The 56915-nt window shown below is 62.6% G+C and carries 50 protein-coding genes and 1 pseudogene (2 of these 51 running past the window's edge); 21 read left to right on the forward strand and 30 right to left on the reverse strand.

All coding sequences use genetic code 11. The annotated features are described in order from the left end of the window. Positions 1-273, reverse strand: the beginning of a protein-coding gene (locus ACWKWX_RS10045; protein ID WP_483827677.1) for a methyl-accepting chemotaxis protein. The gene continues 1386 nt to the left of window position 1, outside the view; the window shows 273 of its 1659 coding nt (coding positions 1-273); it begins with the start codon at positions 271-273; the stop codon falls past the left edge of the window. Positions 274-612: 339 nt separating this feature from the next. On the opposite strand from ACWKWX_RS10045, the gene ACWKWX_RS10050 reads away from it, so the two are divergent. Then, positions 613-888 (forward strand): DUF1652 domain-containing protein, encoded by a 276-nt coding sequence (locus tag ACWKWX_RS10050; protein ID WP_416424191.1) that lies wholly within the window; start codon positions 613-615, stop codon positions 886-888. Between the two features lie 210 nt (positions 889-1098). Here ACWKWX_RS10050 and ACWKWX_RS10055 read toward each other — a convergent pair whose 3' ends face one another. Beyond that, positions 1099-3561 carry a UvrD-helicase domain-containing protein gene (locus ACWKWX_RS10055; RefSeq protein ID WP_483827678.1) on the reverse strand — a complete coding sequence of 821 codons (2463 nt, stop codon included), beginning with the start codon at positions 3559-3561 and terminating at the stop codon, positions 1099-1101. 284 nt (positions 3562-3845) lie between these two features. On the opposite strand from ACWKWX_RS10055, the gene ACWKWX_RS10060 reads away from it, so the two are divergent. Beyond that, entirely contained in the window at positions 3846-4544 is a 699-nt protein-coding gene (locus ACWKWX_RS10060; protein WP_416424189.1) for a pirin family protein, read from the forward strand. 53 nt (positions 4545-4597) lie between these two features. On the opposite strand, the gene pgm is transcribed toward ACWKWX_RS10060, so the two are convergent. The 6 genes from pgm to ACWKWX_RS10090 form a co-directional block, all read right to left on the reverse strand. Further along, a complete protein-coding gene (gene pgm / locus ACWKWX_RS10065) occupies positions 4598-6238 on the reverse strand; it encodes a phosphoglucomutase (alpha-D-glucose-1,6-bisphosphate-dependent) (RefSeq protein WP_483827679.1) in 1641 nt (546 codons plus the stop codon). A gap of 123 nt (positions 6239-6361) precedes the next feature. Further along, on the reverse strand, positions 6362-8617 hold the full coding sequence (locus ACWKWX_RS10070; protein WP_483827680.1) for an ATP-dependent DNA helicase: 2256 nt from the start codon (positions 8615-8617) through the stop codon (positions 6362-6364). Continuing rightward, positions 8614-10257: a VRR-NUC domain-containing protein gene (locus tag ACWKWX_RS10075; RefSeq protein WP_483827736.1), complete on the reverse strand. Its 1644-nt coding sequence runs from the start codon at positions 10255-10257 to the stop codon at positions 8614-8616. Before ACWKWX_RS10075 ends, ACWKWX_RS10070 begins: the two co-directional genes overlap by 4 nt. Positions 10258-10342: 85 nt before the next feature. Continuing rightward, positions 10343-11740 (reverse strand): GntR family transcriptional regulator, encoded by a 1398-nt coding sequence (locus ACWKWX_RS10080; RefSeq protein WP_483827681.1) that lies wholly within the window; start codon positions 11738-11740, stop codon positions 10343-10345. Next, a complete protein-coding gene (locus tag ACWKWX_RS10085) occupies positions 11740-13245 on the reverse strand; it encodes a hypothetical protein (RefSeq protein WP_483827682.1) in 1506 nt (501 codons plus the stop codon). Before ACWKWX_RS10085 ends, ACWKWX_RS10080 begins: the two co-directional genes overlap by 1 nt. Positions 13246-13684: 439 nt before the next feature. Beyond that, positions 13685-14701, reverse strand: a complete 1017-nt coding sequence (locus tag ACWKWX_RS10090) for a zinc-dependent alcohol dehydrogenase family protein (RefSeq protein WP_473006637.1) — start codon at positions 14699-14701, stop codon at positions 13685-13687. A gap of 214 nt (positions 14702-14915) precedes the next feature. Between ACWKWX_RS10090 and ACWKWX_RS10095 the strand changes: the two genes are divergently transcribed. Both ACWKWX_RS10095 and ACWKWX_RS10100 read left to right on the forward strand, forming a co-directional pair. Further along, positions 14916-15830 carry a LysR family transcriptional regulator gene (locus ACWKWX_RS10095; RefSeq protein ID WP_416424182.1) on the forward strand — a complete coding sequence of 305 codons (915 nt, stop codon included), beginning with the start codon at positions 14916-14918 and terminating at the stop codon, positions 15828-15830. A gap of 153 nt (positions 15831-15983) precedes the next feature. Beyond that, a complete protein-coding gene (locus tag ACWKWX_RS10100; protein WP_483827683.1) occupies positions 15984-17252 on the forward strand; it encodes a tyrosine-type recombinase/integrase in 1269 nt (422 codons plus the stop codon). A gap of 405 nt (positions 17253-17657) precedes the next feature. Here ACWKWX_RS10100 and ACWKWX_RS10105 read toward each other — a convergent pair whose 3' ends face one another. Continuing rightward, the gene (locus ACWKWX_RS10105; protein ID WP_483827684.1) at positions 17658-18584 is read right to left on the reverse strand and encodes a universal stress protein; all 927 of its coding nucleotides are present in this window, start codon (positions 18582-18584) and stop codon (positions 17658-17660) included. A 202-nt stretch (positions 18585-18786) separates the two neighbouring features. Between ACWKWX_RS10105 and ACWKWX_RS10110 the strand changes: the two genes are divergently transcribed. Further along, complete coding sequence (locus tag ACWKWX_RS10110) at positions 18787-19323, forward strand: Hsp20/alpha crystallin family protein (RefSeq protein WP_483827685.1); 537 nt, start codon at positions 18787-18789, stop codon at positions 19321-19323. 70 nt (positions 19324-19393) lie between these two features. Then, positions 19394-20041: a BON domain-containing protein gene (locus ACWKWX_RS10115; protein ID WP_483827686.1), complete on the forward strand. Its 648-nt coding sequence runs from the start codon at positions 19394-19396 to the stop codon at positions 20039-20041. 419 nt (positions 20042-20460) lie between these two features. Here ACWKWX_RS10115 and ACWKWX_RS10120 read toward each other — a convergent pair whose 3' ends face one another. Together ACWKWX_RS10120 and ACWKWX_RS10125 are read right to left on the reverse strand one after the other, a co-directional pair. Further along, positions 20461-21693 carry an acetate/propionate family kinase gene (locus tag ACWKWX_RS10120; RefSeq protein WP_483827737.1) on the reverse strand — a complete coding sequence of 411 codons (1233 nt, stop codon included), beginning with the start codon at positions 21691-21693 and terminating at the stop codon, positions 20461-20463. A 13-nt stretch (positions 21694-21706) separates the two neighbouring features. Further along, the gene (locus ACWKWX_RS10125; protein WP_483827687.1) at positions 21707-22105 is read right to left on the reverse strand and encodes a hypothetical protein; all 399 of its coding nucleotides are present in this window, start codon (positions 22103-22105) and stop codon (positions 21707-21709) included. 179 nt (positions 22106-22284) lie between these two features. On the opposite strand from ACWKWX_RS10125, the gene ACWKWX_RS10130 reads away from it, so the two are divergent. From ACWKWX_RS10130 to ACWKWX_RS10140, 3 genes are all read left to right on the forward strand, one after another. Continuing rightward, on the forward strand, positions 22285-22710 hold the full coding sequence (locus ACWKWX_RS10130) for a potassium channel family protein (protein ID WP_457362387.1): 426 nt from the start codon (positions 22285-22287) through the stop codon (positions 22708-22710). 115 nt (positions 22711-22825) lie between these two features. Next, positions 22826-23572: a helix-turn-helix domain-containing protein gene (locus ACWKWX_RS10135; protein WP_483827688.1), complete on the forward strand. Its 747-nt coding sequence runs from the start codon at positions 22826-22828 to the stop codon at positions 23570-23572. A gap of 18 nt (positions 23573-23590) precedes the next feature. Continuing rightward, positions 23591-24574, forward strand: coding sequence for a zinc-dependent alcohol dehydrogenase family protein (locus tag ACWKWX_RS10140; protein WP_483827738.1), 984 nt, complete (start codon positions 23591-23593; stop codon positions 24572-24574). On the opposite strand, the gene ACWKWX_RS10145 is transcribed toward ACWKWX_RS10140, so the two are convergent. The 3 genes from ACWKWX_RS10145 to ACWKWX_RS10155 all read right to left on the reverse strand — a co-directional run bounded on the left by ACWKWX_RS10145 (position 24541) and on the right by ACWKWX_RS10155 (position 27252). Continuing rightward, positions 24541-25947 (reverse strand): MBL fold metallo-hydrolase RNA specificity domain-containing protein, encoded by a 1407-nt coding sequence (locus tag ACWKWX_RS10145; RefSeq protein ID WP_483827689.1) that lies wholly within the window; start codon positions 25945-25947, stop codon positions 24541-24543. The genes ACWKWX_RS10140 and ACWKWX_RS10145 overlap by 34 nt on opposite strands. Positions 25948-25991: 44 nt before the next feature. Further along, a complete protein-coding gene (locus ACWKWX_RS10150; RefSeq protein WP_457362384.1) occupies positions 25992-26930 on the reverse strand; it encodes a universal stress protein in 939 nt (312 codons plus the stop codon). Positions 26931-27000: 70 nt separating this feature from the next. Next, complete coding sequence (locus tag ACWKWX_RS10155) at positions 27001-27252, reverse strand: Lpp/OprI family alanine-zipper lipoprotein (protein ID WP_457362383.1); 252 nt, start codon at positions 27250-27252, stop codon at positions 27001-27003. A gap of 182 nt (positions 27253-27434) precedes the next feature. Between ACWKWX_RS10155 and ACWKWX_RS10160 the strand changes: the two genes are divergently transcribed. Both ACWKWX_RS10160 and ACWKWX_RS10165 read left to right on the forward strand, forming a co-directional pair. After that, positions 27435-28373, forward strand: a complete 939-nt coding sequence (locus ACWKWX_RS10160; protein ID WP_457362382.1) for a universal stress protein — start codon at positions 27435-27437, stop codon at positions 28371-28373. A 119-nt stretch (positions 28374-28492) separates the two neighbouring features. After that, a complete protein-coding gene (locus ACWKWX_RS10165) occupies positions 28493-29140 on the forward strand; it encodes a BON domain-containing protein (RefSeq protein ID WP_483827690.1) in 648 nt (215 codons plus the stop codon). Positions 29141-29311: 171 nt separating this feature from the next. Here the strand turns inward: ACWKWX_RS10165 and ACWKWX_RS10170 are convergent, their stop codons facing one another. From ACWKWX_RS10170 to ACWKWX_RS10185, 4 genes are all read right to left on the reverse strand, one after another. Next, entirely contained in the window at positions 29312-29827 is a 516-nt protein-coding gene (locus tag ACWKWX_RS10170) for a nitroreductase family protein (protein WP_483827739.1), read from the reverse strand. A 40-nt stretch (positions 29828-29867) separates the two neighbouring features. After that, positions 29868-30554: a phosphoribosyltransferase gene (locus ACWKWX_RS10175; protein ID WP_483827691.1), complete on the reverse strand. Its 687-nt coding sequence runs from the start codon at positions 30552-30554 to the stop codon at positions 29868-29870. Positions 30555-30652: 98 nt separating this feature from the next. Continuing rightward, on the reverse strand, positions 30653-31624 hold the full coding sequence (locus ACWKWX_RS10180) for a universal stress protein (RefSeq protein WP_483827692.1): 972 nt from the start codon (positions 31622-31624) through the stop codon (positions 30653-30655). Then, complete coding sequence (locus ACWKWX_RS10185; RefSeq protein WP_483827693.1) at positions 31621-32571, reverse strand: universal stress protein; 951 nt, start codon at positions 32569-32571, stop codon at positions 31621-31623. The genes ACWKWX_RS10180 and ACWKWX_RS10185 overlap by 4 nt, the downstream gene beginning before the upstream one ends. A 225-nt stretch (positions 32572-32796) precedes the next feature. Here ACWKWX_RS10185 and ACWKWX_RS10190 point away from each other — a divergent pair, with 225 nt between their 5' ends. Continuing rightward, positions 32797-33360 (forward strand): GNAT family N-acetyltransferase, encoded by a 564-nt coding sequence (locus tag ACWKWX_RS10190; RefSeq protein ID WP_457362378.1) that lies wholly within the window; start codon positions 32797-32799, stop codon positions 33358-33360. Positions 33361-33409: 49 nt separating this feature from the next. Here the strand turns inward: ACWKWX_RS10190 and ACWKWX_RS10195 are convergent, their stop codons facing one another. The 7 genes from ACWKWX_RS10195 to ACWKWX_RS10225 all read right to left on the reverse strand — a co-directional run bounded on the left by ACWKWX_RS10195 (position 33410) and on the right by ACWKWX_RS10225 (position 39896). Then, positions 33410-35767 (reverse strand): phosphoketolase family protein, encoded by a 2358-nt coding sequence (locus ACWKWX_RS10195; RefSeq protein ID WP_483827694.1) that lies wholly within the window; start codon positions 35765-35767, stop codon positions 33410-33412. 93 nt (positions 35768-35860) lie between these two features. Beyond that, a complete protein-coding gene (locus tag ACWKWX_RS10200; RefSeq protein ID WP_483827695.1) occupies positions 35861-37096 on the reverse strand; it encodes an MgtC/SapB family protein in 1236 nt (411 codons plus the stop codon). A gap of 33 nt (positions 37097-37129) precedes the next feature. After that, positions 37130-37648, reverse strand: a complete 519-nt coding sequence (locus tag ACWKWX_RS10205) for an N-acetyltransferase family protein (protein ID WP_483827696.1) — start codon at positions 37646-37648, stop codon at positions 37130-37132. Next, positions 37635-38390 (reverse strand): helix-turn-helix domain-containing protein, encoded by a 756-nt coding sequence (locus ACWKWX_RS10210; RefSeq protein WP_483827697.1) that lies wholly within the window; start codon positions 38388-38390, stop codon positions 37635-37637. Before ACWKWX_RS10210 ends, ACWKWX_RS10205 begins: the two co-directional genes overlap by 14 nt. A 1-nt stretch (position 38391) precedes the next feature. After that, positions 38392-38595 (reverse strand): hypothetical protein, encoded by a 204-nt coding sequence (locus ACWKWX_RS10215; protein ID WP_457362373.1) that lies wholly within the window; start codon positions 38593-38595, stop codon positions 38392-38394. After that, complete coding sequence (locus ACWKWX_RS10220) at positions 38592-38750, reverse strand: hypothetical protein (RefSeq protein ID WP_483827698.1); 159 nt, start codon at positions 38748-38750, stop codon at positions 38592-38594. The genes ACWKWX_RS10215 and ACWKWX_RS10220 overlap by 4 nt, the downstream gene beginning before the upstream one ends. Before the next feature lie 72 nt (positions 38751-38822). Then, positions 38823-39896, reverse strand: coding sequence for a zinc-binding dehydrogenase (locus ACWKWX_RS10225; RefSeq protein WP_483827699.1), 1074 nt, complete (start codon positions 39894-39896; stop codon positions 38823-38825). 222 nt (positions 39897-40118) lie between these two features. Here ACWKWX_RS10225 and ACWKWX_RS10230 point away from each other — a divergent pair, with 222 nt between their 5' ends. Beyond that, positions 40119-41039, forward strand: coding sequence for a universal stress protein (locus tag ACWKWX_RS10230; RefSeq protein WP_483827700.1), 921 nt, complete (start codon positions 40119-40121; stop codon positions 41037-41039). Positions 41040-41055: 16 nt separating this feature from the next. Here ACWKWX_RS10230 and ACWKWX_RS10235 read toward each other — a convergent pair whose 3' ends face one another. Further along, positions 41056-41604, reverse strand: coding sequence for a cytochrome b (locus tag ACWKWX_RS10235; RefSeq protein WP_483827701.1), 549 nt, complete (start codon positions 41602-41604; stop codon positions 41056-41058). A 155-nt stretch (positions 41605-41759) separates the two neighbouring features. On the opposite strand from ACWKWX_RS10235, the gene ACWKWX_RS10240 reads away from it, so the two are divergent. Genes ACWKWX_RS10240 through ACWKWX_RS10270 form a run of 7 tightly spaced genes read left to right on the forward strand, consistent with a single transcriptional unit; the run spans position 41760 to position 48051 of the window. Beyond that, a complete protein-coding gene (locus tag ACWKWX_RS10240) occupies positions 41760-42437 on the forward strand; it encodes a thermostable hemolysin (RefSeq protein ID WP_483827702.1) in 678 nt (225 codons plus the stop codon). Continuing rightward, the gene (locus ACWKWX_RS10245; protein WP_483827703.1) at positions 42427-43908 is read left to right on the forward strand and encodes an AMP-binding protein; all 1482 of its coding nucleotides are present in this window, start codon (positions 42427-42429) and stop codon (positions 43906-43908) included. The genes ACWKWX_RS10240 and ACWKWX_RS10245 overlap by 11 nt, the downstream gene beginning before the upstream one ends. Then, positions 43905-44588, forward strand: a complete 684-nt coding sequence (locus tag ACWKWX_RS10250; RefSeq protein WP_483827704.1) for an iron-containing redox enzyme family protein — start codon at positions 43905-43907, stop codon at positions 44586-44588. Before ACWKWX_RS10245 ends, ACWKWX_RS10250 begins: the two co-directional genes overlap by 4 nt. Next, positions 44575-45378, forward strand: a complete 804-nt coding sequence (locus ACWKWX_RS10255) for an SDR family oxidoreductase (RefSeq protein ID WP_483827705.1) — start codon at positions 44575-44577, stop codon at positions 45376-45378. The genes ACWKWX_RS10250 and ACWKWX_RS10255 overlap by 14 nt, the downstream gene beginning before the upstream one ends. Continuing rightward, positions 45375-46019, forward strand: a complete 645-nt coding sequence (locus ACWKWX_RS10260; protein WP_457362364.1) for a tetratricopeptide repeat protein — start codon at positions 45375-45377, stop codon at positions 46017-46019. Before ACWKWX_RS10255 ends, ACWKWX_RS10260 begins: the two co-directional genes overlap by 4 nt. An 11-nt stretch (positions 46020-46030) precedes the next feature. Then, positions 46031-46693: a response regulator gene (locus ACWKWX_RS10265; RefSeq protein WP_483827706.1), complete on the forward strand. Its 663-nt coding sequence runs from the start codon at positions 46031-46033 to the stop codon at positions 46691-46693. Further along, a complete protein-coding gene (locus ACWKWX_RS10270; RefSeq protein ID WP_483827707.1) occupies positions 46690-48051 on the forward strand; it encodes an ATP-binding protein in 1362 nt (453 codons plus the stop codon). The genes ACWKWX_RS10265 and ACWKWX_RS10270 overlap by 4 nt, the downstream gene beginning before the upstream one ends. Positions 48052-48356: 305 nt before the next feature. Here ACWKWX_RS10270 and ACWKWX_RS10275 read toward each other — a convergent pair whose 3' ends face one another. The 4 genes and pseudogenes from ACWKWX_RS10275 to ACWKWX_RS10290 all read right to left on the reverse strand — a co-directional run bounded on the left by ACWKWX_RS10275 (position 48357) and on the right by ACWKWX_RS10290 (position 56481). Next, entirely contained in the window at positions 48357-49235 is an 879-nt protein-coding gene (locus ACWKWX_RS10275) for a methyl-accepting chemotaxis protein (RefSeq protein ID WP_483827740.1), read from the reverse strand. A gap of 366 nt (positions 49236-49601) precedes the next feature. After that, positions 49602-50192: pseudogene (locus ACWKWX_RS10280) on the reverse strand (PAS domain-containing protein); the annotation flags it as partial. 90 nt (positions 50193-50282) lie between these two features. Continuing rightward, positions 50283-54764, reverse strand: a complete 4482-nt coding sequence (locus tag ACWKWX_RS10285) for a PAS domain-containing hybrid sensor histidine kinase/response regulator (protein ID WP_483827708.1) — start codon at positions 54762-54764, stop codon at positions 50283-50285. A 25-nt stretch (positions 54765-54789) separates the two neighbouring features. Then, complete coding sequence (locus ACWKWX_RS10290) at positions 54790-56481, reverse strand: putative bifunctional diguanylate cyclase/phosphodiesterase (protein WP_483827709.1); 1692 nt, start codon at positions 56479-56481, stop codon at positions 54790-54792. A 421-nt stretch (positions 56482-56902) separates the two neighbouring features. Here ACWKWX_RS10290 and ACWKWX_RS10295 point away from each other — a divergent pair, with 421 nt between their 5' ends. Next, on the forward strand, positions 56903-56915 hold the 5' portion of the coding sequence (locus ACWKWX_RS10295) for a hypothetical protein (RefSeq protein WP_483827710.1). Its footprint extends 257 nt past the window's final position; the window shows 13 of its 270 coding nt (coding positions 1-13); it begins with the start codon at positions 56903-56905; its stop codon lies beyond the right edge, outside the window.

Raw genomic sequence — 56915 nt, forward strand, 5'->3', positions numbered from 1 at the left:
CATCTCCGGTTCACGGTTAACCAATAAACGGAAAGAAGTGACGCGCAAACGTACAACACCCTCGACCATGTTTCCAAGATAACCGACGCTGGGTAGTTGATTGGTCTGCATGTCGATGGACGCCTGGCGAATGATGGCCATGCGGTTGGAGGCGAACACCCCCAACGCCACGACCAGCAAGGCAATAAAGGCAAAGCCGAGGAAAGCACGCGGGGCGATGTTCAGATTTCGTAGGGACATGAGGTAGCTCTCGACAAGAAGGTGGTACGGCATCCCTGCGATCCGATGAGGCACGCGCCACGCGCGCCGGAAAGTCACGTGGCTTGCCAGAGCTATCGGCAGAACTTTAGAAAAATGAGGCAGTTATTGAAAATAAATCGAGATTTCATTAACTAATGAGAGGTGAAACGTTTGCGCTCAAACCTATGGCACATTAATACCACTGCCACCGGTCGGGGATTTTATGACCTGCATCAAAAAACACGACTTGCGGATGATATTTAATTAAAAAACTCCCCTGTAGTGCCCTTGGCAATGCTACTTTTACAGTCTTGAAAGGGTCGGGGACAGCACGCCGCTCGAAGAATTCCGGCGCACCGGCCAGGCTGCACGATGCAGAGGTGGCATATGAACAAGATGACCTTTCCCAACGCCTGCCAGGTCATGCGTTGGCACTTCCACCCCATGGGGTTCGAGGGCAGCATGGACGCGCCCAGCAGCATGGTGGCACGACTTTTTGACCGGGCCAGTGGCGAGACCTTGATCGCCATTGCCGGTATCCCCTGCGCCACGGTAATGAACGCCGCCGATGTGGAGCGCATCATCGAGGCGGTGGAAGCGGAGCTGGAGGCGTTCGTGCCGCCGCATTCGCTGTCGGCGTTTGGCTGAAGGTCCCCTGCCCCACAAAAAACCGATGCCATGGCATCGGTTTTTTTATGCTCGCTCCTGTAGCAGCGGCCGCCAGGCCGCGTCCGGGGCACCGCGCGCGCCTCTGACGCAGCTTTCGGCAGCCGATACATCCTGTGGGAGCTGGCTTGCCAGCGAGCTGTTGGGCCATAAAAGCTCGCTGGCAAGCCAGCTCCCACAAGACAGTTGCTGCTACGTGGGAGTGCGCAGGTCATCGAAGAACGGTTTGTCGCCGGCCACGTTGTCGGAAGCGCGAGGCAGCGCGGCGCTGTCCTTGGTGGCCGGTTCCACGTACCAGTAGCAATGGCTGACCGCCCGCGTCACGGCCACGTAGGCCAGGCGCAGGGTTTCGTCCTGCTGGGCCTTGTCGTAGGCCTCCAGCTCGCCGGCCTTGCCCAGCCCTGCCGCGCGGTACACCTGGTTCTTGTATGGCGAACGGGTGACGTGCTGGCAGTCGCCCAGCAGGAACACCGCATCGGCCTGCAAGCCCTTGGCGCTGTGGTAGGTCAGCTGCTTGATCTGCCGCTCGCCGGCGGGCCTGGCCTGGTCGCGCTGCAGCAGGGGCAACAGGTGCTCGGCGGCAGCGGCGCGGTCGCTGCCCTTGCGGAACAGCAGCAGTATCGAGTCGCCGCGCTGGTAGTGCTCGGCCACGGTCAGGGCCATGGTCTCGTCGTCGCGGTCCAGTACCCGCACCGGCGTCAGCGTCTCGGGCTGCTCGCCGGCTGCGCGGGCCTTCTTGCCGGCGATGGCCGGGGCATTGCGCACCAGGTGCTCGGCGGCGTCGATGATGTGCTGGTGGCTGCGGAAGTTGTCGGCCAGCATCACGCGGGTGGTGGCCGGCGACGGGAACTGCTTGGCGAACTCCATGAAATACTTCGGCGAGCTGCCGCGCCAGCCGTAGATCGACTGCCAGTCATCGCCCACGCACAGCAGCGACGAATGCTGGGCCACACGGCCCACCGACAGCTGCGGGCCGCGGCTGCGGATCTCGCGCAAGGTGGCGCGCAGCCAGGAGACGATCTGCGGCGACACGTCCTGGAACTCGTCGATCATCAGGTGCGACAGCGGCCGCAGCATCTCGTCGCCCAGCTGCCGCAGGTTCTCCGGGTTGTTCTCGCCGAACAGGGCGAACATGCGGTTGTAGGTCATCACCGGCGGCGACTGCTTGAGCAGATGCGCCTCGAACGCCTTCCAGTACAGGCTCAGGGCCTCGAAGAACAGCCGGTCGGTGTCGTCGCTGGGGAAGCTCATCTGGTTGACCGCAGCCGTGACGTCCAGCCCCAGGTTCTCGATGAAACCGGCGGCGCCGACAAAACAGTCCAGCAGCGGCGCGGCCACCAGCTCCCCCTTCACTTTATAGTCGAAGCCCGGCCCCGCCACGGCGTCGGCGGCCAGTGAGCCCAGCAGGCGGCGCGCCTGGGCGTAGTTTTCCAGCCAGATCACCGGTTTCGGGCAGAACGCCTGGAACAGCGTGCGCTTGATCACCCACTCGGCCCACACCGGCAGCTTGGCGCCGGGGCGCTTCATCTGCTGGTCCTGAGACGGGTCGAAGCCCAGCACCACCCAGGCGTCCATCTCGGCGATGTAGCCGTGGAAGTGGAAGCGGCTGCCGTTGATGTCCACGGTCTCGCGGCTGGGCTCGATGCCCTTGATCGGCCAGGCGCCGGCGTTGAACCACAGGTCTTCGACCAGGTCGCAGAGTTCTTCATCGCGGCGCGACGACAGCTCGGTCACCGCCACGCGTTTCTGCACATCGGGGTGGTCGCGGTCCAGCTCCTTGAGCTGCAGGGCCTGGCGGCGCAGCTGGCCGATCAGCTCGGCGAAGCGCTCGTTGCCCTGCATCAGGTCGCGGTAGGCCAGGTTCATCTGCTGGCGCTGGGCGTCGTTGAGGCGCAGGTCGAAGGGGTTGCTGTCGGCGTCTTCCTCGGCCCCCGGCAGCGGCGCCTGGTTGCTGAGGTTCTCGAACGCACGCAGCTGGCCGAAGCCCGGCAGGCTGCGCACCAGCGGCAAAATGCGCGAGTGGAAGGTGCGCACCACCTCGCGCACCTGCTTGCCCGTGAGCTGATAGCCCCACAGGCCAAACACCTGCAGCACTTTATTGATGAAGTCCTTGCGCGACTCGCGGGTGAAGGTCACCACGGTCAGGGCATCCAGCTCCATGCCCAGGTAGTGGTGCAGCACCAGCATGCGCAGCACCAGCGAGGTCGACTTGCCGGCCCCGGCACCGGCGATCACGCAGGTGGACGGGGTGTCGCTGAAGATCAGCTTCCACTGCGCGGCGCTGGGTTGCGCCGCCGCTGGCAGGCGTTCGGCGACGTCGGCCTTGATGCGCTTTTTCAGCTCGGCGGTCAGGCCCAGCTTCCAGGCGTCGAACAGGTAGTCGTCCACCCCCGGCACGCCGTGCTCGTCGGGGCGCGTGTCGCGGATCACCAGCACCTGCTGGCCCTCCTCGAAGCCCTCTACCCGCCCGCGCTCGTAGCCTTCGCGCAGGCCTTCGCCGTGGCCGCTGCGCTGGCCGGCGACGTGGCCGTGGAACCAGGAGTCGCGGTGCTGCGCGCTGAGGCGGCTGAGGCCGCGGCCCAGCAGGCGCGCCACCAGGCGTTTGAGCAGGGGCAGTTGGGCGGGAGGGACAAGTTCTGCGGGGAGTTCGGACACGCGGGCACCAGCATGGATTCTGTAGCCTCAGACACTGCCAGCCAAACCTAGATGAATCAAGCGTTTACCGCACAAACCTACAAACGGCCGCAATCCCGTAGCAGCGGCCGCAGGCCGCGTCCCAGGCGTTGGGATAGGTGGATGGCAGGACGCAGCCTTTGGCAGCTGCTACGGGGATGTATCTATTTAGTTGATTGGTTTGGCGAATTTTTTACGCTTTTTTTCGATCTATGAAAGAGCGACACTAGCTCCGTGATTCAAATCTTCCACTTAAGGAGTGCACCATGATCCAGCTCAGACCTTTCGCGTCCTTGGGTGGCGCCAACCACGGATGGCTCGACGCCCATCACCATTTCTCGTTCGCCGAATACCATGACCCCAAACGCATGAACTGGGGCAACCTGCGGGTGTGGAACGACGACGTGATCGCCCCCGGCACCGGTTTCCCGCAGCACCCGCACCGCGACATGGAAATCATCACTTACGTGCGTGAAGGGGCCATCACCCACCAGGACAGCCTGGGCAACAAAGGCCGCACCGAAGCCGGTGACGTGCAAGTGATGAGCGCCGGCACCGGCATCGTCCACAGCGAGTACAACCTGGAAAAAGGCGCAACCCGCATCTTCCAGATCTGGATTATCCCGGACAAACGCGGCGAAGCACCGTCGTGGGGCGCCCGGCCGTTCCCCAAAGGCGAGCGTGGCGAAGGCTTCGTGACCCTGGCCAGCGGCCGTGCCGAGGATGATGTGAGCCTGCGCATCCGCGCCGATGGCCGCCTGGTGGCCGCGACGTTGAAAGCCGGCGAAACCGCCGAGTACGTGGTGGACGAAGGCCGCAAGGCCTACCTGGTGCCCGCCACGGGCGTGATCGAAGTCAACGGCGTGCGCGCCGTGGCCCGCGATGGCGTGGCGGTGGAAGACGAGCGTGTGCTGCGGGTGACCGCGGTGGAAGACGCCGAAATCGTCCTGGTGGACGTGGCGTAACGAAAAAGGGCCTGCAGATGCAGGCCCTTTTTTTATGCAGCAAACGCGGCGTATCAGCTGATGGCAGCGTCTACCAGCACCTGCGCCTCGCCGACCAGGCGCTGCAGGTGCGCCTCGTCGACAAAGCTTTCGGCGTAGATCTTGTAGATGTCCTCGGTGCCCGACGGCCGCGCGGCGAACCAGCCGTTGGCGGTCATCACCTTCAGGCCGCCGATGGCCTGGTCGTTGCCCGGCGCGTGGCTGAGGATCTGCTCGATCTTCTCGCCCGCCAGTTCGGTGGACTTGACCTGCGCAGGCGACAGCTTGCCCAGCGCGGCTTTCTGCGCAGGGCTGGCCTTGGCCTCGACGCGGGTGGCGAACGGTTCGCCCAGGTCGCGGGTCAGTTCCTGGTAGGCCAGGCCCGGGTTGCGGCCGGTGCGCGCGGTGATTTCCGCGGCCAGCAGGGCCGGGATCAGGCCGTCCTTGTCGGTGGCCCAGACGCTGCCGTCGCGACGCAGGAACGAAGCACCGGCGCTTTCTTCACCGCCGAAGCCCAGCGAGCCGTCGAACAGGCCATCGGCGAAGTACTTGAAGCCCACCGGCACTTCGTACAGGCGACGGCCCAGGCGCGCGGTGACGCGGTCGATCAGGCCGCTGCTGACCACGGTCTTGCCCACGGCAGCGTCGGCGCGCCACTGCGGGCGGTTCTGGAACAGGTAGTCGATGGCGACGGCCAGGTAGTTGTTCGGCGCCAGCAGGCCGCCGTTCGGGGTGACGATGCCGTGGCGGTCGTGGTCCGGGTCGCAGGCGAAGGCCACGTCGAAACGGTCCTTGAGGCCGATCAGGCCCTGCATCGCGTAGGGCGAGGACGGGTCCATGCGGATCTGGCCGTCCCAGTCCACGCACATGAAGCGGAACGTAGGGTCGACGTGGGTGTTGACCACGTCGAGGTTGAGCTTGTACTGCTCGGCAATGGCCGACCAGTAGTTGACCCCGGCGCCGCCCAGCGGGTCGACGCCCAGGCGCAGGCCGGCGCCACGGATGGCGTCCAGGTCGATGACGTTGCCCAGGTCCGCCACGTAGGTGTTGAGGTAGTCGTGGCGGTGGGTGGTGCCGGCCTTCAGTGCCTGCTCGTGGCTGATGCGCTTGACGCCCTTGAGGCCGTCGGCCAGCAGTTCGTTGGCCTTGGCCTCGATCCACTTGGTCACGTGGCTGTCAGCCGGGCCGCCGTTGGGCGGGTTGTACTTGAAGCCACCGCTTTGCGGCGGGTTGTGCGACGGGGTGATGACGATGCCGTCGGCCAGGCCCTGGGTGCGGCCCTTGTTGTAGCACAGGATGGCGTGGGACACGGCCGGTGTCGGGGTGTACTCGTCATTGTGCGAGATCATCACCTGCACGCCGTTGGCGGCCAGCACTTCCAGGGCGCTGGCGGCGGCCGGGGTGGACAGCGCGTGGGTGTCGGCGCCCAGGTACAGCGGGCCGTCGATACCCTGGGCCTGGCGGTACAGGCAGATGGCCTGGCTGATAGCCAGCACATGCCATTCGTTGAAGCTTGCATCAAAGGAACTGCCACGGTGGCCGGAGGTGCCGAACGCTACGCGCTGGGTGGACTCGGCGGGGTCGGGCTGGACCGTGTAGTAGGCGGTCACCAGTCGCGGAATATCGACCAGCACGCTGGCTGGAGCTGGCTTACCCGCCAATGGACTGAGCTTCATGCATAACCTCGGAAAAGGGAAATCGGGGACACGTGGGGTCAGTTTACTGGCAGTTTGACCTCGACGCGACGGGTTCGATCCCCACCCCGCATGAAAATTGACACATTGGCAGCCCCCACCGGTTCAGTTGACCTGCCACCATTGCGGCAACAACGCCTTCACCCGTCCCTCGCTGAAGCGGTCATCAATCAACATCACCACCCCGCGATCCTCCTGCCCACGGATCACCCGCCCTGCCGCCTGCACCACTTTATGCAACCCAGGGTACAGGTAGGTGTAGTCGTAGCCGGCGCCGAAGATCTCGCCCATGCGCGCCTTCAACTGCTCGTTCACCGGGTTGAGCTGGGCCAGCCCCAGGGTGGCGATAAAGGCGCCAATCAGGCGCTTGCCCGGCAGGTCGATGCCCTCGCCAAAGGCGCCGCCCAGCACGGCAAAGCCCACGCCCTGGCTGTGGTCGCTGAACTGCGCGAGAAAATCGCGCCGCTGCGCTTCGTCCATCTTGCGCCCCTGCAACCACAACGGCACCTGCGGGTGCCGCTCGGCCAGCACCTCGGCCACCTGCTGCAGGTAGTCGAAGCTGCTGAAAAACGCCAGGTAGTTGCCCGGCTGGCGGGCGAACTGCTCGGCGATCAGGTCGGCGATGGGCGCCAGGGACGCCTTGCGGTGGTTGAAGCGCGTGGAGATGCTGTCGACGATGCGCACCTGCAACTGCTCGGCGCTGAACGGCGACTGCACGTCGATCCACGCGCAGTCCGCCGGCAGGCCCAGCAGGTCGGCAAAATAGCGCCGCGGACTCAAGGTGGCGGAAAACAGCACGGCACTGCGCGCCGCCGCCAGCCGCGGGCCGCTGAGCGGCGCTGGTACCACGTTGCGCAGGTTCAGCTGCGCCTGGCGCCGCCGCCCTGCCCCTTCGCGTTGCTGGATGTCGAACACGTAGTGCTCGCCGTACAGCTCGGCCACGCGAGTGAACTGCAGCGCGTCGAAGTAGAAGTCCAGCCACGCGCGGTCCAGGCCTTCGGGCTGCTCGTTGAACAGGTCGCCGATGGCGCTGACGCAGCGCAGCAGCGCCATCACGAACTTGTCCGGCAGGTGCGCGTAGGCCTGATAGGGCCCCAGCTGGTCCTTGTACAGCGCGTTCCATTCGCGGTTGAGGCGCTGCAGCGGGTTTTTCAACGCCGCCGGTGGGTCGCGGCGCAGCGCGCCCAGGTGGTATTGGTCGAGGCTGGCGCTGTACATGCCGCGCGTGCGGTCCACCAGGTTGTGCGCCTCGTCGGCCAGCAGCGCCAGGCGCCACTGGTTGGCCTGGGCCAGGCCGAACAGCAAGGCATTGAGGTCGAAGTAATAGTTGTAGTCGCCGATCACCACGTCGGCCCAACGCGCCAGCTCCTGGCTCAGGTAATACGGGCACACCTGATGGGCCAGCGCCACCTCGCGCACGGCCTGCTGGTCTTGCAGGCGCACCTTGACCGCGGCGGCGCGGGCGGCGGGCAAGCGGTCGTAGAAGCCCTTGGCCAACGGGCAGGAGTCGCCATGACAGGCCTTGTCCAGGTGCTCGCAGGCCTTGTCCCGCGCCACCAGTTCCAGGCTGCGCAAGGGCAGGTTCGGGGCACTGTCGCCCACCTGCCGCAGCGCCTCCAGGGCCAGCTGGCGGCCTGGGGTTTTCGCGGTGAGGAAGAAGATCTTGTCCAGCTGCTGCGGCACCAGCGCCTTGAGCAGCGGGAACAGCGTGCCCAGAGTCTTGCCGATGCCGGTGGTGGCCTGGGCCATCAAGCAGCGCCCAGTGCTGACGGCCTTGTAGACGGTCTCGGCCAGGTCGCGCTGGCCCAGGCGGAAGTCGCCATGGGGGAATTTCAGCTCGCGCAGGGCCTGGTCGCGTTCGGCGGCGCGCAGCATCTCCGCGCGCGCCCAGTCGAGGAACAGCGCGCACTGCTGGTGGAAGAACGCCTCCAGCTCTGCCGCCTGCCAGCATTCCTCGATCAGGGTCTGGCGGTCGCTGTCGACGTCCAGGTACACCAGCGCCAGGTTGAGCTGCGCCAGCCCGTCGCGTTGGCACAGCAGCCAGCCGTACACCCGGGCCTGGGCCCAGTGCAGGTGGCGGTGGTTGGCGGGCTGTCGTTCCAGGTCGCCGCGGTGGGTCTTGATCTCTTCCAGGCGGTTGCGCGCCGGGTCATAGCCGTCGGCGCGGCCGCGCACGCGCAGCTCTTCGTATTCGCCCTCAAGCGCCACTTCACTCTGGTAGCCCGCGCCGCGCCCGGCCGTGACCCGGCGGTGGCCGGCCATGCCTTCCTGGGCGGTAGGCGACGGCGTGAAGCGCAGGTCCAGGTCGCCCAGCTTGGCGGTGAATTCGCACAGGGCGCGCACGGCGATGCGGTAGATCACGGCTGCGCCCACTGCACGTAGCAGACCTGCACCGGCATCTGGTGGCGGGCGCAGAAGTCCAGCCAGCGCAGCTGGTTGTCCTGCAGGCGGTCGCCCGGCCCCTTGACCTCGATCATCTGGTAGCGGCCCTCCTCGGGCCAGAACTGGATCAGGTCGGGCATGCCGGCGCGGTTAGCGGCGATGTCCTGCAGCAACCGTTCGAAGCAGTGCTGCAGGTGCGTGGCGGGCAGGCAGCGCAGGGCCAGCTCCAGCAGCTCTTCGGTGAGCGCATGCCAGTACACGAACGGCGACGCCAGCCCCCACTTGTCGCGGTAGCAGGCGCGGATGCTGTCCTGGTAGCGGCCGTCATGCAGCTGCGCCAGGCAGGCTTCAAACAGCGTCGCGCGGCGCTGGCGGAAGTCGGGCTGGTGCAGGTCGGTGGGGCCGCTCTGGAACGGGTGAAAGAAGGCCCCCGGCAACGCCGCGAAGATGGCCGGCCAGCACAGCAGGCCGAACAGCGAGTTGATCAGGCTGTTCTCCACGAAATGCACTGGCGCCTCGGGCTGATGCAGGTGCAGCGCCACCCGCTGCTCGACGCTGAGGTCGGGCTGCTGCGGCAACGCCAGTTGCCATTCGTTGACCGCCGCCTTCGGCGCCTTGGGCAGGGCCGGCAGCCCCAGCTTGCGCCGCAGGCGCGGGAGCACGCGGGGAATCTGTTGGGCTTCGGCAGCGCTTTCCGGCGCTGCCAGGGCGCTTTCGGCCAACGCCAGGGCCTGTTGGTACTGCTCGCACAATTCCAGCACCCGCACCCGCCTGGCCCGGGCACCGGGGTAGGCGCACTGGGTATAAATGGCCAGGGCATGCTCCATCAGGCCCTGGCGCTCGCATTGCTGGCCCACGGCGAACAGCAGCCGGTCACGACGGCCCTGCAGCCAGGGGTTGGCGCTATTCAGGGCGGCGATGCGCAGCAGCAGTGGTTCCAGCAGGCCGCCCTCCTCCAGCGCCTGGCGGCAGCCTTGCAGCTCGAGGCAGAAGTCGATGTCGGCGCGGCTCTGCAGGCCGCGCGAGGCCGGGTCCAGCTCCACCTGTTCATAGCGGTAGATGCCCAGGTCGTCCAGCACGAACTCCGACCAGTCCTGGCGCAGGTTGCCGAAGAACAGCAGGCGCAGGCGGTCACACAGCGGCCGCACCGGGAGGGAATAGACCTGGTCGTCCAAATTCGGGCACCAGGCGGCGAACGGCTGGGGCGCTGGCGCTGCGTCCAGCAGCTCCGCGAGCATCTGCTCCTTGCGCAGGGACGCACGGCTGACCTGCCCCTTGAACAGCGCCAGCAGCTCGGTCTTCTGCAGCACCTCGAACAGCTGGGCCAGCGACAATGGCGCGCCACTGTCCACCCAGCCGGCCTGCAACAGCGGCTGCACCGCCTCACGGGTCGGGCCGATCTCGCCGTACACCAGCTTGCTGGCCCGGTACAGCGGGCCCTTGCGCATCACCATGCGCACCAGCAGCGCCTGGGCGCCGCGCGGCAACTGCGCGAAGCCGTCGAGGAAACGCTGCTCCTCGTCGTCCAGCAGGTCGGCGTAGCGCCGCCCCAGCCAGTCCAGCACGCGCTGGAAGTTGATGAGGTAGTAGAACGGGTCGTCGAGGTTGCCGGGGGTCACGATCAGTACAAGTGCCGAGGAGAAAGGCACTGGTTATACATACAGACCCACCCTTTTGGCAAAGCCTTTTGGACCGGTGGCCGGTTCAGGGGCTGGCGGTCTCCAGCCGCTTGCGCTCCTCGCCAAACGCCTCGGCCAAGGCCTTCATCAGCGCCTGCAAGCCCTCGTTGTCCAGGCCCAGGGCGTTGATGCGCAGGTAGCGGTCGTGCAACCCATGGGCACTGAACAGCGGCCCCGGTTCCACCACGTGCCCTTGGGCCAGCAGGCGTTCGAACACCCGGCGCATGTCCAGCGGAAATCGGCTGCGCAGCCACAGGCCAGTGCCGCCCGCCGCCTGCACGGCCATCAGGTAGCGACCCAGGCGGTTGCGCACCTGGCGGTCCAGGCGCCACAGCTGTTGCTGCAGGTGCATGCGCAACGCCGGCAGGTGGTCGTCGAGCACGCCCTGGTCCAGCAGGCGTGCCACGGCTTTCTGGCGCAGCGGCGGCAGGCGCATGGCGCGCCGCTGGAACGCGGTGACCAGGGCCCGCGCCGCCCCAGCCGCCAGCAGGTAGGCAAACGGCGCTTCGGCGCCCAGCCAGGGTTCCAGGGAACCGATCACCAGCACCCGCTGGGCCGCCATGGATTCGCGCAGGCTGCGCCCCGGCTCGAAGCCCAGGGCGCCCTGCACGTCGTTCTCCAGCAGCCACACGTCGTAGCGGGTCAACAGCAGCGCCAGGCTGTCAAGGTCGGCGGCCGGCATGCGCGAGCCCTGCACGCTGCTGAAGCCGGCGTCCATCACCAGCAGGCGCACCGGCACGGCATCCAGGTGCTCGCGCACGCAGTTCAGGTCCAGGCGGCCATCGTCGGCCAGCGGCAGCTCAATGATTCGCGCCTTGGCCAGGCGCAACGCCTGCAGGATCAGCGGGCAACAGGGCGAGGCCACCAGCACCGGCTCATCGGCCAGCACCAGCGCCTCGAACAGGATGTCCAGCAACCCGCGCAGGTCGTTGCCCAGATACACATGGTCACCGTGCCAGGCATGGCGCGGGCCCTGGGTATAGCGCGCGGCCAGGGCGCGGCGCAGCTCCGGGTCGCCGCAGGGGTGCCAGGCCGGTGCCGGCAGGTTGCCGTACTGGCGCTGCACCTGGCGCTCCAGGCGCAGCAATGGCACGTCCAGGGCAAGCAGGGCTGCCTGGCTGCCCACCTGGCGGCGGTGCTCGGCCTGGATGCGCTGCAGCAGGTCGCTGCCGTCCTTGGCCGGGATGGCCCGGGCCGGTGGCCGTGCGTAATAGCCGGACTTGGCCAGGGCGTACACCCGGTCCTCGTTTTCCAGCAGCGTGTAGGCGTACTGGATAGTGGACACCGACACACCCAGGCGCCCGGCCAGCGAGCGCAGCGACGGCAGCTTGAACGGCACCCCCGGCTCGCCGGCATCCACCAGCGCCGACAGGTAGCGGTACACCGCCTGGTAGGCAAAACCCTGCAGAGATTTGATGGTCATCAGCGGCCACACACCCGTTCCAGTGAAGTTGTCCCGGTGACCGGGTCCAGCGTCGGCACCCGGGCGCCGTCCGGATCACTCGCCCGCAGGCGCGCAATCAGGGTCTGCGGCCCGGGCCCACAGGCGCTGCGCTGGCCATACAAGCGGCGCAGCGCCACGATCGGCAGGCCACTGGTGTCAGCCAGCCAGCGGCCAAGACGCTCGTCGTTGCGGGTGCCCTGCAGCACCTGGTGCAGCGTGGCCAGGCTGTCGACCCGCCGCGGGTGGCACCGCTGCAGGTAGGTCGCCAGGTGCCGGCCGCTGTCGACGAAAGGCGCATGCAGCATGCACACCAGTTGCAGGTCCTCCACCTGGTACGCGGCCCGCCCATGCTCCTCGGCCAGCGCCCGGCGCTCCTGCAGCTTGTGCGGGTCGTCGTAGGCCGACAGCATCAGGTCCACCAGGTGCCCCGGCGAGCCCTTGCGCAGCATCAGTTGGCGCGCGGCCGCGAGGTATTCCGCGACCCCTTCGCCATAGCTGCGCTGCTGCAATTTTTCCGCGCCCAGGCCGCGCAGATGCGCCATCAGCAGCGGGTTGGCGCACGCCGTCTCACTGAAGCCCATGGCCAGGGCGGAAAAGCGGAAGCCCAGGAACTCCACCAGCAGGCGCCAGTGCTCCTGGGGCGCGGCGGCCAGCAGGTCGTGCATGTCCACCCGACACACCAGTGCCTTGCGCCGCGACCGTGGCAGGCGTCGGGTCACCAGTTTTTCCCCGTACAACTGCCGGTGGAACGCTTCGCCCACCAGGGCAATGACCTCCAGGGCCGCCTCGCCCTTGTCCTGTGGAGCTTCCGCCACGCCGAGGCCGGCCTGGCGCGCGGCGTGCAGCCCCCAGGCCAGGTAGCGGCGCCGGCGCCCGGGCGGCTGGCCGCAGACCAATGCATGCACGCCGCCGTTCCAGGCCATGGCGCGCTGGTAGAAGTCGGCACGGCCCAGGTAGCAGCCATGGCACAGGCCGACCCGGCCCTGCCCACCGCCCAGGTGCCCGGCCACCAGGAAATCCGTGCGGTTGCGCAGGCGCGTGGCGGCGGACAGCGGTGCCAGCGGGTCGTAGGGCTGTACCTGCTGGTCATCCACTACCAGCAGCTCCACCCGCGGGTCGTCGTGCAACGACAACGCGCCATAGCCGCGCTCGATGTTGGCCATCACCTCGTCGCCCATGCCCGAGTGCCGGTAGGTGGCCACCCGCAGCAGGAAGGTCGCCGGGTAGCGCACCGCCAGGCTCAGCTGCGCCGCGCGCACCATGGCCAGGCACTGGCCGCTGGTGCTGCCGCCGCCGTGGGCCACCAGCACCTTGAACTGCGACAGCCGGTCCAGCCCGCCGGCGGCCACACCAATGCGTTGCACCAGCAACTGCAACGCGGCCCGCTGGGCGTGGGTGAAGTGCGCCAGCAAGCGCTCCAGCACCTGCTGGTAAATGCCGTTCATGGCTTCGCGATGAATGACGCTGACGTGATGAATTGACACGCATGACACCGATAAGTGGAGTGGTGATTGACCCTCGAGATGGTAGGTGGGGTGGCTGGGGGAAAAACAGTGACAGTAAAAGCGCAAAAACCAGTGCAGATGCCAGGTATGGCAAGGCACCCACGGCACAAGCGCCAGCCTAGAGGGCTCGCGCAACCGCCAGAGGCAAATTTGTAGGAAATTTCGGAGGAAGTTACGGAAGGATCTGGCGGTTATTTGGGAAGGATTTTCAACCCAACCCCCATCCCCAGACAAACAAACCAGGCTGGCAACGCCTATGGCCCAGGCCATGGCACGGTGCAACAAATGTAGATGCTGCCGCCAGGCTGCGTCGCGCCGTGCGGACGGCGCTCGATCTCGAGGGCGCCCCATAAACCCAAGCCGAGCCCGGGGCGCTCATGACGCGGCCTTCGGCCGCTGCTACGGGTGGAGTGGTTACTCAGGCGAGGCTCAACGCAATCCGCCCGCCGCACGGGCACTCGTCCATCAACTTGTGCGCCTCCACGAACTGCTCGAAGGCGAACACCCGGGTGATCTGCGGCACCAGCACGCGGTCTGCGGTCAGCTGGTTGATCTCGCGCAGCGCACGCTGCAACGCCGCCTGGTCCTGGCTGATGCCCAGTTCGGGCTTGCCGGTGAAGTTGCCCAGGCAGTGCACGTAGAACTGGATGTTCTTCTGGAACGCCGCACATGCCGGGAACGGGGTCTGGTTGCCGCCCTGCAGGCCGTACAGAATCAGGCTGCCACGCGGCGCCAGCACATCACCCAGGATCGACATCTGCGGGCCGCCCAGGCCGTCCAGCACCATGTCCACGCCGCGGTTGTCGGTGTACTTGTTGATGGCCATCAACAGGTCCTGCTCTTCGGTGACGATGACCTTGCTGGCGCCCAGCGACAGCAGGTACTCACGCTCGTCGGCGGACTTGGTGGCGGCAATCACCTTCAGGCCCAGGGCGTTGCCCAGCTGCACGAAGGACGGGCCGGCGCAATGGCTGGCGTCAGTGACCAGCGCGGTCTGCCCCGGCTTGGCACGGGCCAGCTCGGTATAGGCAAACGACGCGATCAGGTACGGCGTGTAGTGCACCGCCGCTTCGACCGGCGTGAGCACATCGGGGTAACGCGTCAGGGCCAGCGCCGGCAGCACGATAACCTCGCCGTACACCGGGTACTGGTTGGGGCTCTCGGCCGGGAAGCTGGCGACCTTGTCGCCCACCGCGAAGCCTTCGACGCCGCTGCCGACCGCTGTCACCACGCCGGCCATCTCGTGGCCAAGGCCTGCGGGCAGACGTGCCTGGGACGGGGCCAGGTTCTGGCGCCAGAGCACGTCATACCAGCTGATGCCGATGGCTTCGACGCGCACCTGCACTTCGCCCGGGCCGGGCAAGGCGGCCGCATGCTCTTCGCACTTGAGCACTTCGGCCGGGCCAAACTTGTGAAAACGGATCGTGCGGGACATCGCAAACCTCGCCTTTTTAACCTCTAATGCCATGAACTCTATCCGGGCTTTACCGGTTAGACCACCCGTGGCCATTAATAGTCGACATGCCTGACATTGATTGCGCGATGACTTGCGCGCCAGGCAAAACTGAATTTACCCGTGCAGATTAACAGCCTTTGCCCGTAAGATTCATGCATGAACCATTTGTCACCCTTGCATTGAAGCGAGCCCGATGAATCGAAACGACCTGCGCCGCGTCGACCTCAACCTGCTGATCGTCTTCGAAACGCTGATGCACGAGCGCAGCGTGACCCGCGCCGCCGAAAAACTGTTCCTCGGCCAACCCGCCATCAGCGCCGCGCTGTCGCGCCTGCGCGGGCTGTTCGACGACCCGCTGTTCGTGCGCACCGGGCGCAGCATGGAGCCCTCGGCACGGGCCGTGGAAATCTTCGCCCTGCTGTCGCCGGCCCTGGACTCCATCTCCACCGCCGTCAGCCGCGCCTCGGAATTCGACCCGGCCACCAGCACCGCGGTGTTCCGCATCGGCCTGTCCGACGACGTCGAATTCGCCCTGCTGCCGCCGCTGCTCAAGCGGCTGCGCGCCGAAGCCCCGGGCATCGTCCTGGTGATTCGCCGCGTCAACTACATTCTCGCCCCGCCGCTGCTGGCCTCGGGCGAAATCTCCATCGCCGTCAGCTACACCAGCGACCTGCCGGCCAACGCCAAGCGCAAAGTGCTGCGCCGCAGCCGCCCCCGGCTGCTGCGCGCCGACACCATGCCCGGCCCCATCAGCCTCGACGACTTCTGCGCCCGCCCCCACGCACTGGTGTCGTTCGCCGGCGACCTCAGCGGCTTCATCGACACCGAACTGGAAAAACTCGACCGCAAGCGCCACGTAGTGCTGGCGGTGCCGCAGTTCAACGGCTTGAGCACCTTGCTGGCCGGGACAGACATTGTCGCCACGGTACCGGACTACACCGCCGAGGCGCTGACCGCGGCCGGTGGCGTGCGGGCTGAAGACATGCCGCTGGAGATGCCGGGGTTCGAGCTGCACATGGCGTGGCGGGGGGCGCAGGATAATGATCCGGGGGAGCGGTGGTTGAGGTCGCGGATTCAGATGTTCTTCGGGGACCCCGATAGTTTGTGATCGAGTTCCACTGACTTCCATAAATTTGTTATAAAACAATAATTTAGCGCTAAAAGCTGTCCACTGCCGTCCGTCCAAATCCACTGATTTCCAAGACCTCTGGGGGTATATTTAGGGTAACTGTTCATTTTACGAAAACGGTACCCCCAGCAAATGCCCCCTGACAGCCCCCCCGCTTTTCGGCGCAAACTCAGCGACGCCTTCGTCCGCTCGGTGGACCAATCGGGCAAATACGCCGATGGCGAAGTCCCCGGCCTGTTCCTCCAGGTGAAGACCTCGCTGAAAGCCGGCAAGCCGGCGTCCAAGTACTGGCGGCTCAAGTACCGCCTGCACGGCAAGGAAAACCTGTTTGCCGTCGGCCGCTATCCGGACATTGGCCTCAAGGAAGCCCGCGACATCGCCCGCGCGGCGCGACGCGACGTGGCCAACCATATCGCCCCGCTCAAGGCAAAGACGGCCAAGCTCGAGGCCCAGTTACTCAACGAGGCGCGCACCTTCCGCTACGTCGCCGAGCAGTGGCTGAACTTCAAGTCTGCGGAACTGGTGACCAAATCCGTCTCGGGGTTCACCGGTGCGCTCAATAATCACGTCCTGCCGCGCATCGGCGACAAGCCGGTCAGCGAGATCAAGCTCGAGCACATCACCGCCATCCTCACCGAGCTGCGCCGCCAGCGCATCATGGCCATGGCACGCCGAGTGCGCACCATCATCCGCGCGGTGCTGGGATTTGCCGAAGGGCGCGGCTGGGTCGAGCGCAACGTGGCGCTGAGCAACATCGAGGAACTGAAGATTCGCCATGTGGTGACCAGCAACCCGGCGATCGAGCGGCCGGCGGACCTCGGCCGTTTTTTGCTGCGCCTCGACGAGCGCAGCACCGGCGCCGTGGCAGCGGCCATGCGCCTGCTGGTGATGCTGCCGGTGCGTCCCGGCGAGCTGGTCAAGATGCGCTGGGAGGACGTCGACCTGGTCGGCGCCGACTGGCGTTATGTGGTCAGCAAAACCAAGCACCTGGACCGCAGCAAGCACATCGTGCCCTTGCCCGAGCAGGCCCTGGTGGTGCTGCGCCAGCTGCGCAAGACGCGCGTGGTGGATGATGAAGGCAACGGCTGGGTCTTCGACTCGCCGGTCTATCCCGGCCGGCCGATCAACCCGACCTCCATGCTCAAGTCGTTTCAGAAGATCTGGCCGGAGTACGACATCACCGCCCACGGCTTTCGTGCCACCTACCGCACCATCGCCCATGAACACCTGGGCATCGACCCCATCGTGCTGGAGCTGTCGCTGTCACACCGCATGCCAGGCGCGCTGGGCGCCGTGTATGCCCGTGCGCAACTGCTGGTGCAGCGGCGCGAAGCCGCCCAGCAGTGGGCCGACTATCTGGACCGGTTGCGCAATAACGCCGCGGCGGACGTGTCGGATTGACGCCCTAAAGGCTGAGTTTAGACTGTTGAGTCGCAGCGGGTTAGGTCTGTCGACGCTCACGGTAGGCGAGTAGTCTAGGGTGGTTGACCGAGGGCGAGCAGCCTGCGCTACTCCGGGCTATTGTGCGAACCATCAGGCAGCAATTTCACACCTCTTTTGAGTCGAAGATCGAGTTTCTGCCAGCATCAGCGGTGCCGTGATGCCCGGCTCACGCCCAATGAAATATGGTGACTGTCCATGAATCGGGGTCGCATTGCCCCTCCCGGCGCGAAGGGGCATACGCAAGGTGCGTTCCAGGTAAGCGAGTTCTATGTTTGCAACGCCAGCCCCAACCGTATGAGCCTTACTTTTCTTCGGAAGGAGGGGCCTGCATGGCTGGTGCGCGCTTGCGATCCTGGGCAGCGTTCAAGCGACATCACTTCCTGCATCAGCGGATCGCTGTGCCTCGACCGCGTCATCAGGCTTACCCCGTCCAACCGCCGTTTGCAGGCAAGACCGCTTCATGACCAAGACACTACAAGGTGCATGTTTGAGTAGGCCTTCCGCAATGGTCCCAATGGCGCCTGCGTGGGTGGCGTGATTGGCAGACGCGATCACCAATAAGTCAAAATGGCTCCGCTGCAAGTAGGCATGCACCGCGCTCGCAGGCGTCCCGGCCAGAAAATGACGGTGCGCGGGAGCGATGTCATGCTGGGCGGCCAATGCGAAGAAAGCCTGTTGCCGCGTCTCGTAGCTGGCGGTTGCAGCGCTGTGCGCCGCACTGTCGTAAACACTGACCACGTCCAGTGATCCCTCCAGAGCGTTAGCCAAATACTGAGCGATCCCGATGATGGCGTTGTTTCCATTGTCCTGCTGGCGTACAGGCAACTCAACATCTACCGCCGCAAGTAATTTGCCCCCGACTCTCTGGACGTCTGGCTGGATGTACATCACCGATACCGGGCTCTGGCTTAGCAGCTCCCAGTCCATCGGCGACAGGGTCTGGGCTCGCCTCGTCAATTCTTTGATGATGATGTCGGCCTGGATGCACTGCGCATAGGCGACGCAGTGCGGCGCACTCATTCGCGCTGCCACGCATTCGGTAATGACGTCCAGCCCTTTGCTCCTGAGCCTCGCAGCTTGCCGGTCGAGGCACTGGCCCAGAGAGTCGCCTACCGGCACCACAGTCGGGTCAGGACCCGCCGAGTGAGCATCGGCTGCCTGTGGATCGGTAAAATAGGCCACATGCAGCGGGGCCTTCAGTGCCAGCGCCAAATCGCTCGCGAAATCCAGACCGTAGCCTGGAGTGGCTGTGGCGCACGCCAGAAACAATAAACGCAATGGGCGGGTCATCTCACACCTCCATAGCTGGCCAGTTGACACGCCTGTACCACCGGCGCGGGGTCGCTTGCTGAACGATTTGCCGATTGCCCGCAAAGCACTTGAGGCGATTAAACCCATGACCGTTCATGCTGTGTCTGATCTGGATCAAACCTACGCAGGGTAGTTGGATGACGATACAGGTGTACTTCCATCCACAGAAGGAGGCGCCACCATGTCCAATTCAGTAAAAAAAATGCCGGTCCGCCCGGCGGCAACCCAGCAACTGCCTGCCCGTGAGCTTTGGCGGCCCCTGGATCGCTTGCGCAACCAAGTGGACCGCCTATTCGAGGACTTTGGCCTAAGCGGAAATTTCTTCTCTCTGCGCCGTAGTCCTTTCGACGGCGATCCTTTTTTCCGCTACGAGTGGATGGCGGGCCGGGAGCCCGCCGTCGACATTCGCGAGCTGGCAATGAGTTACGAAATCACCGCCGAACTACCTGGCATGGACGAAAAAAACATTGAGATCAAGTTGACCGACCAGCAACTGATCATTCGCGGAGAGAAAAAAGCCGAAAAAGATGAGCAGCATAAGGGGTACCACCTTTCCGAACGCCACTATGGCAGTTTTGAGCGGCTGTTCAGCCTGCCCCAAGGGGTGGACCCGGAAAATGTTCAGGCACGCTTTAGCAAAGGCTTGCTGAGCATCTCGCTGCCGAAGAAACCGGAGGCGATCAAATCGGAAAAAACCATCGCGATCCAGAAAGGCTGAGCCTTCAGCCCTCTCGTTCTGAGCGGCGAGAGGGCTGGCTAGACCCGCCATCACTGACAGGAGCCCTCTCATGAACGATTTGGAGTTACGCTGCGCCGTTCTGGATGAACTCGAATACTGTCCTCAGCTCCCAGCCCAGACAATTGGCGTGGCGGTCGAGGATGGAGTGGTCAGCCTCACCGGCCACGTACCGACCTATGGTCAAAAACTGATTGCCGAACGCGCGGTGCAAAGCATCAAGGGCGTCAAGGCCATTGCCGAGGAGCTCGAAGTACGTTCTGTCGATGACGAAACGCCTGCCGACGACGAAATCGCAGCCCGCTGCCTGGATCTCATTCGCTGGAATGCGAACCTGCCGGATGACCGCATCCAAGTCAAAGTTCAGCACGGCTGGGTGACGCTGCAGGGCGAGGTACCCTGGCACCATCAAAAACACACCGCCGAACGCGCGGTACGGACCCTCGCAGGTGTTTCCGGGATCGACAATCGGATAGGGGGCCGCCCGGCGAATCAGGCCCCGGATATCAAGGCACAGATTGAGGCGGCGCTGCAACGCAATGCCGAGTTGGACCACCGCCACATCAGGGTTGACGTACAAGACAAGTCAGTCAGACTCGATGGCTACGTGCACCTCTGGCGGGAGCGCAAAGCGGCCGAGCATGCCGCTTGGGCAGCCCCTGGAGTAGAGCACGTCGACAATCATCTGCTGATCGCCTGAAGCCTCCGACGCGTGATCTTTTTATCTGGACCGTTCCAGACGGGCCGTCGACATATTCGACCTGGCACCCTGGCTGGAACACACGCGTCGAAAGGTACGGGCACTGGCCACGGCTACGAAGGCCCGTCCATCCCGCAAGCGCGCCTTGAACGTGACTTCGGTTCGCCTTCCGCACAATGCCACCCCCAGCAGCGCGCCCAGCGGGCCCATTAGCAACAGACCGGCACCACCCCACATCAGCGCACTTGCCAGTGACAGGCTATCCTCACACCCCACGCATTCGACCTCCGTCAGATGGGAACAGGCGACGCTAAGCAACGGTTTATCCAGATCCAAAGGCTGCAGAGTCAAACAATGGCCATCAAAGGCAGATGGCCCCGGATGAAAATCTCCGCAAACGATATTAACGGTCGGCATGATCAATGCTCCTGATTGATGGGGGGCAGAGGCCTGGACGCGGACAGCAACGCCAAGCTGTGCCTGGCCATGACGAAGTTTTCATCCGTGGGAATAACCCAGGCACTCACTTTGCTGCCAGGCCGCGATAACCGAGCCGCCTGGGCGGTTACTTGAACGGGCTGCGGCGCCAAGGCCTGCAGTCCTAACCAGGCGCAGTCGCGCAAGATCGACTCGCGTACCGAAGCTAGGTGCTCGCCTACGCCTCCCGTTAACACGAGGGTGTCAATGCCGCCCACTGCTGCTGCCAGGGCACCAATTTCCTTGACCACGCTGCGTACGAACACCGCCACAGCCTCCCTCGCCCAAGGGTGGTCATGAGCAGCCAGGACTCGCATATCGCTGGATAACCCTCCAGAAAGCCCCAGCACCCCACTGTCGTGGTATAGCAAATGCTCGATTGCTGCCGGCGTCATTCTGTGTTCCCGCAGCAGGTAAAGCAGCACGCCGGGGTCCAAGCGCCCACAGCGGGTGCCCATGATCAGACCGTCCAGGGTGGAAAATCCCATTGAGGTTGCCCGGCTCACTCCGCGATTCAACGCACATACGCTGGCTCCTTGGCCTAGGTGAGCAACCAACGTGCGTGCTTCAGCGGCATCTGGATCGAGCTCAGCCAACGCCGTGGCAATGTACTCGTACGACAATCCATGAAAGCCGTAGCGCCTTACGCCTTCCAGCAGCAAGGCGCGTGGTAAGCCAAAAGGCCGCTCCAAGGGGTCAAGTGTCTGGTGGAACGCCGTATCGAAGCAGGCCATCTGTGGCATAGTCGGTCGGCACCGCGCCAGGTGTTTCAAAGGGGCCAAGCCCAAGGGCTGATGCAACGGCGCCCAAGGGGTTAGCGCCTGGAGCTCTGCAATCACCGATTCATCGGCCCACACGGCTACCTCACGGCGGTCGCCACCGTGGACGATTCGGTGCGTGGCAGCCTGTACCTTCAGCCCGACGCTACGTTCGGCCCAGTCCAACACGCGCTGTACCGTACCAGAAATACCCGTAGCGTCCGTTGGCCACACGGTGTTGATAATCGGCGCCAAGGGTTCTGTCATTGCCTGCAGACGCGTGGCGCCGCTCGCGCGTATGACCAGCCCTTGCGCTATTTGCGTGGGTATCGGCAGTGCGAGGTTGTAAAAGCTGAGCTTGAGCGTTGCAGACCCGGCGTTGCATACCAATAATGCAGGCCTAGGCGAGCGAGTCATACCCACGGCCCGATCATGGCCGCCACCACTGGTCGACGCAGGCGCCCTCTTCTACGTCGGTCAACGGTTGTAGCGCCATAGGGTCATAGCGGTGAACATCCACCAACGCCAGGCGTAAGATGCCATTTTTGTCCAACAGTGTGCGGGCCAGGCAATTGCATAGGTCGGCGGAAACGGTTGAGTCGGTAGGCACCAGGTCGGCGCTGAACAGCTCCGCCTCCAGACGTGCCGTACAGTCGGTGACCAGTTGGGTCATCGCGTGTGCTGCGAAATGAAAAACGCTGGCGTAGCCAATGACCAGCGTCAGCGGGATCGACAGCAAGATCAGCCCTTCGCGCAGCCAAGAACGCCGCAGGGGTAAGGGCTGGGCCGCAGTCGATTGACCGTGATCGCGCCATTCCATCAGTTTCATGGTCTGCCCTCTCCGATTTGCTGAGGGACAGCATCGCCCTATTCACCAACGCCGGTTTGACTTGAATCAAACTGTCGCGGGTCTTTGACATCGCTCAAGCGTCCACCCTGCACGGCTGCCACACTGGCTAGAGTTACGGTACGTGATGACGCCCTACCCTCCCGCCGGAGACAATCGCGATGTTAACAGTCACGCTGATCAACGCCCTGGTGGTGATGCTTGCCGTGGTCATCCATTACGAATGCCTGCTGCGGCTCAACGACGCACTGACCCATCTCAATCTCTGGGGACATTTTCGATTGGCCCTGGGGGTGTGCGGCGCGATGCTCGCCCACGTCCTGGAGGTCTGGTGCTTCGCCATGGTCTACTTCCTGATGGCCCGCAGCGGTCGTTGGGGCACACTTACCGGCAATTTCGACGGGTCGCTCATGGATTGTGCTTATTTTTCCTTTACCACCTACACCACCATCGGCTTTGGCGACGTCGCCCCTCTAGGCCCGCTAAAGTACTTGACCGGATTGGAAGCCTTGACGGGGCTGGTGCTGATCACCTGGACCGCGTCGTTCCTATTTTTGGAAATGCAGAAATACTGGAAACGCCACTGACGCCGTCTTCGACGCACTGCCGCTGGTCGCGTGCAATTAGCGCTGAGACCAGCGGAGCCCAGAGGTCGGCAGTTGGTTTTATAATGGTCGACTGGCTGCTCTCGGAGTGACGCTGATGGCCCAAATCCGTAGTCTGTCGGCTCACTACCTCAAGGCGGCCTGCTCGAACTGTAGCGTTCTCGAACTGTGTGTACCCATCGGACTGAACGGTGTGGAGGTCGAGCGGCTGGATACCTTGATTGCCCAGCGCCTTAAGGTCAGGCGGGGTGGCTCGTTGTTCTTAGTTGGCGATCCGTTGCATGCTCTATTTGCCGTCAGGATCGGCTCCTTCAAAACCACGCTGTTGTCCCTGGATGCCCGGGAGCAGGTTACCGGATTCCAGCTACCTGGCGAAATCATGGGCCTGGATGCCATCGGCAGCGAACGGCACACCTGCTGTGCCTGGGCGCTGGAGGACAGTGAAGTATGCCCGCTGCCCTTTACTCAGCTGGAGAAGCTGGCCTGCGAACTACCCTCCCTGCAGCACAATTTGCATCGAGTCCTCGGCCAAGAAATCGCACGTGATCATGAAATGCTGATGATGCTTGGCAACATGAGCGCTGATGAACGTTTGGCCGCCTTTCTGCTCAACTTGTCCCAGCGCCTGAGTTCGCGCGGCTACTCGTCCCGCCTATTCGTGCTAAAAATGCGCCGCGAAGAAATCGCTTCCTATCTGGGGCTGCGCCTGGAAACGGTATGCCGCAGCATTGCCCATCTGCGGGACCAGGGATTGGTGGAGATCAACGGCCGCGAGGTACGGGTCAACGATATGGAAGCTCTCAAGCAGCAAGTGGTGGGCTGTCGTCGCCCGCCGCAGGAGTAAGCCGTGACCAGCGCGACGATGAACGCCATGGTCCTGAAGGTCGCCGGAACAGCACTGGAGCAGGTGGTGTACCCTACCCCAACGCCTGGGGTCCACCAATTATTGATAAAAGTCCAGGCCTGCGGGGTGTGTCGAACCGACCTACATCTGGTAGACGGTGAATTGCCCCAAGCCGTGCTGCCACGGATCCCGGGGCATGAGATCGTTGGCGAAGTGATCGCGGTGGGAGCTAAGGTACACCCTCGCTGGATCGGTCGGCGGGTGGGGGTGCCTTGGTTGGGCGAGACGTGTGGAACGTGCGCCTTCTGCCGCTCGGGCCGGGAGAATCTATGCGATGAGGCGCGCTTCACCGGCTGCCAGCTCGATGGCGGCTACGCTGAGTATACCGTAGCTGACTGGCGTTTCTGCTTTCCCTTGCCCGACAGCCTATCTCCGGTGCAAGCGGCGCCCTTACTGTGCGCCGGCTTGATCGGCTTTCGTGCGCTGCAGATGGCACAACCTGCGCAACATTTGGGGCTCTATGGTTTCGGCGCTGCGGCGCACCTGGCCATCCAGGTGGCCCGCAGCCGTGGTCAGCACGTCTATGCGTTCACCCGGCCGGGCGACACACTAGGTCAAGCTTATGCCCGTTCACTGGGCGCCGTGTGGGCGGGCGCCTCTGACCAGGTCCCTCCTCAGCTGCTGGAAGCCAGCGTGATCTTCGCACCGGTCGGCGCACTGGTCCCGCAGGCATTGCGCTCGACAAGCAAAGGCGGCTGTGTGGTCTGCGCAGGCATCCACATGAGTGACATTCCAACATTCCCTTACCGCCTGCTATGGGGCGAACGCAGCGTACGGTCAGTCGCTAACCTGACCCGTGAAGACGGCGCGGCATTTTTCAAGACCCTGGAGCACAGTCCTGTGCACTGTGATGTGACGCCCATGGCATTGAGCCAAGCCAATCAGGCCTTGGCCAACCTGCGCTCAGGTCAGGTCAACGGCGCGATAGTACTTGTACCCTGAGGGTCATCGTGCTGGATATTCAAGTCCACGCAGTCGCGGTATTCGGGAACCGACACAGACCAGCCAAGCTCGAGGCTGATACGCCGGCGCAAGGTATCGCTGGCTGCAGGTTCGCCGTGCACCACATAAGTATGCCGCGGTGGCGTGGCAAAACCACCAAGCCACCGCATGATTTGATCAGCGTCGGCGTGGGCTGACATCGACTGCATCGTGACGACTTCGGCGCGAATGGGCACCTCAGTGCCGTGTATGCGTACCGAAGGTGCTCCCGCAACGATTTGCGCGCCGCGTGTGCCGCCGGCTTGAAAGCCGGGGAACAGCAGCGTGTTGCGCGGGTCCGGGGCCAGTTGCTTAAGATGATGCAACACACGCCCTCCCGTTGCCATGCCGCTGGCGGCAATGATCACCGCGGGGGTACGCAGCCGCTCCAGGGCCATCGCCTCGGGGACGGTCTTGATCAGGCGCGCGACATGGCACATCCCGGCACAGTCCTGTGCACTTAAACGGTGCTCTCGGCAGAAGCGTTGATACAACTGGGTAACGTCGGTAGCCATCGGGCTATTCAAATAGATGGGCAGATCGGGGATCGCACCGGTGGCCTTAAGCCGATACAGGTGATACATCAGCAGTTGCGCACGGCCGACGGCGAAGGACGGTACCAAGGTGATGCCTCCGCGCAATGCTGTCTGGGTGACGACCTGCGCCAGTTGTTGCAGCGCTGCGTCAGGCGGGTGACGGCGGTCGCCGTAAGTGGACTCCACCAGGAGGTAATCAGCCTGTACTATCGGCTCCGGCGCCCGCATCACCGGATCGTCGGCACGCCCCAGGTCGCCGGAGAATACCAATGTCTGTCCGTGCACGGTCAACTGCGCAGTCGCCGCCCCAAGGATGTGCCCAGCGCTGCGCAACAGCAAGCTGACCCCGGGCATTACCTGCACAGGGTGATGGCAACTGATCGGGCGAAGCTGGCGCAGCGCACGATGCGCATCCTGCTCGGTGTACAACGGCAATGCCGGATGATGGCGGCTGTAGTGATGGTGATTGGCATATTCCGCTTCTTCTTCTTGTAGTCGGCCACTGTCGGGCAACAGAATCCGGGCCAGCTCACACGTTGCCTCCGTCGCATACACCGGCCCCCGATAGCCATTGCGCACAAGCAGTGGCAGGTAGCCACTGTGATCCAGATGCGCATGGGTTAGCACGACCGCCTGCAGCCCGCTGGCCGGAAGCGGCAGTGGCTCCCGGTTGTGCAGGCGTAACTGTTTGTAACCCTGGAACAGCCCACAATCGACCAATAGGTAGCGGCCTTCATCCTCCAGGAGGTACTTGCTGCCAGTGACGGTTCCTGCCGCCCCGAGAAATGTCAGGTGCATGGTACTGCCCTCGCCGTATGTGGCCTGCCTAGGCACTCGTGTGGTCAAGCGATCAATTCGTTCCAGCCACTCACCTCATCGGGCTTTACCGCCAGCAAGCTGCAGGGGGCCTCGGCCAGCAATCGTTCAGCAGTGCTGCCAATCCGACGTTTGATTCCGTGCTGGCGCAGCGTGCCGATCACCAACGCGTCGATCCTCTTGGCCGCGACAAAATCGTCGATGCTTTGCACCGGCAGGCCATCGAGAAAATATCGCCGGTCCTCGGGCACCCCGTGCCGGTCAGCCAATGCTTGAAAGGCCTGGTGCTGAGCCTGACTGAGCACGGTATAGAGGCCCGTATCCAAGGGCATGCCGCTCATGCCTGCATCAGCCATGAAAGCGGCCGACCAATCAAACACATGCAGCAACTGCAATTGTGCATCGCACTGCTCGGCCAGCTTTACGGCCGCCGTGACAATGTGGTCGTTAAAATCAACGTCCTGCGCTTCGCTGCGCAGCAGGTCGATGCAGGCCGCGATATGCTTGGGCACAGCAGCCCCTGGGCCGGTAACCAGATGCACTGGCGTGGGCAAGTCGCGCAACAGGCGCCAATCCAGGGGCGAATAGAATATACGGCGTACCAGCGCTTCCGGGTGGGCATCCTTAATGATCATTGCTACGGGATTTTGGATCACGAACTCCCGCACGGCCTCGAAGGCGTCACGCGTCCACACCACCTCCACAGTGGTCGTAATGCCTAGGTGGCGAGAGGCGTGGGCCTGCTCGTCAAGCCACTGCCGATGACTGTCCACGTAGGCGTTGCAAGCCCGCTCCACGTGTTCACTGTCCAAGTAGCCAGCTAGCATCAACGCCTCGAAGAAGTCGATTGCCATTATATGCAAAGGCAACCCCATGGCCCTGGCCAGTCCCATTGCCCGGTCAAACGCCGGGGTACGCTTCGTCTCCGGGCCTGCGATCAATAACACTCGGGCACTGCTGGTCATGACCATTCCTGCGGTGGGCAACGATAGAGTGCGCCGTGCTCCGGGCCACCTGCCGGGACCGACGCGATAGCTATTTGCGAGCGGCTTTGCTGATGATCCGCATGGCGCGCTCGTTCGCGGCTTCGGCGTCACGTTGGGCGTGGGTGGCGATTTGCATGGCCTGCTCAGCCTTCACCAAAGCTTCGCCAGCTCTCAACCTGGCAGTCGCGGCGTTGGCCTCAATTCCCTCAAGCCTTGCGTCCAGCTCGTTGGCACGCTGCTGGGAACAGCCTGCGGTCAATGCCAGCAGCGCGCAGAATGCAGTCGTCAATCGCGTGTTCATTGGCGGTTTCCTGTAGAGCATCAATCGGTGTGAAGTCATTATCGCCCCGCTTCCCTAGCCCATTTCTGATCTTTATCAAGCAATCCATCCTGGGGACTTCGCCGATTATCTGACGCAGATCAAGCGCCAGTCAGGATCTGGCGTAATGCTTGGCGGACCATCCTTGTATCCGGAGGCGCGTCATGTCGGAACTATCGCGGTACTTACTCGTGCTATCCCCATTGATGCCCTCCAATGCGGCGTTGGTCAGGGCTGCCGCGCTCGCCAAGGCAGCAGGCAAACCATTGCATGTGGCCGCCTTCGACTACCTCGAGGGCCTGGCAACACTCAGCCCCTTCAACCGCCCATTCAGTGAGCCTGCCAAGCAGGAATATCTGCAGCGCCACCGCCAGTGGCTTGAAGCTCAGGTGGCGCCGCTACGCGGCGAGGGCTTGGTCATTACCACCGAGGTGACATGGCTGGATGATCCTTACCGGCAAATCCTTGAACATTTGCGCGAACAACCGATTGAGCTGGTGATCAAAGAAGTCGAACAGGTACCCTGGCTCACAAGGCTGATTTTCACCACACTTGATTCGCAGTTGCTGCTGGGGTGTGGTGCCCCGCTGTACTTCATCGACCCAACCGGCAACGTGTTGCCGCAACGCATCCTGGCAGCGGTAGACCCGTTCCATACCAGCGACGGCTACCAGGCCATGAACGACCGCATTCTTCATGAAGCCGTCAAGCTGGCCGGGCTGTGTCATGCCACTATCGATGTGGTCTATGCCCATGACCTTTGCTCGATACGCGCCGACGAATTCGAGACCGACAGCGTGAGGGCGCTGCTGTCTTCCCACCAGGCCACCACTTTGTTTACCGCCCAGGCTGAGGCTTTCAGGCTGTTGGCACAACGCCATGGCATCGCCGAACACCAGCGCCACCTGATTGTCGGCAACCCCGCAAAAGTGCTGATCAATTACGTCAACGTGCACCATGTAGACGTGGTCGTGATGGGCCGAGTGGCACGCTCCTCCCGCGCTCGTACGGTCGGCAGTACGGCGCAGCAACTGGTCAATGCCATGCCCTGCAGCCTATGGATGGTCGTGCCGGAGGATCTAGCCGGCGAGGCAAGCGCTTGACCTGGCAAGGACTGTTGGCAAACGACACCTTGCTGGCTGTTGCTAAAACCGACCACCAATTTCCCGAGAAACCGCTGAAGGGCAAACACTGCTGCCCTAACCATGAACAGGAGCTGACCATGAGCGATTTAATCCTGCGAAACAGTATCCTCGACGAACTGGAATTCGTCCCCGAAATCGATGCAGCCGAAATTGGTGTGACCGTCCATCAAGGCATCGTGACCCTCACCGGCCACGTCAAGAATTACGCCCAGAAAATTGCCGCAGAGCGAGCCGTCAAAGCCGTTAAGGGCGTGCGGGCTGTTGCCGAGGAGATACAGGTAAAACTAGTGCCCGGTGCAGGCCACGACGACGAAACCATTGCCTCGCGCGTACTCGAGCTCGTTACCTGGAATGTAGAGATTCCGGAGGGGGACATTCAGGTAATGGTGCAGCATGGCTGGGTGAGCCTGGAAGGAAAAGTAGATTGGCAGTATCAACGGGACGCCGTCGAACACGCCGTCAGCAAGTTGGCGGGCGTGGTGGGTATCCACAACAAGATCAGTCTCAAGCCCCATTTGAAAGTACTGGACATCCAACGACGGATTGAAGAGGCGTTCCAACGCAACGGGGAACTCTGTGCACAGGATATACGCGTCAAGGTCGACGGCGACGTGGTCAAGCTACAAGGCAAAGTGCATCTATGGCACGAACGCGCCGTGGCGGAGCGAGCAGCCTGGTCCGTTCCCGGCGTGCGACAAGTGGAAGATCAACTGCTGATCGCCTAGGGCAGCAGAACCTGGCAGCAACCCATGACCGCCAATGGGTTGCTGCCTTGCAGAACCGGCTTCGCCACCAGAGCAGGGGTTAATGATCCAAAAGGCCAAGTTGGCCTGAACCTCGCCAGGCGCTGGTACCAACTGGAGCATTAAAGTCGACCGAAGATTCCCACCGCCCTATCATCCGATCCAGAGCGTTTCCGGTGCCGGACGCCGTACGCGCGGCACCGGTCCAGCCGGGAGCCCCACAATAATAGGCGCAACCGGCATCCAGGCTTTAGGCAATCCCAGCATTTGTTTGCCTTCAGGCGTCTTGAGGAACGCTTGGGCCAAACCTATCCAGCATGAGCCCAATCCGGCAGCGTAGGCTGCCAGCATCAGGTTTTGCGCCGTCAGGGTACAATCCTCGATCAGCCAATGTCCTTGAGCTGGTCCGGCGATCACGATCAGCACCGGTGCATGGTAGAAAATCTGGAAGGCGGGATCTCCAAGCCGCGCCTGGAATGCTCCGGCAGGGCTACTGCCGGGGCCAGCAGTGAGCAAATAGGCTTTCGCGGCTTCCGAGACCTGATCAAGTAGGGCTTGGTCCCGCACTACCGCAAATCGCCATGGCTGTTCATTGCGGGCGCTGGGCGCCTGAATTGTCGCGTCGATCAGCAGGTGAATCTTGGATCGCTCACTGGATCGCGGGTATATTCACGCACCGAGCGGCGCCCGGTGATTGCTTCGTTAATGTTCATCTCGCCGTGCCTCCCGTTGTTGGCTGCCAGGCACATTGCAGCAGCTCGACCACCTGCTCATCCGACACCTGGCTGAAATCCTGGTACCAGTAGCCAATCGATACCATCCAGTCCGGCGTCAGCACGCAAACGAGGTCATCGACTTCATCGCGCAACGCCTGTACGGTTTCAGCCGGGGCAACGGGGACTGCAACCACAATGCGCAAAGGCGCCTGCTGGCGAACCGCATGTATCGCCGCCTTCATGCAGGCGCCCGTGGCCAGCCCATCGTCCATCAGGATGACCACCTTGCCTTTGAGTTGGGGGGGCGGGCGGTTACCTCGGTACACTTGTTCGCGCCGCGCCAATTCCCGCTGTTCACGCTCAACGATGTCCCCGATGTTCGCTTGATCCAGGGCATGGTGGTACACGACATCCTCGTTGAACACTTCAACACCACCGGGCGCGATGGCGCCCAAGGCAAATTCCTCATGCCCGGGCACACCCAGCTTGCGCACCACCATCAGGTCAAGATCCAGATGTAAAGCGTTGGCCACCGCGAAGGCCACTGGCACGCCACCACGCGGCAATGCCAGAACGATTGCGTCGCGGCGATCGGCGTAATCCTGCAGCAGGCCAATCAAGGCTTTGCCTGCCGCGATGCGGTTTGGAAAAGTGGTCTGCAACGAAGGACTTTGACTCATGACAACCTCCCGGCACTTTGGCCTGCTAGCAAATACCCGTGGCAATCGGTGCCTGTACCAACCCTGGGCGGGGTGTGGAAAGGTTCGAGCATGTGTCGCTAGTCAGGGAACATCATCCCCACCAGTGAATCCAGCCGCTCGCGAATCGGTCGCCGCCGAGCGTCTGTCGCCGATTCATCATCCACCGGCCCGACCGCTAGCAAGCTGCACGCCGGATGACGGGCCAGTACCCGTTCGGAGGTGGTACCCAGCCAAGTCTCCAGGCGGTCATGAGCAGAACGCCCCAGCACCATCATGTCCCCGACCTGGGGCACCAGCTTGACCAAAGTGGGCACCGGCTTGCCTTCCAGCAAATGACAACGTCCAGCGGGCAGCCCATGGCGTTGCGCGGCTTGTGCCAGCTGTGTCTCGCACAGGCGTCGCTGCCGGGACAGCAACTGCTGCCACGTCTGACCTGCACCCTCGACGGCCACCTGCATGGATGCAAGATCAAAGGCATGCACCAGGTGCACCTCAGCGTTGATGGGCTCGGCCAGCTGCATGGCCGCGTGGATGACCATCTCATCAAGTGAGTGGCCTTCTGCTGGCGGCACCAGGTCAAGTGCGGCGATCACTTTAATGGTCCCTTCGCCAGCCGTAGGCCCCAGCAATAACAAGGGTGGGCGACATTCGCGCAGTAACTGCCAGTCGGGTGGCGTGACCAAGGGCCAACCAAACGTGGAGCGATCCTCCTGCAACTTGACGACCAGATCCGGCTCCAGGCGCTGTTCAGTCGCCAGCAAAGTGTCAACGAACGATTCGCTCCATGGGTAGGTGCAGATCACGGAACCTGCGGCGGGCCACTGCGCGAGCTTGTTCTGCAACCAGGTCTGCAGCTGCGCCAGGCAGCGGTTCTTCTCCTGGGTGCGGTAGCTTTCGCTGGTCCATGCGGAGAAGTCGATGGGTGTCGTCGGCACGCAGATATGCAGTACGGCCCCATGGGCGTGCGCAAGTCCGATGGCAAAATGCAGCACCCTGTCCACCGGTTTGTCCGGATCAATTACCACTAGCAGCCTGGAGTAACGGTTCATGATTGCACCTGTGCAACCATTGGAGGAATTACGGTGGGCGGCTCGTTGGCAAGTGCCATGAGGGGCGCAAGCTTGAGCACCAGCACGTTACACCTCGGGTTTTCGAGCAGGCGCTGGGTGCTCGCTCCCACGTCGGAGCGTAGTAGGTGATGGTTGGCAGAGCCGATGACCAACAGGTCGTAAGCGCTACGTCGCAGGTAATCAGCAATCATAAAGTCGGCTGCGCCCGTCAGAAAATGCTGAAGCGGGCGAGCAAATCCGTACTGGGTCGCCAAGGCGTGAAACCGTTGTTCACCACCCTCGCGGCGGCTGGCGCGGGCGGCCGCCGAGCGCCAGGCACATGCCACCGTCGGATCGTAGACCGTGACCAGATCCACCGTGGCTGCCAAGTCACTCGCCAATTGGATCGCCTGCCTGATCACTTGGGCGTTTTCACTTTGCAATCCCTCCCCCTCCAGTTCCGCGTCTACAGCGACCAGCACTCGCTGAGGGGAAGCCGTTGGCAGACGTTCCACATACAGCACCGGAACATGGCTAGTGGCAAGCAAGTCCCAATCCAATGAAGACATCATCAGGCGCTTGAGGTGCGGTTCGTCATTAAATCCCTTAATCACCAGATCGGCCTCCACCGCCTGTGCATAGGCAGCCATATTGACCGCAGACGGGGTTGCCCACAGCACCTCATAGTGCACATCCACGCCCTGCTCTCGCAGCAGCACGGCTTCACTGCTGAGCCACAGACGAAAGGAATCGAGCAAGCCTTGCCGGGCCTTGTCGCGCAGCGAGGCGTGGGCATGCCCCAGCAGGTCCACCAGGTGAGCGTGGACGAAAGCGACCATCTGCAACCGGGCTCTCAGCGCCTTGGCCCATTGACCGGCACAGTCAATGGTTGGGGAGTGCACCGCTTGCGGACCGGCAATCAACACCAGACGCTTCGGTCGGACCATCACTTCGCCCTCCTGCCCAGGGTCGTGGGTCGGCACCCCGCCGACCGCTGCTGAACAGTCTGCACGCCTAGCCCCGCTTTGATTTGATCTGCCTCAAGAATCGGCCGCGCTGCAGACGGCGGGTCTGATCCAGATCAGATTTTTCGGCGGACAATCGCGTAGAACATCTTGAGAGACTGGACCGATACCCGGACCGTCGCCGTCGCCCCTTGGGAGGACCACGCCATGCTCACCGTCAAGGAACACAACGACCGCGCGGCGGCTGTGTATACAGCCACCACCGGTAAACATTGGATCGAAGCGCTCAAGGATGGCCGCCACGTCCTGATACGCCCCCTGACCGCGAAGGACCGCGAACGTGAATACGCTTTCATCAAACGTCTATCGCCCGAGTCCCGCCACATGCGGTTCCTGGCGCAGATCAACGAGCCGAGCCTGGCCATGCTCAACCAACTGATGGACGTGGATGGCAAAGAGCGCGTGGCGTTCGTAGCCTTGGTGCACGAGAACGGGGAATTGATCGAAATAGGCGTCAGCCGCTACGCGGCTGCAAGCGAACACGCCTGTGAATGTGCGGTCACGGTTGCCGATCAATGGCAGCACCTGGGCGTGGGCACCTTGTTGATGGAGCACCTGATCCAGGCGGCCCGTCGCAATGGCTTTCGCACCATGAGCTCCCTGGATGCATCCAGCAATGCACCGATGCGTGATCTGGCGAAGTCGCTGGGCTTTTCCACGACACCAGATCCGCAAGACATGTCCCAAGTCATTCATCGACTGGCCTTGTGAGCCCCCCTGCCCGCGCTGCGGCGCTTGCGCGCCGCAGCTTTGACTCCTTTCAATCACTCCAGCGCCATTGCACGATCTCCGGCAGATCCTCGCCCTGGGCCATGATGTGCAAATGGTGCCGCTCCAGGGCCGCCCAATACTGCTGGCGGGCCTCCTCGAGCCGGCCCTGCAACCGAGGTACCCGTTCGAAGACATCCAGCGACAATTGAAAACGGTCCAAGTGGTTGAGCACTAACATGTCGAAGGGGGTAGTGGTCGCCCCCTCCTCCTGGAAGCCGCGCACATGAAAATGCTGAGGGTTATGGCGCTTGTACACCAGTCGATGAATCAGTGCAGGATAGCCATGGAAGGCGAAGATCACTGGCCGGTCGCTGGGGAAGAGGGCCTCGAAAGCATGATCGGATAGACCATGGGGGTGGATGCTGTCTGACTGCAGCACCATCAGGTCCACCACATTGACCACCCGCACGCGCAAGTCCGGTACCTGGCGGCGCAGGAGCGTCACAGCCGCCAATGTTTCCAGGGTCGGGACGTCGCCAGCGCAAGCTAGCACCACCTCTGGGTCCGCATCATCATGGCTGGCCCAGTCCCAACGCCCGATGCCAGCCTGGCAATGCACCGCCGCAGCTGCAGGAGTCAGCCATTGCCACTGGGGCTGCTTGCCGACCACAATAACGTTGATGTAACCACGGCTGCGCAGGCAATGGTCAGCCACCGATAACAGGCAGTTGGCATCGGGCGGCAGGTAGATACGCGCCACATCGGCACGCTTGTTGGCCACCAGGTCGATGAACCCCGGATCCTGATGGGAAAAGCCGTTGTGGTCCTGTTGCCACACATGGGAAGTCAGCAGGTAATTGAGCGAGGCAATTGGGGCGCGCCAGTGAACCTGGGCGGCCGTCTTCAACCATTTGGCATGCTGATTGACCATCGAGTCGACTATGTGGATGAAGGCCTCGTAGCACGACAACAGCCCATGGCGCCCTGTCAGCAAATATCCTTCCAGCCAGCCCTGGCAGAGGTGCTCACTGAGCACCTCCATGACCCGACCATCAGCCTCCAGGTTGGTATCTTCTGGCATACGCTCAGCCATCCAGGCCTTGCCAGTGGCTGCATAGACCGCATCCAGTCGGTTGGACGCGGTTTCGTCCGGGCCAAACAGGCGGAAGTTACCCCGCTTATCGGCATTGGCCAGCACGTGGCGCAGGTAGCCACCCAGTACGCGCGTCGGCTCGGCGCGAACGCAGCCCGGCTCTGCCACCTCAACACCCAAGTCGAGGAAGGACGGCAGGTCCAGGGGCATCAGTAACAGACCACCGTTGGCATGGGCATTGGCGCTCATTCGACGCTGTCCGGTCGGAGCCAGCGCAACCAATGAGGGAATCAGCGCACCCTTGGCGTCGAACAGCTCATCAGGCTGATAGCTACCCAGCCAGTCCGCTAGCTGCTGGAAATGCAGCGGTTGGTGCAGATCGGCCAACGGTACCTGGTGGGCACGCCAGGTATCCTCGACCCGATGCCCCTCTACAAACCGCGGCCCTGTCCACCCCTTGGGCGTGCGTAGCACGATCATCGGCCAGATGGGCCGCCTCCCCTGCCAGCCTGGTTGACGCGCCCTTGCCTGGATGTCATGAATAACCTCCATGACTTGGTCCAACGCCTCGGCAAGGGCTTGGTGCACGACTAAAGGCTCGTCCCCTTCGACAAAATATGGCTCATACCCATAGCCGCGCAGCAAGGCAATCAATTCGTCCTCGCTGATACGCGCCAGGATCGTAGGATTGGCGATCTTGTAGCCGTTGAGATGCAGGATGGGCAACACTGCCCCATCGCGAGCCGGGTTGAGAAATTTGTTGGCGTGCCAACTGGCCGCCAGCGGCCCGGTTTCTGCCTCCCCGTCACCGATGACGCAGGTTACGATCAGGTCAGGGTTGTCGAAAGCGGCGCCATACGCGTGGGCCAGGCAATACCCCAGTTCGCCGCCCTCATGAATGGACCCGGGAAATTGTGCCGACACGTGGCTGGACAGCCCATGGGGCCAGGAAAACTGCTTGAACAGGCGAGCTAGCCCGTTCAGGTTTTGCTCCAATGCTGGATCACGCTCAGTCAGGGTCCCTTCCAGGTAAGCCTGGGCAGCAATGGCCGGGCCGCCGTGGCCAGGGCCAACCACCAGCATCATGTTCAGATCCAGCTGCACGATCACCCGGTTAAGGTGGGTATAAATCAGGTTCAGCCCCGGCGTTGTGCCCCAATGCCCGAGCAGCCTCGGCTTGACATGGGCCAGGGTCAGGGGCTGGCGCAGCAGTGGATTATCCCTGAGGTAGATTTGCCCCACCGCCAGGTAGTTGGCGGCGCGCCAGTAGGCGTCCAAGGCGTAGAGTTGCTCCGGGCTCAAGGGGGAGTGCATGGCGGGCTCCTGCTATGGGCAAAACAACGAACGGACCTGCAGTGTGGACGCCACGCCCAGCGCGCGCTTGATCCAGGTCAAGCCGGTGCCGGCTTATAGCCACACCACCAGCCACATGGCGGCCACCAGCAGCAGTTGCCCAGGGATCAGGCAGGCCGCATAGTGATGCCCACCTGCGATCCAGGCCAGCACGCACTTGGTCACACTGTTGCTGGTGAGCGCCGCCAACACCAGCAGTGACACCTGATCCGCCGCCAGCAACTGGCCACCGAACAGTGACGCAATCGAGACGATAGGGGCATGGGCATCCGCCAGCCCCCCCAGCAAGGCGCCCAACATCAGCCCCCGGCTACCCAGCAGGTCGAGCAAAGCGGCGCACATCAGGGTCACGCTTGTGATCACTGCGCTGATCATCAGAATTTTCTTCAGGTCGAAGACGCTGGCCTCTACCGCAGACTCGGTGGCAGCCACTCCCCGGTGCAAGAGCAACAGGCCTGCGGCGTATAAGGCGACGGTCACCAGCCCCGCCGCCAGCATCGGCGCCAGGCGCACCACCAGGGCCGGGCTGACCACACCCACGATCAGCCCCACCTGGACCAGCGTGGCCAGATTGGACAACAGGCCCGCAGCCCCCAGCTCTCGAACCCGGGCATCGTCGGCCCTTGCCTTGGTGCCCATGGCCGCCACCGTGGCGGCACTGGAGGCGAATCCAGCGGCAATGGCGCTGAGTGCGTAGCCATAGCGGGCCCCCAACCCTCGCACGGTGAAATGCCCCAGGGCCGCAACCGCCATCAGCAGCACCACCAGCCTGCACAGGGTCTGCGGATTGAGCACCGCGTACGGCCCCATGTAGCGATCCGGAGCCAGGGGTAACACCACCAGGGCTGCGGCCAACAGGATCAGGGAATCCCGTACTTCCTGTTCGCTCAGTTCATCCCGAACAAAATGATGCAGCGGGTCACGGAACGCCAGCAGCATCACCATCACCACTGCCAACCCGCTGGCCAGCGCAGGCGCGCTGTTGCACAGAGCCCCCAGCAGCACGATCGCCAACAGGGCGATTTCACTGGTCAAGCCAGGATCCTGACCATGCTGCCGGTAGTACGCCACCCCTATCAGTCCCGCCACGCACAACACGACGACCGCCAGCAGCGTGACGCCGCCCGTGCGCACGCTCACCTCGCCCAGTACGGCGGCCAGGGCAAATGTCCGTAGCCCTTGCGCGGCACGCTCCTTGCCCTGGCCCTTGTGACGTTCGCGTTCCATGCCCACCAACAACCCTAGACCGAGAGCGACCGCCGGGGCGCTTATGTTGGCCAGGTCTTGCATGCGCTGCCCTCCCTCGCCTGCCCCGTAGTCAGGTCACAATTTCAGCTCATGAATAATTTCACTGAAATCCCCTTGGGGATAACGGCTGCTGAACCCCAGTCGCTTGAACAGGCGGTGAAGGCCGTAATGACTGCTTCGATCCACCGAGCACAGGGTGGAATAGCCTTGCTGACGGGCCGTCGTAATCAAATGCTGCATCAGCTGATGACCCAGCCCGCAGCGCTGCCATGGCTCGTCGACGATCACCGCGCAATGACAAACAGAGGCTTGCGGACTTGCCCACAATCGGGCCTGCCCCACTTGTCGTAATTGCCCGTGCACATGCGCCAAGGCCACGAAACCGAACGCCTGCGTATCACCGGCGAATTGCGCGCTCACCAGGCTCCAATACCGGCGAGCTTGGGCCGTCAAGCGGCTGAGCAAGTGCCGCTCCAACACCCCATCCTGCGTTGCCCATGGCCGAATCAGCACACAGCCAGCGGACAAGGATTGCACCCAGTACTCAGACTTGCGGGGGCCGGGGTCCAGTGCAAGGTGTTCAGGCAGCGTCATGGCGATCCCCCGTCACGCTGATTTCCAGCGCATGCAAATCCAGCAGATCGATGACCCGTCCGCGACAGCGCACCAACCCCGCCTGGCGCAACCGCGCGATGCTGCGGCACACCGTCTCCAGACGCAGCCCTAGGTAGGAGGCAATGTCCTCGCGAGACATGCGCAATACAAAGCCGTGGGCCGAGTAGCCGCGCTCGACCTGCCGCCGCGACAGGTCGAGCAGGAAGGCCGCCAGGCGCGCGTCGGCGCCCAGGCTGCCCATGGACAGCCGCAAATGGTGCTCCTTGCCGATCTCCCTGCTCAACAGGCAGTTGAGATGATGTTGCAGGCTGGGCACTTCGCGCCCCAAGCGCTCGACCTGACTGAAGGATAACGGACATACGTCGCTGTCCTCGATGGCCAGGGCAGTGCACAGGTGACGGTTGCCAATGATAGCGTCCAGGCCGATAACGTCCCCGGCCATCCAGAAACCAGTGACTTGCGCGCGCCCATCCTGGCTGACCAACGTCGTCTTGAACGAGCCCATGCGCACCGCGTACAGGCTACCCATCGGTTCGCCGGCGTGAAACAGGGCCTCACCCCTGCGTACTTTCCGGCGCGGCCCTACCACGTTGCCAAACAAGGCCCATTGCGCGGCCGTCAGGCCTACGGGCAGGCACAAGGCCTTGACGGCGCACTGCGCGCAGCGCCCCTGTTGACCTGGCGTGTTTTGATCAGTGAGGGTGAACGCAAGGTGGGTCATATCAGGCCTCTTGAAGGGCTTGGGAGTGGATGGTCCCAGCATTACTGCACCGTGTGCGCGGCCAGGGATGCGGTTCGGCGATGCGCCGGCGCAACGTGGCAACGAAGGCTTGTGCGTCCTGCAGGGTTCGGAAAGAGATGGCCAGGTCGTCCAGCAACACCGTGCAGGCGGCGCTGTCGATGGCGGGTCGCAGGGCGATGTTCATGGTCGACGGCCCAGCTCGGCGATTTGCAACTCACGCCGGGTGATGGCTTCCAGGTCATCGGCACCGCCCGTGCGGCGGCGTGCCGATATCCATTGCTGCACGCGACGCATCAGGCGCTGCAGCCGGACGTCCAGAGAGACGGTGGCAGGTGTCATGGCGCTTGCTCCTCGTGACATTTGAGTAACGAGGCGTCCCTGCCTAATGGGTTCCAGGCCTTGCGCGCAGGCTCAGGGAGTAATGGCCACCTTCATGACGCCATCGCGCTGGTGGCTGAACAGTTCGTAGGCGGCCTCGATGTCATCCAGCGCAAAGCGGTGGGTCACCATAGCCCGCAAGTCGATTTGGCCACTGGCGACCACGGCCAGCAGACGGCGCATGCGCTCTTTGCCGCCCGGGCACAAAGTGCTGATGATGCGGTAATCACCCAGGCCTGCGGCAAAGGCCCCAACGGGGATGCGCAGGTCTTGGGAGTACACCCCAAGGCTGGAAAGCGTGCCGCCGGGGCGCAGCACCCGCAGCGCCGACTCGAACGTGGCCTGGGTGCCCAGCGCTTCGATCGCCACGTCGGCGCCGCGCCCGTCGGTGATTGCCATGACCTGATCCACCACCTCGCCTTGGGCGAAGTCGACCACATGACTGGCACCCAGGCGCCGGGCCATGGCCAGGCGGGCCGGTACCGTGTCCACGCCAATGATGGTCGAAGCCCCCTGCAGTCGAGCCCCGGCCACCGCACACAGACCGATGGGGCCCAGGGCGAATACCACGACGGTGTCGCCGATGCGCACATGTCCACGCTCGGCGCCGCTGAACCCCGTGGACAAAATGTCCGGGCACATCAGCACTTGCTCATCACTCAGGTGGTCGGGGATCACACACAAGTTGGCCATCGCGTCCGGTACTCGCAGGTACTCGGCCTGGCAGCCATCCAGTGTGTTGCCGAACTTCCAGCCACCTATGGCCTTGAAGCCGTGACGGGCCTGCACACCATCCTGGCCAGCGCAACCGCACAGGCACGCGAAACTGTGGCCGCTGGGGGTAATGGCACCAGCGATCACGCGCTGGCCTTCTTCAAACCCTTGCACCTGTGCTCCCAGTTTCTCGATCACCCCCACCGGCTCATGGCCTATGGTCAGGCCGCGCTCAACGGGGTACTCGCCGCGCAGGATGTGCACGTCGGTACCACAAATCGTGGTGGTCGTGATACGGATCAGGGCGTCCAGGGGGCCGATCTGAGGAATGGGCTTTTGCGTCAGGATAATGCGGCCCTTCGCGACGAAGGTCGCTGCTCTCATGCTGGCCATGGCAGATGCTCGGTGGAGACATGACATCAGCGTGCGCCCACTTCACGCGCCCGATATTGACCAAGATCAAGGATCCAGCTGCCAGGGCTGTCTGCCCCGTGCCGCCTGTCGGAGGCCGGGCGGTATCGTAGCGACATTGATCCTGATCAAGCTTACGGCCCTTCTTCGGCGCAGGATTCAAACCGGTCGAAATAACCTGCCCACGCCTACCGGAGGTGTCCCATGAGCCCGATTCCACGGCTGCTGCTGATTGTCCCGCCCCTGATGCACAAGACCCCTGCCATGGAGCGCGCGGCCGCCCTCGCCCATGCACAGGGGGCCAGCCTGCATATCGTTGCATTTGATTATGTGGAAGGCCTGGCCACCGCCGGCCTGGTCAATGCCGAGGCGCTGGCGATGCTGCGCGAAGACTATGTGCAACGGCATCGGCACTGGCTGGAAGAGCAGGCCCAACCCTTGCGACACAGCGGCCTGACGGTCACCACTGAGGTGGTCTGGGTTGAGCATACCCTCAAGGAAATGCTGACGCACATCAGCGAGAGCCAGCCCGATCTGGTCATCAAGGACGTAGAGCACGACTCGCTGCTGATGCGCACCTTGTTCACCCCGTTGGACATGCGACTACTGCACGCCAGTCACGTGCCGCTGCACTTCGTGGCCAAGGATCGTCATCCGATGCCACGTCGCATTGCCGTGGCCGTGGATCTGATGGCTCCCGAGGATCAATATCCCGGCTTCAACGATCAACTGATCTACACCGCGCTCAAGCTTGGCCTGCAGTGCAAAGCTGAAGTTGAGCTGGTATATGCCTACGATCTGTCGGCGGTCGATGCGCTGGAAGCCCAATACGCGTGGACCGCACTGGAAGCGGGCGGCACTCTGCCAAGTACCTTGCTCGAAAGCCAGACCGCAGAGTTCACCACGCTGGCAGAGCGCAATGGCATTGAGCGTATGCACCATCATCTGCTGTACGGTAGCCCCACCAAGGCGTTGGCTCAGTTCGTCGAGACGCATGACATCGACATCCTCGTGGTGGGGCGGCGGCATCGGCGCCGCCGCATGCACCTGCTCGGCAGTACCACCGAGCGCCTGCTGTACCGGGTAGCGACGGGACTGTGGATCATCGAGCCACCAGTGGCCTAGGGAGGTGAACGGCCCCTTATCCGCGCTTGGGCCACATCCGGCGCAACGTGTTGTCGCCCAGCAGGTAATGATGAAAAAGCCCTGCGATCGCGTGCAGTCCGATCAGCCAGTAACCCAGACTGCCGATCCACTCATGCCAGTGCTTCAGCGGTCGGGCCCATTGCGGGTCCAGCACGATAGGGGCAGGCAACTGGAACCCGAAATAAGGGAACGGCTTGTCCCCGGCGGTCAGCATGCCCCAGGCCAGTAACGGTGTGAGGATCATCAAGCCATAGAGGGCCAGGTGCATAAGATGGGCTATCGCGGCTTGCAAGGCAGATGGCGCGGGGTTGATGGGGGGGCGAGGGTTGAGCAGGCGAACGACCACTCGCACCCACACCAAGAGGAAAATCGCTGTGCCAAACAGTCCGTGCCCACCCAGCAACTCCCCTTTGAGCTCGCTGCCGCGGGGGGCCAAGTCACGCAGTTGAATACAGGCGTAGACACCCACGAACAGCAGCACCATCAGCCAGTGCAGGGCGATCGAGAGACGGGCGTACCGTTGGGGTACATGGTTTTGATTCATGGCGATAGGCCTCGCAGGGTTCAGGAGTCGCTACTGTGTCACTCAAGGCTTAAGACAATCTGAAGCGCCGCGACCGTGATTGCGAATCACCACCTTCAGACTTCCTTAAGACAGCGTCGTGATACTGAGCCTGAACTTCGCCGGAGTCCCCGCCCATGACATCATCCGCCCAGCCCCCCTCCCTGCCGCTGCGCCTGTGCGTCGATGGCAAGCCCACCCTGGAGCTGATCAGGGCGCTTCCGCAAGATGCGGCTCGGCCTGTCCTGGAGCAGTTCGTGCAACGACGCTTCCTGCAGACCCATGGTGCCCGAATCCAGACCTTCATGCCCGAACTGGTGGGACTTGTCGATGAGCAATCAGCCTTGCAGGCCGTGGCCGGTCTGCGCTACGCGGATCAGGCGGCCCTGTTTCTGGAGCGGTATCTGGATGCGCCCATCGAGGACTGTCTGCAGGACGCAATTGGCATCACGGTGCCACGCAACCTGGTGATCGAAGTGGGTAATTTGGCGGCCGCCGACAGCGGCAGCGCTCGCCTGAGCATCATCACCATCACCTGGCTGCTGGCCGTACGCGGTCTGCACTGGGTAGTGTTTACCGGCGGCCAGGGCCTGGTCAACAGTTTCCATCGCCTGGGCCTGCGGCCCGTCACCCTGTGCGAGGCCGACCCGGCACGATTGGGCGACGAACGCCTGGACTGGGGGCAGTACTACCAGAGCCGCCCCCATGTGCACTACGGCGACATTCGTGCCGGCTTCCATCATCTACATCGCACCGGGCTATTTAAGCGCCTGGGCCTGCCCGACCCTCAGGAGTGCCATGGCCATGTCGCCTGAATTGATCCTGTTCGAACAACGCCTGCACCAGCACGCCTTGGAGCAACCACAAGCCATCGCCCTGTGGGGCGATGCCGACCGTCTTGACTACGAGCACCTGTGGCGCCGTTTGCAAGCGTGTCGACAACAACTGCGCGATCAAGCTATACGCGTGCTTGCCCTGATGCTGGATAACGGTATCGAAGCCATGCTTTGGGACTTGGCCGCGTTGCTGGAACAAGTGCCGTGCCTGCCTCTGGCGCCGTTTTTTACCCCCACTCAAGTCGCCCATTGCCTGGTGGCGTGCCAGGCCGACCGCGTGATTGCCGCCCCCTGCCACGTCCAGACCCTGAGCGACGCCGGTTACCGCTTGGACTCTGATGGCTGGCACCGCGCGTTCGGCGCCAAGGGCATACTGCATGTAGGCACCGCCAAGATCACTTTCACCTCGGGGACCACCGGCACGCCCAAAGGGGTGTGCCTGAGTGCCGACAGCCTGCTGCGCGTCGCCCGCGAGTTGTATCAGGCCAGCGCCCCGCTCAACCCCCTTCACCATATAGCTATGCTGCCACTGGCGGTGCTGCTGGAAAACCTTGGAAGTTACGCGGCGCTGTACGCCGGTGCCACCCTGAGCCTGCCGGGCCAGGCAAGCCTGGGCATGCTGGGGGCCAGTGGCGTACAAAGCGATCGGCTGCTGGGCTGCCTGACGCAACGTCAACCTCATAGCCTGATTCTGGTACCCCAGCTGTTGCAGTGGCTGGTGAGCGTGTGCGAATTGGGCCTGCTGCCCCCCCACTGGCTGCGTTTCGTGGCCGTGGGCGGCGCACGGGTATCCCCTGAACTGCTCAAGCGCTGTGAGCGCCTGGGTTTGCAGGTGTTCGAAGGCTATGGGCTGTCCGAATGCGCCTCGGTGGTCAGCCTGAACGTGCCGGGCGCACATCGACCGGGCAGCGTGGGCAAACCACTGCCGCATGTGCAGGTCCGACTGGCCGTGGACGGCGAAATCGAGGTCGCCGGTGCCGGCCTGCTGGGGTACCTGGGCGAGCCGGCGGTGAATCAGACATGGTTGGCTACGGGTGATCTCGGCGAACTGGACAGCGCGGGCTTTCTCACCATCAGGGGGCGCAAGAAACACCAATTCATTACCAGCTACGGCCGCAACGTGAATCCGGAATGGGTGGAGGCCGAGCTGACCCAAAGCGGTGTCGTTGGCCAAGCATTCGTTTATGGCGAAGCCATGCCCGTCAACGTTGCGTTGCTGTGGCCCGCCATCCCGGCCTGTACCGATGAACAACTGGCACAGGCCGTGACTCAAGCCAACGCGCGTTTGCCCGACTACGCCCGGATCACCCGCTGGGCCCGCCTGCCGCACCCCATGACCCTGGCCAACGGCCTGCTGACCGCCAATGGTCGGCCGCGCCGCGAAGCCCTGCTCACCTTGCATCGTGCACTGCTGACCACCCTTGCCACTGCCGAGGAACTGCCATCATGAGCTTTTTTGCCACCCTGCAAAACCAGACCCAGGCCGAACGCATCGCTCTGTTCGAGGTGCCCGTCATCCGCCGGGCACTGGCGGGGCAAGTGTCCCTGGAGAGTTATCGCGCCTTCCTGACCCAGGCCTATTACCACGTACGCCACACCGTCCCTCTGATGATGGCCTGCGGGGCGCGCCTGCCCACGCGCCTGGAGTGGCTGCGCAAGGCCGTATGCGACTACATCGAGGATGAGTACGGCCATGAACAGTGGGTGCTTGACGACATCGAAGCCTGCGGTGGCAACCGCAACGCCGTGACCCAAGGCCAACCGGACCTGCCCATTGAGCTGATGGTCAGCTACCTCTATGACCTCATCGCCCGGGGCAACCCCGTCGGGTTGTTCGGCATGGTCAACGTGCTGGAGGGCACCAGCATCGCCCTGGCCACCCACGCGGCCGAGTCGATCCAGACCCAACTGGGGCTGCCCGCGACGGCATTCACCTACCTCACCTCCCATGGGGCCCTGGATCTGGAACACATGAAGACCTACCAAAGGCTGATGGATCGGCTGGAGGTGCTGGCCGACCAAGAGGCTGTGGTGCACGCCTCCAAGGTGGTGTATCGCCTGTACGCCGGCATGTTCAGGGCCCTGCCCGGCGCGGACGATGCCTGTGAGGTGCCCCATGAATCTGCGTGAAGCCAAGGTGGTGCTCACCGGGGCCAGCGGTGGCATCGGGCTGGCCATCGCCCAGGCGCTGTGCAAGGCCGGAGCGCAGGTGTTGGCCGTCAGTCGTCATCCGACAGCCCTGGAGCCGTTAATGGCTTGCTACCCAGGTCAACTACAGTGGGTGTGCGCTGACCTGACCCTGGCTGCCGGTCGTCATCAGGTCATGGTCGCTGTCCGGCAGTACGGCGATATCAACCTGTTGATCAACGCCGCAGGGGTCAACCATTTCGCCATGCTCGAGCAATTGAATGACGACGAGATCCAAGCCCTGCTGGCCATCAACCTCGGCGCACCTATCCAACTGACCCGGCTGCTGCTGCCTTTATTGCGCAAGGCCCCCGAGGCCATGGTGGTCAATGTCGGCTCCACGTATGGCTCGATTGGCTACCCTGGCTATGCTACCTACTGCGCCAGCAAATTCGCCCTGCGTGGGTTTTCCGAAGCCCTGCGACGCGAACTGGCTGACACCCGCATCGGCGTGCTTTACGTGGCCCCGCGCGCAACCCGCACGGCCATGAATAGCCAAGCCGCCCAGGCCCTCAACAATGCGCTGAAGTCGGGTGTGGACGATCCCCAGGTGGTTGCCAATGCCGTCGCTCACGCCATCACCGGCGATCGCCGTGACCTTTATCTGGGGTGGCCAGAGCGCCTGTTCGTGCGCCTCAACGGCTTGTTTCCCAGCCTGGTAGATCGAAGCCTGCGCAAACAGCTGCCGTTGATTCGCCACTTCAGCCACGCCCCCGGGAAAGACCAGCCATGAAACCCGCGCTACTGCCATTGCTCCTGTCCCTAGCGTGTATCCCCGCCTGGGCGCTGGAAGGCCAGGACCAACAACGTCTGACCCAGATCCAGAACGAATGGGCATCAATTCAATATCAGATGCCGGCCGATAAGCGTGGCGGCCAATTCGAGCAACTGCACATCCAGGCCACTCAGTTCACTCAGGACCGCCAGCAGATGGCCGAAGCGTGGATCTGGGCAGGCATCGTCGACAGCAGTTGGGCCGGCGCAACAGGAGGCCTGGGGGCGCTGGGCAAGGTCAAGGACGCACGAACGGATTTCGAGACCGCGCTGCGACTGGACCCCAAGGCCCTTCAGGGCTCGGCCTACACCAGCCTAGCCGCGCTGTACGACCGCGTCCCCGGCTGGCCAGTAGGCTTTGGCGATGCCGACAAGGCAGAATCTCTGCTCAAGCAAGCCTTGGCCCTTAACCCCGAAGGCATAGACACCTTGTACTTCTGGGGCGACCACCTGTACCGTCGAAAGCGCTACGCTGAAGCCAAACAAGCCTTGCTCAAGGCCTTGCAGGCGCCGCCACGGCCCGGCAGGGAAACGGCAGACGCCGGGCGGCGACAAGACATCGACGCGTTGCTCAAGGACGTCGAGGGCAAACTGAACTGAAGGAAGCGGCCATGCGCCTGTTACTGATCGAGGATGACCAGGCCCTGGGTGAGGGGATCAACCAGGCCCTGGGACGTGAGCACTACACGGTGGACTGGGTCAAGGATGGCAGCAGCGCCTTGCACGCCTTGCTCAGCGAGACATTCGACCTGGCCATTCTGGATCTGGGGCTACCGCGCCTGGATGGTCTGGAAGTGCTGCGTCGCCTGCGTCAAAGCGGCTCCCTGCTCCCCGTCCTGGTGCTGACCGCGCGCGATGCCACCGAGGATCGCATCGCCGGCCTGGATGCCGGCGCCGACGACTACCTGGTAAAGCCTTTCGAACTGGAAGAACTCAAAGCACGCCTGCGTGCCCTGCTGCGCCGCAGCGCAGGACGCGCGCTGTCGCTGATCGAGCACCAGGGCATTTGCCTGAACCCCGGCACCCGGCAAGTGACCTACCAGGGCCAGGCAGTGGCCCTTACGCCCAAGGAATACTTGCTGCTACATGAGCTGCTGTCACCACCGGGTCGGGTCATGACCCGAGAACGCTTGGTGCAGTTGCTGTATGGTTGGAACGAGGAAGCCGAGAGCAATACCCTGGAGGTGCACATTCATCATCTGCGCAAGAAGTTCTCGACCGGATTGATCCGCACCATCCGTGGCGTCGGCTACCTGGTGCAAGAGCAACCATGAAGTCCATCCGCCAGCGTACGCTGTGGCTGATCCTATCCCTGCTGGTGGTGGGCATGCTGGTGCTAGGGCTGCTCAACTGGCATGACAGCAATCATGAAATCGCCGAAATTTACGATGCCCAACTGGCACAGAACGCACGCTTGCTCAAAGGCGTGATGAACATGCCGGTGCAGCAGCACGAGCCGCTCTGGGAGGCGTTCAATCGGGTACTGAACACGGCCAGCCCCCAGGTTGACGGGCACCCGTACGAAAGCAAGATGGCGTTCCAAGTGTGGAACCGCGACGGCACAGTACTGGTACATACCGCCAGCGCCCCTGGGCTGCCCACACCGCCAGCACAACCTGGCTTTGGCTACGTCACCGATACCCACGACAAGCAGTGGCGCTCCTTTGTGCTGTTGGACCCCACCACAGGCCTGTCAATCTGGGTAGGCGAGCGGCACGACGTGCGCAGCGACCTGGTCAACCGCATCCTGCGCAACACCCTGCTGCCCAACCTGCTGGGCGCTCTCGTGCTAGCGCTACTGGTATGGCTGGCGATCGGCTGGGGTCTCAAACCCTTGGCTGACTTGGCAGCCACCCTGCGAGCACGCGACCCGGACTCGCTGGAGCCATTGCACCTGACCCCGCTGCCAGTTGAACTGGAACCGATGCAGTCGGCGCTCAATCGCCTGCTGTCGCAGGTACAGGCTGTACTAGGCCGCGAGCGACGCTTCATCGCTGATGCAGCTCATGAAATGCGCACGCCATTGGCGGTGATGCGCGTGCATGCGCAGAATCTGCAACAACCGAGCACCGAGGCTGAACACGTACAGTCGCTGCACAACTTGATCACCGGCGTGGATCGTACATCACGGCTGGTGAACCAGTTGCTCACCATGGCTCGCCTAGAGCCACACGTTGCCCTGCCAGCCCTGGCCCCCCTGGACTTGCATGCGCTGCTGCAGGACATGCTGGCGCAGTTGGCGCCGTGGTTGATGAATCAAGGCTTGGATATAAGCCTAGAAGGCGAAGACAGCCCGCTGTTAGTACTCGGTGAACGTTCGTCCATCGAGATCGCGATCAACAACCTGATCACCAATGCCGCCACGTTCTCGCCGCCGGCAGGCGTGATCAGCGTACAACTGCAATCGTCGGGCGCTACCGTCGCGATCCATGTACTGGACCAGGGGCCGGGCATTGAGGAGGCAAACCGTGCGCGCCTGTTCGAGCGATTTTACAGTCAAGGCAATGCTCAGGGCGCGGGCCTTGGGCTGACAATCGTGCAAACCATTGCACAACGCTTGGGCGGCGAAGTGACGTTGTATAATCGGAGCGAAGGCGGACTGAACGCGACGCTAAAATTGCAACGTTATTGAAAGGCATTGCCCCCACCCCCTGCCCAGCCGCTGATTAACTTTCACAACAGCGCGAACGCAACTCAATACATTTCTAATGAGTGATCCGCACGGATGCACTCTTCCTCCTATTGATATTGAGTGATGCAGCATAACGGAGCTTTATAATAGCCAGCCACCCCAAACGATTTGCCAACTACACGACCGTAACGCCCCCGATGATCATGGCGGTTGTACGGATTGATTGCGGTAAGAGGCGGACAGTTGGAAAGTAAACAGCTGTCCTACGTTCGTCCGCCCTACAGACCTGCCAGCGTCGTTGCCTTTCAACTGTTGAAACGCGACACCAAGGCTTTGAGCTCGTGGGCCGTACCCTCCAGCTCTGACCCCGTGTTGGCAGCACCCTGTGCAATCTCGGCGTTTGTATCCGAAACCTGAGCGATACGGGTGATTTGCGCGGAGATCTCCTCGGCGACATGGGCCTGCTCCTCCGACGCAGCCGCCATCTGCTGGCTCATTTGGTGAATACGTTCGACAGCACCGTTGATCCCGTCCAGCGCCTGCTGGGTACTGATCACCTGGTCGACACCGGTACGGGCTTCACCACTGCCCTGGCGAGCCACTTCGACCGCTTGGTTGGCCACGTCCTGCAAGGTCTGAATAATACGTTGGATGCTCTGGGTCGACTCCTGGGTCTTGGACGCCAACGCCCTGACTTCATCGGCCACCACTGCGAACCCGCGCCCCTGCTCTCCCGCTCGGGCAGCCTCGATAGCGGCGTTGAGCGCCAACAGGTTGGTCTGTTCAGCGATAGAGCGGATGATGTTCGCCGCCTGCTGGATGGACTGGGTTTCATGGGCGAGGCCGATCACCGATTGGCTGATGGCCTCCACGGTATCAGCCAACTTCTCGATCACCTGCCGGGTCTTGTGCGCTTCGTCGGACCCGGTTCGGGTCAACTCATTGACTTCGTCGGCGGCCTTCGCCGTCTGATTAATGTGCACTGCCACTTCGGCGATGGACGCCGCCATCTGATTCATCGCCGTGGCGGCCATGTCCGCCTCGTCGCGCTGCTTGCCCAGTGCCGCTTCCGATTGCTTGGACAGTACCTGGCTTCGAGTGGCGAGCGACGCCGATTGCACGGCGTAGTCATCCAGCCGGCTAAGCGCGGTTCTGATCTTCGCGCCCTCACTGATCAAGACCATCTGCAGTTGGGCCACGCTACCGCGTTCATCAGTGTAGGTTCGGGCAATCAGTTCGCTGTCAAAACTGCCTTGGGACACGGCGCTGATGCGCTTGAGCGTGCCTCGGGCGCGGGCATAGGCCAGGCCTTGCAGGCCGAAGACGCCCACCACCGCTACTACCGCGCCGGCAAGCGTACCGGCCCATTCGAACCCGGCGGCACTGGCCGCAGCCACCGTGGCCGGGGGCAGCAAGAACCTGGAGCCATCAAGCAGCCAATGGGATAACGGAGCACTGCTGCGGTTGCGCTGCAAGCGGGCGTATAGCGCCGAGGCACGCTGCACCTGTTCACGGTCGGGCTTGACCCGCACCGACTCGTAACCGGCGAGTTGCCCGTGGGAAAAAATGGGTGTGACGTAGGCGTTGACCCAGTAGTGATCGCCGTTGCTGCAGCGATTCTTGACTATCCCCATCCAGCTTTTACCTGTCTTGAGGTATGACCACATGTGGGCAAAGACCGCCTCGGGCATATCCGGATGACGCACGATATTGTGAGGGCTACCGATCAGCTGGTCACGGCTGAACCCGCTGACGGCGACGAATTCATCGTTGCAGTAAGTCAGATTGCCGTTGGAGTCGGTGGCAGATATCAGACGTTGATGATCGGGAAAAACATGTTCGCGCTGCGTGACGGGGAGATTGGTTCTCATTATCAAAACCTCGAGTGTCTTGTTGTTGTCGTTGGGCTTAACAGCCACGCACCCGCATCCTGCGAAGATTCGCCACGCCGATGACCACAAACTTATAAAGTGCTGACGCAACTTATGATTGACGGCCGAATGGCCAGTCAGCTTGGCATGATATCCAAACTTTAAATTGACGCCAAGTTTCTGCAATCGTTTTTTGTAGAATCCAAAGAGCTTTTCGAGCGGTGATTGACTTCGCTCAATAGTTAGCCAAGCACTTATAAGCCAACTCATTATTTGTTTTTACTACGGCACTTTTCCCCTATTAATTTCACGCGAAGACTACTTAATTATTACTTTTTTTTGACGCGCAGGCTGAGAGCTTCACGCCTGTAGTAGGTCTTGCACAATCCCAGCAGCGGCTTTGAAGTCCAGTGACAGCAAGTGGTCGTTCAATTGCGTCCATATTGGGACGGCGCAAGGCAACTGATAATCGCGCAGGGCCTCGATCATCGTTACGCCGCGCAGGTTATTGCTTTGCAGCAGCGGCAGGATGGCTTCCAAGTGTTGCTTGAACGCCGCCTCGGTCAAATGGTCGCGCGCAGGTTCCGACCGATCAGGCTCGGTCAGCACTGCCAATTGTTCGACGCTGACGCTCATCAATTGCGATAACTCGCTCAGGCAGTCCGCAGGCAAAAGTTCCGGCAGTTCGCTGGCTGGCCCTTGGCGGACGCGCTGCTCCAATTCACCGGCCCTTTGGCTCAGCGAGCAGGCCCCTAAATTGCCAGCCGAACCCTTGAGGCTATGGAGTGCCCTCTCGGCCCCCCCATGGTCACCTCCTTCCACTGCGTAGCGCAGGTCCATCAGCAGTGCCTGGGTTTGCGGCCCGAATCGCGCAGCCAGTGATGCCAGTAAGCGTCGATTACCGCCAAAACGGGCCAGTAGCACGGGTAAGGGTTCCAGCGTACCGCTTGACGTTGGCGCAATCACGGCCGGGTTATATATTGGCCCATGGGCCAACGGACGCAACGTAGCGATCACCGTCGCCAGATCAATCGGCTTGGCCAGGTGCGCATTCATGCCGACAGCCAGTGAAGCCTTGCGATCATCGGCTGAAGCATTGGCGGTCATGGCGATGATGGGCAATGACGCAAAACGCGGGTCGGCGCGCAGGCGCCGGGTGGCCTCAAAGCCATCGATATCGGGCATTTGAATGTCCATCAGCACGGCATCCACCTGCAAGCCCTCCACGGTTAGGCGTGCCACGCCTTCAAGACCTCCGTTGGCCAGGTAGACCCGGGCCCCCTCCTGCCCCAGCAACTCGCTCGCCACTTCACGGTTGAGGGCATTGTCCTCCACCACCAGTACACGCACACCGTCCAGCGCCTGAATACGGGCCATGGATTCGGGCAGCGTGGATGTCGCGTCCCAGGCAGGCGCCACGGCTTTACGCACCACCTGCGCGAGCTGAAGCGGGGTCACCGGCTTGCTCAGCAGCGCTAGGAACGGTGCTCGCTCACCCGCTTCCAACTGCCCCAGTGCCTCTTGAGGATAGGCGGTCACCATGATCACGGCTGGCGCCGCACACGATTCGCAGGCTTCCAGCAACCCGCGGGCCGCCGTCACGCCATCCATCTCGGGCATGCTCCAGTCCATCAGCACCGCATCGTAACCGGCGCCACGGACCTGCTGGTCACGCACCTGCGCCAGCGCCTCTCGACCGCTGCTGACAGCATCCACCTGCCAGCCCAGGCCGTGAATCATGCGGGTCAGAATTTGCCGGGCCACGTCGTTGTCATCCACCACCAGTACACGCAAGACGCGGTTTGAGGTGCGCGCGTGGTTGCCCGTTGAAAATGCGTTGTCGAGTTCCAGATCAATCTCGAACCAAAAGCAACTGCCCTGCCCCAGCTCGCTATGCACCTGCAATTCGCCGCCCATCAAGGAGACCAGCCGCCTGCAGATAGCCAATCCGAGGCCAGTGCCGCCGTAACGGCGTGTGGTTGACGCCTGGGCCTGAATAAAGCCTTCGAAGATATGCTCCAGGTGCTGCGGGCTGATGCCGATGCCGGTGTCCTGCACTTCGAACCTCAGCCGCAAGGCGTCTGCATGAACAGCCAAGGGGGCAATACGCACCACCACCTGGCCGCGCTCGGTGAATTTTAACGCGTTGCCGGCCAGATTGATCAGCACCTGCTGCAGCCGCAGGCTGTCGCCCTTCAAGTGCAACGACATCTGGGGATCGATTTCAAACAGGATCTGCACCTCCTTGTTGGCCTGGTTGCCCGCCAGGACAATCGCCAGCTCCCGCAGCAATTGGTCCAGATCGAAACCGTGCACCTCCAACTGCAGCTTGCCGGCTTCGATCTTGGAATAGTCGAGTATGTCGTTGAGCAGGCTGAGCAACGAGCGCGCCGCCGTACGGGCGTTGGCCACATACCCGGCTTGGCGCCCGTCCAGCCCTGCCCGATCCAGCAACTGCAACATGCCCAACACGGCATTCAAGGGCGTACGAATCTCATGGCTCATGTTGGCCAGGAACGAGGATTTGGCCGCACTGGCCGCATCTGCCTTTTCTTTAGCATCCAGCAGCCGCGCCTGTAATTGACGCTGGGCCGTGATGTCCAGGTTGATGCCGGTCACCCGGACCGGCTTGCCCTCACGGTCGCGCGCCAAATGCGCGCCTGACTGGATGATGCGCTCCCGGCCATCCGCTGCCAGTACCCTGAAGGTCTGATCCTGCACGCTTTCACCGCGAATGATCGCCATCAGTCGACGGCTGGCTTCACGACGATCATCGGGGTGCACTTTTTCCAGCCAATGCTCGTAGGTTAGGCCGGTATCACGCAAGCGTATGGGCTGATCGTAGAACTCGAACATGCGGTCGTTCCACTGCAGCTCGTTGCGCACGATGTCCCACGACCAGATGCCCAACTGCGCCACCTCGGCGGCCATCAACAGGTGATCGCGAGCCGCCGTGAGCTCCTGCTGCGCAGCCTGGGCGCTGGTGATGTCGACCGCGATCACCAGATACCCCGTGAGGTCACCGTCCTCATCCCGAATTTCCGTCAGCATCAGGGTGACCGGAAAACGGCCACCGTCCTGGCGCACGAAGGTCCACTGGCGGGTGCTGGCGCCATCGGTGCGGCATTGACGCACCAGGGTATCGAAGTCGTCATCAGTTGCACGCGCGCCCGCTAACTTATCGTGCGCAGCCTGCTGTTCCAGTTCCTCGGGCACGTGGAACATTTTGGGTGTGCACAAACCCACCACCTGGCCTGCGGTGTAGCCCAGCATTCGCTCGGCTCCGGCGTTGAAAACTCGGATCAGGCCGTCGCTGCCGGTGACGATGATCGCTACCTCGGTAGCCGCCCGGAGAACACTGGTCAGCATCAGGTTGGTGCTGCGCAATTGCCTGGTTCGCTCGGCAATAGCTACCTCCAGGCCGGCGTTAAGCTCAAGGATACGGGCCTCGGCCTGCTTCTGCCTGGTGATGTCACGCACGGTCTTCGACGCGCCCGTGACCTCGCCGCCAGGCCCCAGGATCGGCGAGACATTGACCGACACGTCCACGCTCGTACCGTCCTTGCGACGCCGCACGGTGTCGAAGTTGGAAATGTATTCGCCCTTTCGAATCTTGCGCAGGATGCGCTGCTCTTCCACGATCCGTGACGGTTCAATGATTAAAGTATCCAGGCGTTTGCCGACCGCTTCTTCGGCGCTATAGCCGAAAATACCCTCGGCCCCTTTGTTCCAACTGGTGACGACACCGTTGAGGTCTTTACTGATGATACCGTCGGTCGAACTTTCGACGATGGCCCCCAGACGCAGTTGCATTTGCATCAGGCGTCTTCTGCGGATTGAGCTCATGCTCAGCAAGTAACCCCAGCCACACAGGGCCAGCGTAAACAGCGAGCCGCCCAGGAATACCATGAAAGGCGCCGGCAATTGCAGAGCGGCCTCGAAGCCGGGGCCGGTGACCAGGTCGAATTGCCACTGGCGCCCGTAGACATATGCATCTTCAATACGCTGATGACGTTGACGTTCGTCCGGGACTTTGCCTGCAGTGAAAAAGTCAACCGACTGGCCCACGTCGGTGACGTCACGGATCCGCAGCTGACTGCCCGAGGGAACCACCACCCCCCCGAGCACCTCATCCATGATCAATGAAGTGAACGACCAGCCCACTAGGGATTGCTCGCGCCTGACGCTATCGTTGGGCGTTGCAGCCTCACGGTAGATAGGCATGAACAAGAGCATCGCAGGGGAGGACACGCCATGGTTGAGCCGCAACGTCACCGGCGCCGTCATTGCGGGCTGCCCCGTACGCATCGCAGTCTGGGCTGCCGCTCGCCGGCGCGGTTCAGAGGCGATGTCTATACCCAGCCCGCTGGCATTGAGTACCAAGGGTTCGACGTACTGGATGACATAACGCTCCCCCGCATGGGGCTCGAATTGCCGCAGGTTGAAATCCATCGCCAGCTCGGCTTTGGTCTTGGCCTGGAATGCCCCTAACTGGGCCTCTGGCACGCGACGGATGACCCCAAAACCGTGGGCTCCGACGAACTCGGCCTCCGAATCGCGCCCCTGCAGATAACGCATAAATAGTATGTGGTCGAACTCTTGCTCACCGGCCACCATGACCGCGCCGCGTACACCGCGCAGGCCGTACTGGTAGTAGCTCATTCGCTCCAGCACATAACGCTGGGCCGCCTGCGAAGCGTCCTGCAGCGCATTATTGACTTGATGCTCGTTGCGGGTACTGACCAAGGCGCAGGCGAAAGCGGTCAAGGTCAAGCCGATGACCAGGATCAGGCTGACCTGGATCCCCGCCTCCTGTAATTGCTGCTTGAATTTCACAACCATGTCCCCTCGCCCACACGGGCACTGGTCAGCAATCGGTGACGGCAGCAGGCGGCTTATCTAGGTAATCGGTGATCTGTGCCTGCGACTGCGGCCGACAATAGTAGAAGCCTTGCATCACTTCGCAACCTCGCGCCAACAAGGCCTGGACATGGTCTCGGGACTCGACGCCTTCAGCAACCAACTGCAAATTCAGGGCATGAGCCAGTTGGATGATCGTTTCGACGATCGCTAGATCGCGTGGGTGGTCCAGCATCTGGCGAACAAAGCTCTGGTCGATCTTCAGTATGTCCAGTGGGAACCGCTTCAGATAAGCCAGACTCGAGTACCCGGTGCCGAAATCATCGACCGAAACTTTCAACCCCAGCGCCCGAATGCGCTCCAGAACAAGACAGGTTTCGTCGACGGCACTGGCCAGCACACCCTCGGTGATTTCCAACTCCACGTAGCGAGGCGAAACGCCGCTGCGAGCGATCCCGGCATGGATCATGGCTTCGAAACCGGGATGGTGAAACTGCGCGGGGGAGATATTTACACTGACACAGATGCGGTGCCCGCGCTCATGCCATTGCCTCAATGCGTCGCACGCACTGTTGAAGACATAAGCGCCCAAGGGCACGATCAAGCCACAGGCTTCTGCCAAGGGAATGAATCGATCCGGGGTGATCATTGAGCCATCGGCCAGCGGCCAACGCACCAGAGCCTCGAGCCCGACCACACAGTGCCGGACCGCATCGACCTTGGCCTGGTAGTACACACTCAGCTGCTGGCCCTCCAGCGCATCGCGCAGGTCCCGTTCCAATTGGTGGCGAGCGCGGACACTGTCATTGATGGCGGCATTGAAGAAGCGGTATTGCCCCCTTCCGGCCACGCGAGCCTGGTAGAGCGCGGCATCGGCGTGTTCATGCAGGGACTCCACATCGTGACTGTCCTGGGGGTAGACGCTGATACCCACATTGGCCACCAGATCGTAGCGTGCGCCGGCAATCATGATTGGCTCGGCGACGGACGCCAAGATAGCCTGCGCGCAATGGCCCAGTTCGTCCGCCCGTTGGCATGATACGGCCAGCAGTACAAAGCGCTGGCCGCCTGCGCGACTGACCGTATCACTGGGGTGGCAACAACGCCTCAGGCGATTAGCGGTCTGCAGAAGGAGCGCATCGCCCACCACATGCCCCTCAGAGTCATTGAGCGTCTTGAAATTTTCCAGATCCACCGAGAGGAAGCCGACTATGCCCGCTTGCTGGCGGGCATGGTCCAAAGCCTGCTGCACACGGTTGAGCAGCAGGGTCCGATTGGGCAATTGCGTCAGCGGGTCGTAATACGCTAGCTGACGCACGGCCCTGCCGTGCTTGAGGCTGGCCTCAATACGCGCGCGCGCCACGGGGACGTTGATGGGTTTATGCAGAAAATCCGCCCCTCCCAGCTTCAAGCCCCGCAGTTCGTGCTCGATCTGCTGGTGGGCCGTCACAAAAATGACCGCAGCGTGCGCCAGCCGGGGATCCGTCTTGAGCTGCTCACACACCGAAAAGCCGTCCATCCTCGGCATCTCAACGTCGAGTAGCACGACATCAGGGCGGTATTGCCGAGCCAGGTCAAGGGCCGTAATGCCATCAGTCGCTACATGGACGTCGCCCAAGCCCTCCAACGCCTGACCGAGCACGCGCAGATCGCTGACCTGATCGTCCACAATCAGAATAACGGGTTGATCCAGCTTCATGCCATCCTCCAAGAACATCCGTGTGCCCCAGTCAGGTTAGAACAGCAAAACATAGATGCAGATCTTTATTCACTCCACTATCAGGCAGCTGAGGTGATCTAGGTTGCCCTGGGCCAAGAGCATGTCAATATGACATCGCTCTAGCTCATCCTCCAAAAATTGGTGCAAGTCATCACGGCCTCGCCAGCGAAGTTGCCATTAGATGATCACAGCCGGTAGTCTAATCTGTGGATTTCGGCGCCTTTTGACCGAGCATGTCCACACGCAAGGCTCGGGCCGAACCCAGTCATTGGAAACTGCTGCGTGCTGCGGATCAGCCGATTTGATCTTGTCAAGGTGGCGTTGCCTGCTGGCAACCAAGTGGCAATGCCGAGCTAACTGATATAGGCGAGCCACGGCAAGCTAATTCTTGGAGAGAGCAATGTCCTACCTCA

Source organism: Pseudomonas imperatae, from assembly GCF_057128625.1.

Coding starts and splice junctions, on each gene's coding strand:
- ACWKWX_RS10050 (WP_416424191.1), top strand. CDS start 613: ATGCAGAGGTGGCATATGAACAAGATGACCTTTCCCAACGCCTGCCAG.
- ACWKWX_RS10060 (WP_416424189.1), top strand. CDS start 3,846: ATGATCCAGCTCAGACCTTTCGCGTCCTTGGGTGGCGCCAACCACGGA.
- pgm (WP_483827679.1), bottom strand. CDS start 6,238: ATGAAGCTCAGTCCATTGGCGGGTAAGCCAGCTCCAGCCAGCGTGCTG.
- ACWKWX_RS10080 (WP_483827681.1), bottom strand. CDS start 11,740: ATGACCATCAAATCTCTGCAGGGTTTTGCCTACCAGGCGGTGTACCGC.
- ACWKWX_RS10090 (WP_473006637.1), bottom strand. CDS start 14,701: ATGTCCCGCACGATCCGTTTTCACAAGTTTGGCCCGGCCGAAGTGCTC.
- ACWKWX_RS10095 (WP_416424182.1), top strand. CDS start 14,916: ATGAATCGAAACGACCTGCGCCGCGTCGACCTCAACCTGCTGATCGTC.
- ACWKWX_RS10100 (WP_483827683.1), top strand. CDS start 15,984: ATGCCCCCTGACAGCCCCCCCGCTTTTCGGCGCAAACTCAGCGACGCC.
- ACWKWX_RS10105 (WP_483827684.1), bottom strand. CDS start 18,584: ATGACCCGCCCATTGCGTTTATTGTTTCTGGCGTGCGCCACAGCCACT.
- ACWKWX_RS10110 (WP_483827685.1), top strand. CDS start 18,787: ATGTCCAATTCAGTAAAAAAAATGCCGGTCCGCCCGGCGGCAACCCAG.
- ACWKWX_RS10115 (WP_483827686.1), top strand. CDS start 19,394: ATGAACGATTTGGAGTTACGCTGCGCCGTTCTGGATGAACTCGAATAC.
- ACWKWX_RS10120 (WP_483827737.1), bottom strand. CDS start 21,693: ATGACTCGCTCGCCTAGGCCTGCATTATTGGTATGCAACGCCGGGTCT.
- ACWKWX_RS10125 (WP_483827687.1), bottom strand. CDS start 22,105: ATGAAACTGATGGAATGGCGCGATCACGGTCAATCGACTGCGGCCCAG.
- ACWKWX_RS10130 (WP_457362387.1), top strand. CDS start 22,285: ATGTTAACAGTCACGCTGATCAACGCCCTGGTGGTGATGCTTGCCGTG.
- ACWKWX_RS10135 (WP_483827688.1), top strand. CDS start 22,826: ATGGCCCAAATCCGTAGTCTGTCGGCTCACTACCTCAAGGCGGCCTGC.
- ACWKWX_RS10140 (WP_483827738.1), top strand. CDS start 23,591: ATGAACGCCATGGTCCTGAAGGTCGCCGGAACAGCACTGGAGCAGGTG.
- ACWKWX_RS10145 (WP_483827689.1), bottom strand. CDS start 25,947: ATGCACCTGACATTTCTCGGGGCGGCAGGAACCGTCACTGGCAGCAAG.
- ACWKWX_RS10150 (WP_457362384.1), bottom strand. CDS start 26,930: ATGACCAGCAGTGCCCGAGTGTTATTGATCGCAGGCCCGGAGACGAAG.
- ACWKWX_RS10155 (WP_457362383.1), bottom strand. CDS start 27,252: ATGAACACGCGATTGACGACTGCATTCTGCGCGCTGCTGGCATTGACC.
- ACWKWX_RS10160 (WP_457362382.1), top strand. CDS start 27,435: ATGTCGGAACTATCGCGGTACTTACTCGTGCTATCCCCATTGATGCCC.
- ACWKWX_RS10165 (WP_483827690.1), top strand. CDS start 28,493: ATGAGCGATTTAATCCTGCGAAACAGTATCCTCGACGAACTGGAATTC.
- ACWKWX_RS10175 (WP_483827691.1), bottom strand. CDS start 30,554: ATGAGTCAAAGTCCTTCGTTGCAGACCACTTTTCCAAACCGCATCGCG.
- ACWKWX_RS10180 (WP_483827692.1), bottom strand. CDS start 31,624: ATGAACCGTTACTCCAGGCTGCTAGTGGTAATTGATCCGGACAAACCG.
- ACWKWX_RS10185 (WP_483827693.1), bottom strand. CDS start 32,571: ATGGTCCGACCGAAGCGTCTGGTGTTGATTGCCGGTCCGCAAGCGGTG.
- ACWKWX_RS10190 (WP_457362378.1), top strand. CDS start 32,797: ATGCTCACCGTCAAGGAACACAACGACCGCGCGGCGGCTGTGTATACA.
- ACWKWX_RS10195 (WP_483827694.1), bottom strand. CDS start 35,767: ATGCACTCCCCCTTGAGCCCGGAGCAACTCTACGCCTTGGACGCCTAC.
- ACWKWX_RS10200 (WP_483827695.1), bottom strand. CDS start 37,096: ATGCAAGACCTGGCCAACATAAGCGCCCCGGCGGTCGCTCTCGGTCTA.
- ACWKWX_RS10205 (WP_483827696.1), bottom strand. CDS start 37,648: ATGACGCTGCCTGAACACCTTGCACTGGACCCCGGCCCCCGCAAGTCT.
- ACWKWX_RS10210 (WP_483827697.1), bottom strand. CDS start 38,390: ATGACCCACCTTGCGTTCACCCTCACTGATCAAAACACGCCAGGTCAA.
- ACWKWX_RS10215 (WP_457362373.1), bottom strand. CDS start 38,595: ATGAACATCGCCCTGCGACCCGCCATCGACAGCGCCGCCTGCACGGTG.
- ACWKWX_RS10220 (WP_483827698.1), bottom strand. CDS start 38,750: ATGACACCTGCCACCGTCTCTCTGGACGTCCGGCTGCAGCGCCTGATG.
- ACWKWX_RS10225 (WP_483827699.1), bottom strand. CDS start 39,896: ATGGCCAGCATGAGAGCAGCGACCTTCGTCGCGAAGGGCCGCATTATC.
- ACWKWX_RS10230 (WP_483827700.1), top strand. CDS start 40,119: ATGAGCCCGATTCCACGGCTGCTGCTGATTGTCCCGCCCCTGATGCAC.
- ACWKWX_RS10235 (WP_483827701.1), bottom strand. CDS start 41,604: ATGAATCAAAACCATGTACCCCAACGGTACGCCCGTCTCTCGATCGCC.
- ACWKWX_RS10240 (WP_483827702.1), top strand. CDS start 41,760: ATGACATCATCCGCCCAGCCCCCCTCCCTGCCGCTGCGCCTGTGCGTC.
- ACWKWX_RS10245 (WP_483827703.1), top strand. CDS start 42,427: ATGTCGCCTGAATTGATCCTGTTCGAACAACGCCTGCACCAGCACGCC.
- ACWKWX_RS10250 (WP_483827704.1), top strand. CDS start 43,905: ATGAGCTTTTTTGCCACCCTGCAAAACCAGACCCAGGCCGAACGCATC.
- ACWKWX_RS10255 (WP_483827705.1), top strand. CDS start 44,575: ATGAATCTGCGTGAAGCCAAGGTGGTGCTCACCGGGGCCAGCGGTGGC.
- ACWKWX_RS10260 (WP_457362364.1), top strand. CDS start 45,375: ATGAAACCCGCGCTACTGCCATTGCTCCTGTCCCTAGCGTGTATCCCC.
- ACWKWX_RS10265 (WP_483827706.1), top strand. CDS start 46,031: ATGCGCCTGTTACTGATCGAGGATGACCAGGCCCTGGGTGAGGGGATC.
- ACWKWX_RS10270 (WP_483827707.1), top strand. CDS start 46,690: ATGAAGTCCATCCGCCAGCGTACGCTGTGGCTGATCCTATCCCTGCTG.
- ACWKWX_RS10275 (WP_483827740.1), bottom strand. CDS start 49,235: ATGGTCTTGATCAGTGAGGGCGCGAAGATCAGAACCGCGCTTAGCCGG.
- ACWKWX_RS10285 (WP_483827708.1), bottom strand. CDS start 54,764: ATGGTTGTGAAATTCAAGCAGCAATTACAGGAGGCGGGGATCCAGGTC.
- ACWKWX_RS10290 (WP_483827709.1), bottom strand. CDS start 56,481: ATGAAGCTGGATCAACCCGTTATTCTGATTGTGGACGATCAGGTCAGC.